This window comes from Staphylococcus simulans (assembly GCF_047037175.1).
Classification (GTDB): Bacteria; Bacillota; Bacilli; order Staphylococcales; family Staphylococcaceae; genus Staphylococcus; species Staphylococcus simulans_C.
This window is the reverse complement of the sequence record NZ_CP178241.1, coordinates 2188163-2245833: the sequence shown is the minus strand read 5'-3', so window position 1 is coordinate 2245833 and position 57671 is coordinate 2188163. Positions and strand designations below refer to the sequence as shown.

Sequence of the window (57671 nt, the reverse complement as noted above, 5' to 3'; positions counted from 1 at the left end):
CCGTTGCGCCTAGCGCTTTCATTTCAGACTCAAACCAAGCATAACGTTGTTGACGTGCCTCATGTTGAATACTCTTACCTTTATTCGTCAATGCAGATAAATCTAATTCATGGATACGAAGTGGAATATGGTGTTGTTGACAATAACGTTCTAAGAAGGCCGCTTCTTTGACAGAAGCTGTTCTAATCCCATGATTGACATGTAATACAGTCAGTTGTCGATATGTATGCTGATACTGTGTCGTCAACATATGTAATAATACCATGCTGTCAATACCTGTGGAAACCGCTAACGCGAGATGGTCATTTTCAGACCAGCCTGCTGTATAAATATTCATACCTTCACCTCATCCTCTCTTGAAATATCTGCACTTTCAAAATTTTAGACAAAAATAAAAGAGACTGTTCCCTCAGAAACAGTCATCTGCTTTATGTTGAATTATCGTCTTGAACCTCTTCCGCCGCGTCTTGATTCAGTTTGGCGTTTGATAGACGTCATTTTTTCTTCGCTATCTTTTAAGAAGTTGCTTAATTTCTTTTCAAAGTCCTCTGGTTTGTTATGTGCTGGTTTGCCATGATTATGGCCGCCGCCTCTATGATGTTGTCTTTTCGGACGATCTTTCGCTTTTTTAATTGAAAGACTAATTTTACCGTCGTCAGCAACAGATAGTACCTTAACTTCTACTTCATCTCCAACAGTCAAGTGATCTTCTACATTTTCAACATAATTGTCTGCAACTTCACTGATGTGAACTAAGCCACTTTTCCCTCCAGGCAATTCTACAAACGCACCAAATTTTTTGATACCAGTGACTTTCCCTTTAAGCTTGCTTCCTACTTCGATTGACATATCCTAAATAAATCCTCCGATTTCTTTCAATTTTACTTAACTCTATTATATGCTTGTTGTTCTAATTTAACAATGGCATATCAGTTAAAACAGTTAGATATTATATTTTTCTTACATGAGACACGTATCAGACGTTATTTCCCTTATTTTTTCTTATCTTCAGGCAATTTAAAAATGACTTCCCCATCATTACTTAAATAATAATCGTCACGTGCGACTTTCTCAATATACTCTTTGTTATTCAAGTTATTCAGTTGTTCTTTCAATGCAATTTCTTCATCTTGCTGCTTTTGGAACTTCTCTTCTTTCACTTTACGTTCCTGCGCATCATCAGCATTGCTTCTCGTTTGAGAGATAACCATGATAGAAAGGACGATAATAATCGCGAGTAAAATACCCGCAAAGAGCATAATACGACGTTTGACCACACGTTTCTTCATGTCGCGTTGTCTTTTTCTTCGGTTTTCGTTCTCGATATACCTATTTTCCATATGCTCTACTTTTCTATTCATGGTAGGTCACTCCTTAGTCATTCTCATTAATACGTTCTTCTTTCACTAATTCATACATGCCTTTCGCATTTTCCTTCGATGCATGTTCGCTTAATCCAGTGACACGAATTGTGATCACACGCTGTCCGAAACGAATGACGATTTCGTCACCGATTTTGACATCCGTACCAGCCTTAGCTGTGCTGTTATTTACTTGAACACGGCCTTGGTCGCTGACTTCTTTTGCCAGTGTACGGCGTTTGATTAAACGAGATACTTTTAAATATTTGTCTAATCTCACGTTATTCCCCTTCTTTCTTCTCCAACAAAGCTTTTAACTCCGCTTCACTATAGTCTTTATTTTTGACTTCATCATACAACGTCATAAAATGGTCTGCAAATACTTTCTCAAATTTAACACGTGGTGTTTTACCTTCCTTAGCTTTTGCCTCTGACCAAATCCCTTTTAAGTCTTCCATACTTTCTGCTGTCGCATCCGCAAAGACATGTGGGTGACGTCGAATCATTTTATCATTTAAACTTTCAATCACTTCTGTGATATCGATATAACCTTCTTTTTTGCCGATAGCCGCATGCAATAATACTTGAAGCAAAATGTCGCCTAATTCTTCAATCATATGCCAATCATCTTCTTCATCAATGGCTTCAAACAACTCAAACGTTTCTTCTAAGAGATAACGTTTCAAAGTCTCATGTGTCTGAACTTTATCCCACGGGCAGCCTTTCTCATCATCGACTAACGTATCAATCACTTGCACTGCATAATCAAAATCACCATGCATCATCGCTTCATCTTCAATACGCGGAATAAAGACACTCGTTAAATTACTGAAGACGTCATGACGATCTAATTCATATAAAGGCGTCTCAATTAACGTTGCCCCTGTGTTATGGGCACCATCTACAATATAAACGCTATAATCATCAGGATAACGTTCCATCAATGTCAGCTTTAAGTCTCCCGCTGTCATTGCGCTATATACTTGCGTAATCAAAATATGCGTACGAATATTGAGCTGTTCTGCCGATAAAGCTGTCCCATCTAATAAAGTAAATCCTTCATTCGGATCCACTTGGACCGCTTCAAACACATCATCAATAAAGCTTTTGCCGCCAAGTACTTTCACTTCAATTTCCGGATGTGCTTGTGCATACACCGTCAATAACGCTGTCGTTGTTTCTGCGACACGCGGATGCCCCGGCACCACATATACCACATCTTCTCGTTGTGCAGTTTCAATTAATTGATCCACAATCGCTCGATAAACTGCTTCAAATGCATCATGCGCTTCATAGATGTGGTCAAAACTTGACCACTCTAATTGCGGCGCTTCTGATTTCAATGCTTCAACAACAGGATGGTCTAATGTACGTGCATAAATATGAGTTTGCTGGGTCAAATAGCGGTATATCCCTAACGGCAACTCATCTAAACCATAGTTGCCTAAACCTACAATGGTAATAGTATGACTCATGATTTTCGTCCTTTCTTAAAACGGTATAATTTATCTCCGAACGGCATATGCTGCAGTTCGCGATAGGTTAATAGATTGAACATCACAATGGCAACCATGATTACAGCTACACCCACTGACGCAGCCAGCAGCAACTCTACCATACCAGTCAGACGCTCTTCTGTCGGTATGATCAACATCACCAGTTGCACTGCCGCAGTCATCGAAAGTACTGTCAAAAGCAACTTCAAGACGAAACGACGCATCTGCCGCAAACGATAGAACTGCAACGTACGCCATTGCAGGACAGACGCAAATAAACATAACGACAGTACAGTACTAAGGCTGGCGCCGATAATACCGATGTTCACAATCAACACAAAATTCAACATTAATTTTATAACTGCACCTAGGCTGAATGCAATCAGAATCAAGCGCGATTGTCTGCGTACTTCTAACAACGCAATATTCACCATGATTAATGAAACACAGATGACAGTCAACATATAAATCACTAATGTTGCGGTTAACACATCATTTTTAAAGAACACACGGTTCATCAAAGGCAACAGATTCATTAATCCGACACCTGCCGCAACGCTGATGGTAATCGTAATCTTCAATGTCGCATCCGCATATCGGTTCATACGTTCAAAGCGCTTTTCTCTAAATGCATTCGTCAATAAAGGAATCAAGACGAAACAAAAGGTCGTTGTCACAATTAAGCCGATTTGAATAAAGGAAGCACCGCGGTCATAAACCCCTTTTTGTACGATAGCTTCTTCAAATGACAATCCATAGTACTGCAAGGTACGAATCACTGAGAAACTATCCATCAATTGCCATGTCGTCACAATAAGGTGGCTGACTGAAAAGATGATAATGGCTGCCGTTAACCGTCGCCATACTGTTTTAGTCATCTCATCATCACGCAACGCAAATTCAAAGTGAAAAGGTCGCTTAATACTTAAGAAAATCGTCGCCGCTAAGAATCCTAGCGCAGAGGCTAAGATAGCCCAAGTTCCCACTTGGTAAATAGACCAATCCCATTGAATATAGACGACAATCAACACCAAAATAATACCGACCCGCACAATTTGTTCAATGACTTGTGAATACGCTGGCGCATCCATCTGTTGACGCGATTGGAAACTGCCGCGCAAGACACCTAAGCAGCCGACCACTAAAAAGCTGCAGCTGGCCATACGAACCATTGGTGTCAGATGCATATCCCCCATCACATGGGCGATGACAGGTGCCAAAGTAAAGATCAACGCAAATAAGACAAAGCACGCACTTTGAATACCGATCATCACATGACTCATCTTGCGATGTGTCCAATGTTCACCAAAATTTTGCGTCACCGCACTCGGTATCGCATTCATCGATAAAATCGTTGCTAAAGACAAAAACGGATACACTTGTTGATAAGCATAAAGTCCCGCATCACCGAGTACGTTTTGGTAAGGTACACGATAGATCGCACTCAGCACTTTGACCGTCACTAAAGCCAAAGTTAAAATGACGACACCGCTGAAAGCTGATTTACGCTTCATCCGGGATGACCATACTTTCTTCTAAAGCTTTCATCAAGAACTTCAAGCGGTCAAACCATGCTTCTGCCTTTTTATTTTTCACGAGTGTTACCGTCATCGCACCTTCCGAAACACCCACTTTCATATCACGTCCAAGCGGTAAGGTCTGTTTAAAGAGGGCCTCGCCATTGATATCTTCTGTCCCTTTTTCAGACAACTGAATTTCAATCGCTTTGCCTGTATCTTTAATACGTGTCACACCGACATGTAACGCATGAATGCGAATTTCAACGATATCTAATAGACGTTCTACTTCAACAGGATAGTCGTTGAAGCGGTCAATCAATTCATCTTTGATGTCCATTAACTCGTCTGTCGTTTCAATTTGACGTAATTTCTTATAGATTTCAATTTTGGATTGTTCATTTGGTATATATGATGTTGGTAAATAAGCATCAATATTCAATTCGATTTCAATTTCTGGTGTTTCGCTTTCTTGTTTAATACCACGTTTTTCATTAACCGCTTCTTCCAACATTTGTGAGTACAAGTCAAAGCCAACAGAATCGATGAAACCGTGTTGCTGCTTGCCTAATAAATTGCCGGCTCCTCGAATGTTCAAGTCACGCATCGCGATTTTAAAACCGCTGCCAAGTTCGGTAAATTCTTTGATTGCTTGCAAGCGTTCTTCAGCAGTTTCTGATAACACTTTATTTGTCGGATGCAAGAAGTAAGCATAACCGACACGTGAAGAACGACCGACGCGTCCACGCAATTGATAGAGTTGGCTTAAGCCGAAGCGGTCTGCTTCTTCAATAATTAACGTATTCGCATTTGGGACATCGACGCCTGTTTCAATAATGGTCGTTGTCACTAAAATATCGTATTCGCCATTGACGAAACCAATCATTGTATCTTCAAGTTCACGCTCTGTCATACGTCCATGCGCCACACCGATCGTCGCATCCGGCATCAACATTTGAAGTTGTTCACGCTTTTCGTAAATCGATTGGACACGGTTATAGAGATAGAACGCTTGGCCGCCGCGTGCCAGTTCACGCTCCAAAGCTTCTTTGATAAAGTTTGAGTTTTGTTCTAATACGTAAGTTTGGACTGGGAAGCGGTTCTCTGGCGGTGTTTCAATGACTGATAAGTCACGCACTCCAAGCATACTCATATGCAAAGTTCTTGGAATTGGTGTAGCCGTTAAAGTTAACACATCTACATTGGTCTTTAATGTTTTGATACGTTCTTTATGACGGACACCAAAACGTTGTTCTTCATCGACTACTAATAAACCTAAATCTTTATATTTCACATCTTTTGCGAGCAGCTTATGTGTCCCGACCACAATGTCGATGGTACCGTCTTTTAAACCTTGTTTTGTTTCTTTGATTTCTTTAGGTGTACGGAAACGACTCATCAATTGAATATTTACCGGGAAATCTTGCATGCGTTCTAATAATGTTTCATAGTGTTGTTGCGCAAGAATCGTTGTCGGAACTAAGAATGCGACTTGTTTCCCTTCCATGACTGCCTTAAAGGCTGCACGTAAGGCAACTTCAGTTTTACCGTAACCCACATCACCGCATAATAAGCGGTCCATCGGGCGTTCTTTCTCCATATCCTCTTTGATTTCATCAATAGATTTCGCCTGATCGGCTGTTAAATCATACGGGAAGTCCATTTCGAACTCGTGTTGTTGTTGGGTATCTGGACCAAATTTATGTCCTTCAGCCAATTCACGCTCACGATACAGCTCAATTAATTCATCTGCGATATCTTCGACACTTTGTTGTACTTTGGCTTTCGTTTTCTTCCACTCAGTACCGCCTAGTTTATTTAGTTTCGGCGTTTTATCTTCAGATGCCACATACTTCTGAACTTGATCCATTTGATCAACGGGTACAAACAGCTGGTCTGTCCCTTTGTATTGAATTTTAATATAGTCACGGTGTACATCACCGACTTCTAACGTTTCAACGCCTAAATAACGGCCGACACCATGGTGTACATGCACGACATAGTCGCCGACTTTCAAGTCTTGGTAGGACTTGATACGTTCCGCATTCGTCATCGTCGGTGTACGTTTCTTCGCTTTTTTCTGCTTAGATTTAAATAACTCACGCTCTGTCACAATCGCAAGTGACATATATGGCAACTCAAAGCCTTCAGATAGACTACCTTCTACAATGACCGCATGACCGCCTTGTACATTGGCACTGGCCCCTGCTTCTACAATCGGAATATGCATTTCATTCATCATCGCTTTGACACGTTCTTTTTTCGTTTCTGTTTCTACTAATACCACTACGGTATAACCGTTGTTAATATAACGTTGGAATTCAGAACGCATAATGTCATATTGACCATAAAATTGTTGGACAGGTTTACTTGAGAATTTGATTATATGATCTAATTTCACTGGCATACTTGCGGTAAAGAGTGTGAAGTACGTAATTTTACGCGTTTTGATCAAGTGTTCAAATGCATCATCTTCTAAGAAATATTGGCCAATAAAGCCTTTACCACTTTCAATCAGCTGCTGCATGAAGTCATTCACTTCAGACATCAATGTTTCTTCAGTATCTTTGACACGGTTATACTCATCTACAACAATAATGGCGTTATTACTAATGTAGTCGACGAGTGTCGCAGGCGCTTCGTACATAAACGCGACTAATCGACGTATCACTTGGTGGTCAATAAAGTTTGTATCAAACTGTAAGAAACTTTCATACGTATCTTTAACATCTTGTCGTACAGCTTTATCAATTTTAGGACGTGTTGTTTCATAAGCTGCTTTAAGTTCTGTTTTAATACGTTTTAACACGTCTGCTGTAATGATATAGTCACTTGCAGAAGTAATATGCACAGCCTCTTGGTTTTCTTCTGAACGTTGACTTTCCACATCAAATTGACGAATCGAATCTACTTCTGTATCAAAGAGTTCGATACGAACGGGTTCACCGATTAATGGATAGATGTCGATGATTCCCCCGCGTACGGAGAATTCTCCGATATGCGAAACAACCGTTTCTCTGCGGTACCCCATATTGACGAGCTTGTTGAAGAACTCATCTACATCAATATCATCACCCACTTTTAAAGTGATTTGGTGATTTTGCCACATGTCTACCGGCGTTTGTAATTTTTTCAAACCGTTTAAAGGTATGATAAAGAACCCTCGCTGGCCTTGTGCTAAGGCAGTAAGGGTACGCACACGTTCGCTCATTAACTGCGGACTTTGTGTGGAGAATTCTTCGGTCATGATGTCTTGAAGCGGGTATTTATAGATTTCTTCTGCTTCGATATACTGCTGCAGGTCTGCTTCTAACTTATCTGCTTGGTATAAATTATTGGTCACCACAACCATCGGACGATTAGACGACAGATACTTCTCTGCCATCACAGTTGCTTTTGCTGCACCAGATAAGCCCGTGACTAAGACATTTTCATGTCCAAATACATCGTTTAACTCTTCATATCGTTTATCTTTATTTAAATAATCTGTAATTATTGATTTCACTTAGCCTCACCATTATATTCATTCATCACATGGTCGAAACGCGAGCTCGCGATAAAATCCTCCACCGCATGTGCAGAATGTTCTATTACTCTTTGCATAGTTTCCATTTCTTGTTTTGAAAATTTCTGTAACACATAATCTGGGACAGACATACCATTCGTTGGTCTGCCGATACCAATACGGATACGTTTAAATTGATCTGTGCCAAGATGTTGGATAATTGATTTCATGCCGTTATGGCCACCTGCACTTCCTTTTTGACGTAAACGCACTTGGCCTTGTGCTAAATCTAAATCATCGTAAAGCACTAATAAATCTTCAACTTCTACATTATAGTAATCCATTAACGGACCGACCGCTTCACCCGATAAGTTCATCAATGTCATCGGTTCAATGAATAACACTTTATCCCCTGCGACACGCTCAATGGTATAAGCACCACGGAACTTTTGTTTATCTAACTTTAATTGGTTAGATTCTAATATATAATCTATAACTTCAAACCCGATATTATGTCTGGTTTGTTCAAATCGTTTACCAATATTGCCTAATCCGACAATACACTTCATGGTTTTCTGCCTCCATCTCTTCATTTCTTTTAGTTGGCATCGGTTACCTCTTAATCCGATGTCTATGTATCACTTTATTCCCTATATTAACACAAAACAGGATTAATCTTGATGCGTTAAGCATAGAACATAAAAAAACCGTTCACACAAAAATGTGAACGGCACAAATATGAAACGAAATTATTATTCTTCGTCTTCTTTGTTTTCTCCAACAACTTCTGGTTCTGGAGTATCAGCGTCGCCTGCTTCAACTTCTTGGATTTCTTCTTCGCTTGGTCCTTGAGTTGGAGGTGTTACAGTTACAACTGTATCTTCAGGTTCGTTTTCGATTGTGAAGTCGCCTGTTACTTTCAAGTCTTGAACTGCGATAGTGTCACCGATTTCTAATTCAGTGATATCTGCTTCAAGATATTCAGGAATGTTATCTGGAGTTGCAGTAACTTCAACATAGTATAATGGTTGGTCAACTACGCCGCCTTCTTTAGCGCCTACAGCTTCACCAACTAAGTGAACTGGTACTTCAACAGTACGTTCTTCAGTCATGTTGATTGCTAAGAAGTCGATGTGTGTAATTTGGTTTTTAAGCGGATCAAATTGGTAGTCAGCTACCATTACTTTGATTGTTTTAGAACCTACACCTAAATCGATTACACCGTTACGTCCAACTTCACGGATAACTTTGATGAATTCTACTTCATCAACTTTAACTGATACGTTTTTTTGACCGTAACCATACATAACTGCTGGTACTTTACCTGAGTTTCTGATTGCTGTTAAATCAGAACGTCTTTGTTTACCTTGACGGATAATAGACTTTAATGAAGCCATTTCCTTTTTCCACCTTTCGTATATGAGATTTTCAATCGTTGCTTATTTTAAGCGTTCAATCGTTCATCTCTCCGCACTTGCCCATCGGTTGTTTGACCGCTTGCAAGTGTTTGATATGTTCGTTACAGAAAGTCACGAACGGAATTATTATACACATTTTTACAAATTACGTCAACTGCTCATTTTAATTCTATTTAAAAACTAAATTAAAGAAAAATAAAAACTGCAGCCAAAGACTGCAGTTTTAACGATTAGTCGAATAATACACTCACAGATTCTCTTTCGTATACACGAACGATTGCTTGAGCAATTAATCCAGCAATTGATAATTCTGTTGTGTTTTCTGGCTTACGGCCATCGTCAAGACGGATTGAGTTTGTCACAATCAATTCTTTGATTGCTGAGTTTTCAATACGTTCTTTTGCCGGTCCAGAAAGAACAGCGTGTGAACAACAAGCATAAACATCTTTTGCGCCTTTATCTTTCAATGCTTGCGCTGCTAATGTAATTGTTCCGGCTGTATCGATGATGTCGTCAATGATAATTGCAGTACGGCCATCAATATCACCTACGATATTCATAACTTCTGCAACGTTCGGTTTTGGACGACGTTTGTCGATAATTGCGATTGGTGTTTTTAAAATGTCTGCTAATTTACGTGCGCGTGTTACGCCGCCGTGGTCTGGTGAAACCACAACTGTTTCTTCTGGGTCGATTTCAGGATTGTTTTGGAAGTATTCCGCAAGAATCGGTACACCCATTAAGTGATCGATTGGAATATCGAAGAATCCTTGAATTTGTGGTGCGTGCAAGTCTAAAGCAATCATGCGATCTGCACCTGCGACTTGAATCAAGTTCGCAACTAATTTCGCAGTAATCGGTTCACGGCTGCGTGCTTTACGGTCTTGACGTGCATAACCATAATAAGGAACCACAATGTTAATTGTTGCCGCAGAAGCACGTTTACATGCATCTATCATAATCAACAGTTCCATTAAATGTACGTTAACTGGATAAGATGTAGGTTGGATAATGAAAACGTCGCAACCTCGAATACTTTCTTCAATATTGATTTGGATTTCGCCGTCACTGAAACGTTTTACTGAGCATTTCCCTAATTCAATTCCAATGTTATCCGCTACTTCACGTGCAAGCGGCTCATTTCCTTTCAACGAGAAAATCTTTAAAGATGAATTTTTATATTCATTAGCTAACATTTATAGTCCTCCATTTATTTGCATTCATGCGTCGTTCGGTCTAACTGATATATTACATCCTATTTAATTTTACTGAATCGGACAAGATACATCAATACTTGTTAGTCTTTATTTTTATTTAAATAGCCAGGTTTCGTAGTTTGTCTTGTACGTGCAAGTGCTAAACTGTCATTTGGAATATCGTCTGTAATCGTTGAGCCAGCAGCGATTAGCACACCATCACCCACTGTTACAGGCGCCACTAAATTCGTGTTGCAACCGATAAATGAATCTTTTCCAATAATTGTTTTGAATTTATTTTTTCCATCATAATTCACAGTGATAGAACCACATCCGACATTTGTACGTTCGCCGATTTCAGCATCACCGATATAGCTTAAGTGTGATACTTTCGCACCATCTTTAAGTTCTGCTTTTTTCACTTCAACAAAGTTTCCGACTTTTACTTCATTGCCTAAATGTGCTTTTGGTCTCAATTGCGCAAATGGACCAACTGTTGTATCGTCGCCGACTGTCGCATCATTCACGACAGATTGTTTGATAGTCGTGCGATCACCGATGGTACTGTTATTGATATCTGAGTATTGGCCGATGACTGTATCTTCACCAATCACTGTACCTTTACCTAAATGGACGCCCGGTTCAATAATTGTATCCATGCCGATTTGTACATCCGCTTCAATATATGTTGAAGCTGGATCAATTAAAGTAACGCCGTTACGCATGTGATATGCATTCACACGTTCACGATAAGCTGCTTCCGCTTTGCTTAATGCGACACGATCATTGACACCCATGATTTCATCAAAATCATCTGTGCGATACGCATCGGCAATTTTACCTGCTTCAAGTGCTAACGTAATAACATCCGGTAAATAATATTCGCCTTGTGCATTATCATTCTTAACTTGTTCTAACAACTCAAATAATAAAACATTATCGAATGCAAAAATACCTGTACTGATTTCATCAATTGCACGTTCAGCTTCTGTCGCATCTTTTTGTTCTACAATTTTAGCTAAACGACCGTCTTGGTCTCTGACAATACGACCATATCCGAATGGATTGTCAGCTGTCGCAGACAGCACTGTGACACCTGCTTGTTGTGCTTCATGGTAATCTGCTAAAGCTTTTAAAGTTTCCGGTGTGATAAGCGGAGTATCGCCGCACACAACCAACGTTGTGCCTTCTTTGCCTTTCAATTCATCAGCTGCCATTTTTACAGCATGCGCTGTACCTAGTTGTTCCTCTTGGAAGCTGTACGATGATTGACTTCCTAAAGTTTCTTTAACACTTTCAGCACCGTGTCCGACGATTGTGACAATTTCATCTGTTCCTGCTTGTTTCACACTGTCGACCACATGCTCAATCATACTTTTACCCGCTACTTTATGTAGCACTTTGTAAAGTTTCGATTTCATTCTGGTACCTTTACCAGCTGCTAATACTACCGCATATCTCTGCATGACTGCGAACCCTCCAATAATTTTACACTTCTTTATTATTATAAATTAAGGTAAGTTGTACTTTCAAGACTCACCCTTACTTCCAATTTAAGGAGATAAGCTGAACAAGTCCGTTTTATCATAGCACACCTTTTTAATATTTTACACAATATTGTTTGGCGATAAAAAAGACTTGCACACTCAAGTTATCTGCTTGCCGAATGGTATAAAAAACCCTCGATCACATGACCGAGGGTTTAAAAGTTACTTGTCTATCTTTAAGCTTTTAATTAAGCTTCTTCGTTATCATTATCTTCTGATTCTGATGGTTTTGCATTCTTATCCGGAATGACTTCATCAGTTTCATCATATACTTTCATCACAGCATCTTGAATTTCTTGTCTCATATCTGAATTAATCGGATGCGCGATGTCACGGAATTCACCATCTGGCGTACGTTTGCTCGGCATTGCGACGAATAGACCTGAGTTGCCTTCAATTACACGCAAATCATGGACTACGAATGCGTCATCTAGTGTGATTGACACTAGTGCTTTCATTCTTCCATCAGTTTGTATTTTTCTAAGTCTTACATCTGTCACTTTCATGTAGTGAGCCCCCCTAGTATATCTCTCTATTGTTTTTATAGAAGCTTACAATTTTTAATTAAAAATTATTTTCCTTTAACTTGTGCGATAACCTCAATTTCAACTTTTACGTCTTTTGGCAGACGCGCAACTTCTACACAGCTTCGTGCTGGTTTGTGCGCATCGAAGTATAAGCCGTAAACTTCGTTGATTTGTTGGAAATCGTTCATATCTTTAATAAAGATAGTTGCTTTAATCACTGAATCCATATCGGCACCCGCTTCTTGTAAAACCGCTTTAAGGTTTTCAAGAACTTGACGCGTTTGTACCTGTACTTCATCACTGACAAGCTCGTTAAATTCATTTAGTGGAATCTGTCCTGAAGTGTAAACCAAATCATTCACGACAACTGCATGTGAATAAGGTCCTAACGCTTCAGGTGCTTTATTGCTGTTAATTACCTTCATGTTGTTGACCGCTCCTTTATGAGAATTTCGATAAAACATTGCCTTGTTCGACTTTAAAGTCTTGATTGTATTCATCTACATCAGACAGTCTTACCAAGGAAGTATAATCTTCAATCAATCTTTGTTTGACTTCTTTAGATTCTACAAGTACTGATACCCCTTTAACATGCGCTTTAAACTCATTCATTAAATTCATCACGCCGTTAATCGAGCCGCCCGCGCGCATAAAGTCATCGACAATTAATACATTCGAATTTTCTTTTAATGTGCGTTTCGACAAGACCATTGTTTCGATCTTGCGCGAAGAACCCGATACATAGTTGATAGAGACTGTAGAACCTTCTGTTACTTTATTATCCTTACGAATAACAACTACTGGTAAATTTAATACATTTGCTACGGCATTGGCAAGAGATATCCCTTTTGTCGCAATCGTCACAATCGCATCTAAGTCTTCATCCATGTAAATTGTCGCTATCAAACGCCCGACTTTATTCAATAATTCCGGATTGCCCATCAAGTCGGATAAGAATAAATAACCTCCAGGCAATAAGCGTTCTTTTTCTTGCAGATGTACAATTACTTCATCAATAACAGCCTCTGCTTCTTCTTTGCTCATTGTCGGACGATAGGTCACACCGCCGCTTGCACCTGCAGTTGTAATCACTGTACCCAGCTTTTCTTTATGCAAGGTTTCACGAACAATGTGGATGTCCTCACTGATTGATGATTTCGCTTGCTTAAATTTCTTCACAAAGTGCGTTAATGGAATCAATTTATTTGGATGGCTCATTAAATAATGAGTCATATACACAATGCGTTCGCTTCGTTTATAACGCAAGAGAATCCTCCCTTTCTTAACCTAGTAATCTGACTAAATAAACCTCGTTACAGCATCCGTGTACCGCATTATAGATATTTTGTGCCTGCTTATAATGTTTCGCTAAGCTGTACACTGTCGGACCGCTGCCGCTCATCAACGCGCCATCTGCACCGCTGTTAAGCATATTTTGTTTCAGCTTTTGAATGTCTGGATGCATGTCCATGGAAATCGCTTCTAGGCTGTTAGATAGCGATGCACAGATTTGCTTATAATCTCCGTCTTCAATTGCTTTGATACATGCATCTGATTTTGTCGCTTGCTGTGGTGTTTCTTCAATACGCAACGCTTGAAACACGCAAGGTGTCGAAATACCAACGTTCGGCTTTGCAATGACTACCCAAGCTTTCGGTGGCCGCTTCAACAAATGTACTTGCTCACCGTGGCCTGTGCACACTGCTGTTTTACTGTAGATACAAAAAGGCACATCAGAGCCTACTTGACTTGCTAAACGACTTAAATCGTCCAAGCTCAAGCCAAGTTCAAACAAACGATTCATTGCACGCATTGTGGCTGCCGCATCTGCAGAACCACCGCCAAGACCCGCTGATACTGGAATCTCTTTTTCCAGCACAATCGTTACACCTTGTTGGATTTGATACGTTTCTTTCATCAGCATGGCTGCTTTATACGCTAAATTTTTCGCGTTTTCTGGCACAAAATTATAATCCACTTGTACAACAACACGTTGATCTTCACGCTTTTCAACAGTAACGCGGTCATTCAAGTCCACCGTAGTCATTACCATTTCAACTTCATGAAACCCATCATTTCTTTTATAAAGTGCATCTAAAGTGAAGTTAATTTTGGCAGGTGCCTTTTCATATATCATCTTACCGCCCACCTTTACTGTTAAATTTGCTTTAGTTCAGAAATGTCTGCTACACCTCTTCGGTGACGAGAGGGGGTTCCCCTTCTTCACAGCATTATAATGACGTTCATCATTTGCATTAGTGCTATTATAACACGAACATTACCATATATCACAGTGCTTAATGTTATGAAAATGAAAAAGTTTTAACTAAGTTGCGAAGATATTTTATATTCACGCTTCAAAATGCACACTATGGCACACGACAACACCTCAACTATCAACCTTATAGGGTGATAACGTCATTCAACGTTCATAATAAAAGTCATAAATGGAAAGCTAAAATCTGAAGAAGTACAAAGTTCAAAGACCGAAAAGCAAACCGCTAATATCTAAAATCAAAAACATATACAAAGATAAAAAGAGGAATCCTAAGTCAGGATTCCTCTTTTTATACGAAGCCTATAGCTTCAATGTTTATGATATTCTAGTGTGCAACTGCATCCTGGTGATTTTCATCCACAAACGAAACTTGGACGTTTTCTGTCAACACATCAGTGTATGTATAAGATACACGTTCAAAGTTGTGTTTATCTTGGTCTAATTCAACAACGAATACCGCCGGATATGTCTCTGATAACACGCCGCAACGTTCGATTGTTTTCTTACGACCACCATTTGCTTTAAGTACAATACGGTTTCCTAAATGACACTCAAGTGCATTTTTGATTTCCCAAATTGATTTTGGCATATTGCTCCACCTCGCTACAAATTGTATTATAACACATTTATAGCCATTCAGTCAAATAAAATTTAAATTTTAACAATCGTAAGGCGGCATGTCAATATTTTAAAACTCTAATTCCGGGAAATTTTTCAAGTTAGTATACAAATGCGCAAATTCTTTAATAGATAATGTCTCACCACGGCGTCTTGGATCAATACCACTCTCTTCAAGCCAAACTTTAATCTGATCCTTTAGTTTTTTACCATCGAAGAATAAGCTTTGATAGTTATTCGCAATCGTTTTACGTCGTTGACTAAATGCGGCTTTTGTCATTTTAAAGAAACGATCTTCATCGTCTACAGACACAATCGGTTCAGGACGTTTCATCAATTTAACCACAATTGAATCTACATTTGGCGGCGGCATAAAGACTGTTTTCGGCACAGTCAGTACTTTAGATGTTTCAGTATAATACTGCGCTACAATCGATAGTGAGCCATAAGCTTTTGTGCCCACTTCCGCATTTAAACGCTCCCCGACTTCTTTCTGCATCATCACAACATAGCCATCAATCGGTAGTGGTTGAGACATTAAATTTAATAAGATTGGCGTTGTAATATAATATGGCAAGTTCGCAACTACCATAATCTTATCGCAATCTGAAAAGTAGGTTTGTACCGCTTCTACTACATTTGCTTTCAAAATATCTTCATTAATCACCGTCACATTGTCATAATCTGATAATGTATCTTCTAAAACAGGAATTAAGCGTTGATCAATTTCAAATGCGACTACTTTTTTCGCATGTTTCGCTAATTGTTCCGTTAATGATCCCATGCCCGGTCCGACTTCAATGACACCTGTGGTTTCATCAATGGCACTTGCTTCTATAATTTTATGGATGATGTTCACATCGATTAAGAAGTTTTGTCCTAAACTTTTCTTAAAATCAAACTGATATTTATCTAACAAGGCACGCGTACGTGTTGGTGTTGCTATATCTTTTTTCATCGCTTACGTTTCACTTCCTTTATCTTCATTCAAAGCAGCTCTGACATCTGCTTCTGTATAACCAAATGCGTTCAATTTCTTCAAGAGTTGTTTGCCGTTTGAATGACCAATATGTAATTTACGGCCTAGTACCTCTCGCTTATGTCGTGCATCAGGACCAACAATCAATCCTAAATCGATTAAGACGTCTTTACTGATGGATTCCATGCCTTCTTCAAATGGCGAAGACACATGCATCAATGCTTCTCTAATCGCTTCAAACGAAGCATGTTCTACTCCAATTTTACCACGTTTGTTTTTTGCTTTTTCACGGTCAATATACGCATGTTTCACACCCGGCACCTGTTCACGAATTGTATTACGAATTTTATCACCCGGGAAATCTGGATCCGTTAAAACAATCACGCCTCTTGTTTCTTGAGCATAACGAATAACATCTAGCGTTTCTGCATTAATAGCACTGCCGTTCGTTTCTATTGTATCGCATTCTACTGCACGTTTAACACGTTCTGTATCATCGCGGCCTTCTACCACAATAAACTCATTTATTTTCATCGCTTTCGTCACCTTTCACAGTGTTAACTTTAATACTATACCATATCTGCCAGCATGAAAAATAAAACATCACTCTGTTAAATTGTATCTTTTTTCAATAATATGCTTTGAAGTCCAAAGATAGCTAATACTATGGTTTCATTAAATAGAAGACACTCTGCTCTAATATGTTATCCCTCTGGGCCCGTTAAAAAGACGGTGGCGAATGTAAAATATTTACAGCCATTCAACCAAAGTTGGATGGTTATTTTTTATGACTTTATTTCCTTTGCTGATTACTCATAAGGACTAGACCTATCATCGTCAATACGACCATAAGTATTTCATAATCACTCATCGTATATCCTCTCTGGATTTGTGCATCATAGGCATCACCCCTTTGAATGGGTTAGCCACCATCTATCCAACTTATTTGAGATGATTACACCACAAATAGAATAACATTCCTATAACGTATATAAATTCAAGCTTATAAAGTGATATGTTTAGACATGACTAAAGCGCCCTTCTTTTATAGAACGGCGCTTTCACTTTCATTATCTTATTGATTTAAGTTAAATAATCTTTCCGCATTTTCAGTCGTTTGTTTTGCGACTTCTTCATAACTGATACCGCGTAATTCTGCGATTTGTTCTGCCACTAATGTCACGCGCATTGGTTCATTACGTTTACCTCTATAAGGGTGCGGTGATAAATAAGGGGCGTCTGTTTCTACTAATAAACGGTCTAACGGCACATGTTTTGCGACTTCTTTCGGTTGTTTCGCATTTTTGAATGTAACTGGTCCGCCAAGTGAAATATAGAAGCCAAGTTTATTAATTACAACATCTGCGATTTCAGGTGAACCACTGAAACTGTGCATAATACCACCGACTTCTTCTGCATGTTCTTCCATTAAAATATCAATGCAATCTTGTGTGGCTTCGCGGTTATGAATCACAATAGGTAAGTTCACACGTTTTGCGAGTGCAATTTGTTTACGAAAGACTTCTTTTTGAACCTCTTTTGGCGATTTATCCCAGTGGTAATCTAAGCCCATTTCTCCAATACCGATAACTTTCGGGTGTTCAGACAATTTCTCGATCCATTGTTCACGTTCTTCTGTGTAATCAATCGCATCTACGGGATGCCAACCAATAATTGCATATAAGAAATCATATTGTTCCACAAGTTCCATAGCACGCTCGATTGTTGGTGTATCAAATCCAACGACAAACATGCGATCGACACCTGCTTTTCTTGCACGGTCGATGACTTCTTGTAAATCCTCATCATATTGTTCTGCGTTTAAATGTACATGTGTATCTATTAACATGATGCTATACTCCTTTCATTACTGCTTTTCTTAGCGTTCATACGCTACTATTATACCCACTCTTTCAACGAAACATTTGAAAGTGTATTTGAGCGTCAAAGAAGCGGCTCACACAGCATTCGCTGCAAGCCGCTTGTATGAATAAGTTTTATTATTTAATCACTGCACCGTTTGGAATCGCATTTGGTAAGCTGACTAGTGTTAAGACACCATCTTTTTCTGCTGATAAAATCATACCTTCTGATTTACGGCCCATTAATTTTGCAGGTTTCAAGTTTGTCACGACTGCGACTTTCTTGCCGATGATATCATCTGGTTCATAGAATTTTGCGATACCTGAAACGATTTGGCGTTGCTCTTCGCCTAAATCCACTTGGATTTTTAACAGTTTATCTGATTTTTTCACATTTTCCGCATCCATGACTGTTGCGGCTTTGATTTCGACTTTATCGAAATCTTTAATTGTGATTTGAGGTTTAGCTTCTGCTTCCTCTTTTGTTTCTGCTTTCGCTTCTTCTTTTACTTCTTCAGCTTTTGGTGCTGAACCTTGCATTGAATCTTTAATAAACGCAACTTCTGCCTCTGTATCTAAACGTGGGAAGATAGGTTGAGGTTTTTGCGTTACTGTAATTGGCTCAGTTAATGCACCATATGTGTTTAAGCTGTCGAACTCATAAAGTTCAGGACTGTTGATGTGTAATTGCGCAAAGATTTCACGTGGTGCATGTGTTAAGAATGGACGTAATAAGACAGCGGCGAAGCGGATATTTTCCACTAAGTGTGCCATTACATTACCAAGCATTTCTCTTTGACTGTCATCTTTAGCCAACACCCATGGTGTTGTCTCATCAATATATTTATTTGTACGACTAATAAACTTCCAAACTGTTGAAAGTGCAACAGAGAACTGTAAGTTTTCCATGTTTTGATAGTATTCTTGAACTGTATCTAATGCGAATTGTTCCATTTCAGCATCTAATTCATGTTTAGGACCTTCATACGCAGGCAATTCACCATCAAAGTATTTATTAATCATCGCAATCGTACGGTTCACTAAGTTACCTAAATCGTTCGCTAAATCAAAGTTTGTGCGGTCAACGAATGCTTCAGGTGTGAAGACACCGTCAGAACCAAATGGTAATTCTCTCATTAAGTAGTAACGTGTCGCATCTAAACCGTAGCGGTCGATTAAAACGTTCGGATCTACGACATTCCCTTTAGATTTACTCATTTTACCGTCTTTCATTAAAATCCAACCGTGTGCGAAGACGCGTTTTGGAAGTGGCAAGTCTAATGCCATTAATAAAATCGGCCATACGATAGAGTGGAAACGCACAATTTCTTTTGCCATCAAGTGTAAATCAGCTGGCCAATATTTTTGGAAGAGACTGTCATCCTCTGATAAATAACCAAGTGCTGAAATATAGTTTACTAATGCATCAATCCATACATAAACTACGTGTTTTGGATTAGATGGCACTTGTACACCCCAATCAAATGTCGTACGAGAAACGGCTAAATCTGTTAAGCCTGGTTTAATAAAGTTATTAATCATTTCGTTCTTACGAGAAGGAGGTTGAATGAATTCAGGGTTCGCATCATAGAATTCTAGTAAGCGATCCGCATATTTAGAAATATTGAAGAAATAACTTTCTTCTTTAACTAATTCTACTTCATGTCCAGAATCCGGGCTCTTACCACCGATAATATTTCCGTCCTTGTCGTATTCTGGGTCTTCAAGTTGTGATTCTGTATAGTACGTTTCATCCGGTACAGAATACCAACCTTCATATTCACCAAGATAAATATCGCCTTGTGCTAATAAACGTTCGAAGACTTTTTCAACAACTTCTTCATGACGTCTTTCAGTTGTTCTGATAAAGTCATCATTAGAAATCTCTAATTTTTCCCATAACGCTTTAATACCTGCGATCATATCATCTAGGTATTCTAATTCTGTTAGGCCCGCTTTATGTGCCTTTTCTTGAATTTTTTGACCATGTTCATCTGTACCTGTTAAATAACGTACATCATAGCCTTGCATGCGTTTGTAGCGCGCAATGACGTCGCCTGCTACAGTTGAATAGGCATGCCCAATGTGTAATTTACCACTCGGGTAATAAATTGGTGTTGTTATATAAAATGTATCTTTCGCCATTCCATGCTCCTCCTTGTATGTTCCATAATAAATATATCTAAATTCAGTGTTGATTTCAATGTACAGTCCCCGTCATGACAATGTCATAAACCACTCGCTATAATGTCTAAAGCAAAAACAGTCCTTGTACGTTTCATCTCAGTCCGACTGATTTAATTCCATATGTATATATTGTAACAATTCTAATGAACGGTGCATATAGAGACGGTAGGAATGATGTGAAATTAACGTAAAAAAGCGCTTGGAACAATAATCAAGGCACTTTTAATATATACAGTTATTGCTATACACCACGAAAACATGTGCTTTTTAATAGAAATTACACATGTCCACCATTGTGAATATAAAAAAGCAACAGAACCTAAGAAAGCGTTCTGTTGCTGGAGTATTAATTAAATAATCTCATAATCGCAAATGCCACACTGACAACTGTAACGATGATTGCGATATTTAATAATTTCCCGCCTTGTTCTTGTTGGTATTTTTTGTATTTCGCACTACAAATCATACTCCCAACCCCAAAGATTGGCATAATTAACGATAGGGCAATGAAAACCCATGCCCAAACTTTTAATGTTTTTCTGCTTTTTTCACTTTTTCTGATATGTTGTTGCGTTCTTTATATATTTATTTTCCTGTATTTAGGAACAGGACACACATATCTACTCATTTAAGAATACACACGTGTGTCCGTTCCTATGAAGTAGTTATTCTACTTTTTTTAGTAAACCTTGTTCGTCGTTTTTGTAATGTAATTCATGTTTTTTACCTTTGAATTCATATTTCACTTCTACTTGGTCGACATCTTCATTCCCAGAGAAAGGCATAACCGACATACTGCCGATAAGCTTAGGAGGGAGTTCTACATCTTCTTTGAAGTGAAGCGGCAAAGTTAATTTTTTATCTTTCTTATCATAAACAACGTTTTTATGATCAATTTCAAATATTTTTACAGCTTCTAACTTTCTATCAGTATTATGCAAACCGTCTTTTACCGAGCTTGGAAGCGGATCATCCTTCGTACAACCCATTACAATAATCATCAACAAACATAAACTCATCAAACATATCTTTTTCATAGCTTACCCCTTAGATTGTAGTTGTTAAATGGCATTTGAATAGAAGATTAACAAAATCAACGTTCCTAACGGTCTGAGTGTGATAAACGAAAATTTTCCTCTCCTAACTGCTAATACAATATCAATAACCAAATAAATAATAACCATTAAAAATAGGATAAGACCTATTGTAAATATACCGCCTGCTAAATCATCTTTTAACACAGGCGTTAACTTTAATTTAATCGCAATCATACAAACAATAGAGATAACTCCTGAAATAATACCTTTATACTTAGCTGAAGCTAGATTGATTTGAATACTTTCAATATCTTCATACTGTTCCTTAGTGACTGAATGTTCTGAGACATAATCCAAACTTCTTAGCTTAACTTTATAAGGACGTGTCCAAAACGATTTAATCGCCAACCATCCGTATACCACTACACCTACAATGAGTACAAATATTTGACACTCCCACAGCTAAAGCAGTGGGATTCTTTAGTGCAAAACCGTACGCATCTATTTCTAGTTTGTACTTGCCTAAAGCTAAGGGTATGCCAATACCCCATCCTAGTTCAGAACATATAGTTAACTAGGCTACTTGACTTTTACCATCAAGTACAGGTGCATGTATGATATTTTCAGCACCTACAATATCTCTATGACTTTTATAGCCACAGTTGCAACATTTGTATTGTCTGTCTTTGGCTTTGTTTTTATGGCCGCACTTCGGACATTGCTGGCTTGTATATTTAGGATCAACATATTCAACTTTGATACCTGCTAAGTTTGCTTTGTATTCAATGTATTTTGTTAATCTATAGAACGACCAATTACTTAATGAACGATTGTTTTTACGACTTTTGCTTGTCTGTTTTCTGATGTTAGATAATTGTTCTAATCTGATGATTCCTACATGATGTTGAATAGCAAAATCTACAATTTCTCTGCTGGCTTTATGGTCTTTGTCATTCATCCAGCGTTGTTCTTTATTTCGTGAATTTTTTATCGCATTCTGTTTTTTGGCTTTGCCTAATTTCTTACGTCTGGTATTGTGTTTGCGTCTTATATATTTATTTTCCCTGCCGTTACCGACAAACTTTACTTTATGGTCATCTGTGCAGCATACCGCAGGTATTTTAATGCCTAAATCAACACCCATAACCTTAATGCCTGTGGGTTGTTCAACAGGTGTTTCAACAGCAATTTGTGCGACATATTTGGTTCCTTTTCGGGTGATACGCAGCGCTCCTAATTGACTCGCTTTTTTAATTATATTTCTTTCGTAGTTTGAAATTTGAGCTTTAATTTCAATTCTTTGAGACTTGCCCTTTACAATAAATGGAACACTTATACTTGTCTGATTGATTGTATAGTTTTGATTATTCCATACAATAATAGTTTTTTTAAAATAGGTATCTTTTGATATTGTGTTTTCTTAGCTTTTTTAAAAACTGACTTGGCATCTCTAATTGCTTGATTCTTGACACTGCTGTTTAAAGGTACATTAATATGCTTGGAGGTTTTCTTTGTTTGTGTCTGTGCTTCAACCATTTCAGCAACGAGTGTATTAATGACATCAATATATAAGCGTGATGATTGTTGGATTAATTCTAGCTGTTTTGGGTTAGGTTCTAATTTGATTTTAACTGTCATCGCTTGTCTCAAAGTTGTCACCTTTTTCTTTGGTTTTCTACATACTGCTTGATTGTTTCGCTAGAAACATTTCCTGCCGTTGATACAAAATAACTTCTAGTCCATAGATTAGGCATTGCGTTAAGTTCTTCAAACTCCTCTCTTAATATTCTGCTGGTTCCTCTTTTGATTTTTGCCATAATATCTGACGGGCTATAGATTGGAAGTGCATTTAAAAATAGATGGCAATGATCTTTATCCGTTTCTAACGCTAATATTTTAAAATCATGCTTGCTCGCTATTTCGCTTATTAGCACTTTAAATCTATGAACTAACCTTTCATTCAGAAATATTTTCCTTCTATATCTTGGGCAAAATACAAAATGATACTGGATTAGACTGACAGTGGTTTTTGTTCTTCTATAATTGTTTTCCATGACGCTATTATACCATGCATTCGTATCTTTGCTCCTTACAAGTACGAATGTTTTTAAATTATATCATCGCTTTCATCCCACGATTGAAATCGTGGGCTTTCTCGCTTCTTAAATCTGTAATACAAACCTGCCATTAAAATTAACAATAAATATATCATGTGTTTTCACCTATATTTCCATAACCTTGACTTTTATATCAACCCAACTCATGTCACCAATTTCGTGAATAACGTGATAATACGGTGATACACGTTGAAGTTGATGTTGTTTCGCAAAATTTTCAATTTCAGCTAAAACTTCTTTTTCTTCAGTTTCATAGTGATGGGTCTTTAATCGCCCTTCTAACATCTGATCGATATAAAGATAGGTTCTAAATCCTAAATCATCACCCGGCGCAAACGGTGTATCAACTGGCATATTTACTTGGTTGCCTTTCATAAACTTGACCGTTAAAGTAATCAACCATTACATGGTAAAAATGTTGATCCTTTAAAATAATATCGTTTTCTAAAGCAAACACTTTTATTTCCTCATATATTTGTTCAAAGTCCTCATCATCAAAACACTTATGAGAAATTGTCGGAAAACACTTCTAAAGAAGGTACATACTTGATATTCAATTCTGGAATATCTTCAATTTCATCGTTTAGCGCAATATAAGTTGTATAACTGATTTCACCTAATCCTGTTATTTCCTTTATAAAAATAATAGGACCAGTGGTATAAATGCCTTTATCAATAAAGTTACGTTTTACTTTCAGCATCTCATCTTGCCAATGTTCAGGTTCAACTGAAAATTCAATCTTTGCCAAGTTAGGCATGATTAGTACGTCTAGTTCCATTTGAATGTTCCTCTTCATTAAATTCAATAAATGCTAACGCAGATTGACCAGACACAATTGTGCAAAATGCCATTGCACCGTAAATCAGCATAGCCACAAGCATTATTGTAAAACGCGAGTCTGCAATATTAGGTATCATAAAATATTCAATAATTTTTTGTACAATGACTAAATATCTGAGCGCCCTGAATACAAGTAGATAAATCATTTTATTAAAAAATCTATCCTTTTCACTTTTACCATTGAACTTTTCAGGATCTCTGTAAAGTATAAACTGTTGAATTAGTTGGAAACCGAAACAAATCAGCATCGTTAATGTTCCTATAATCCAAAATTTAAATAGGTCGATACCATGTTGTGCTGCTAAATAGAAATATATATTATATGTAGCAAAAGTAGTATTATATGCCGATACAACGCATAAAACAGCAAATATACTCAACCTTCTAATGAATTTTTTATAAACTTTAGGTTTTTCTCTAAAAAATAACGGTATAAATCCTGCCAAAGCTATGATTATTTGTATCGATGTAGAAATAAATAAATATTTTGGTATGTTTTCCAATTTGAGGCCGAAAAAAAACATTAATCCTGTAAATAGCATCAAAAATAAAGTTAACAAACTTAATACTTGTGTTCCTGGCGTTCGAAGACTTTCATATATATTTTTTTCTTTCCGTTTAGTCAATTAAACACACCTCCTATTGCCTTTCCAAAGCTATCAGCACCACTTTCTATAGTACTAAGATTGCTAAGTTTACTAGCTATTTTCTTCGTTGTTGACCAACCTTCTGATTGTCTTATTGAACTAACCATATCTAATTCTTGTCTTTTTTATCTACCGGTAACTCGCTTAACTCTGATTTTTTATAATTTGAAAAATAATTTTTAAATGGCTACCTGAAAAATTCATCTGCATCTTCCAATTCACAATTCGATATTACTTGAGTTTATTGTATGTAAAGCAAAAGATAATAAAACATATGAACGACATTATCCCTCGTATCGCTAAAATCATGAACTTTGATTGATATACGTAATTGTAAAATATTCAATCACTTTTTGAATTAAAACTACTAAGAAAAAAAGGAATAAAATTATCAATTGTACTTAAAGAATAAAGTACTAATCACAGAGGCAATGATGACAAAATCAGACAATAAAATGTAAAATAATTTTATCATGTTCTTTATTCTAGTGGAGTCCTTTCAATTTATGTAATATTTAAAAATTAAGTCATACAGCGTTAAATTCACACATGTATATAAAATGGTATATAAACAATACATTTTTACACCCTTCTATTACCTAACATTAAAAATGATATATTCGTTCATTTCACTGTACGACTATTAAGTATTTGTTATTGCAAGCCGAAATTTTGAAATAACTGTTGATCTGTTTCTTCCACAGTATCAGCTGCGCTGTTGAGTTGCTGTTTGATTTCTTCTAGCAATTGTGCGAATTGCTCGACTTTTGGACTTAGTTGATTGAATTGTTCTAAAAACGGTTAAAAACTTGCCTTCCCAGTTCGCAGCTATTTCTCCTTGTGCACGTATTAAATCTGAAAAGATTTATCTGATTTGTTCAGCACCATTTAAATACGCTTGAGATTTAGCTCTTTTCTATTCAGGGCTCATTTTAATTAAAGGTATTGCACTAAATATACCTTTTTACTATCTTAAGTTTTAGAAAAACACTTTTTATATTAATAAGTAATAAGAATTTTCTGTTTTATCATATATAATTTCACACATCTTGTATAGCATATTTACAAATTCTTTACATTTCGTTTTAACTCTCATCTCTTAATTCAAATATTTGAAAAGGAACTTAAAAGAATGGATAACAGAAAACCAGTAATTACTTTTTTATGCTCACTATTTTGAACGTATTTTGCTTTAATACCATTACTTCCGCTGAAACCTTAGAAGAAGCAAAAAAGATGCACCCCAATGCGAACTTTAACGTTAACACTTACAATGGCTCATATACATATAGCTATGATCACAATAATCTTTCAAAACCACAACAAAAAGCCGAACCAATTACTAATAATATTAATCGACAAACACAGCACTTTCCTGAAAATAATTATGCTAAAAAATCAGAATTTCACCTTAAAAATGAGGCGGGAAACCAACATACCTTACCTTCAGTACCTATAAATATTGATTTATTATATGATGAACTCACGTTATCTGAATTTAATGACCACGCCAAAACAATAGATGGCAAACCATTAGCCATGGATAACGGTAAAATTATTCCTAATCCTTATTTCACAAACAAAAATAATTTATATACACCAGGACAATGTACCTTCTATGTATTTAATAAGCGCACAGAAGTATTCGTACATTGCGATGATCACGACATCGTGTTTAATTCCAGTATTATTATGTCTGCTGATTCTTTAGGTTATAAAGGCTCTGCACGTGCCAAAGGAGAAAGTGATGACTTATCTACTCAAATCGGTAAAGTAGTCAGCGGCTTTGACTACAAAGCCAATAAAAAAGAATATGATGAACTTTATCAATACTTCAAAGATAATCAAAAGAAATACGACTATTATGGCTATACGAAAGAAGCTATAAACAAAACACAAAATTCTGGTTATCAAAATGAATTCTTTTGGATAAGTGGTTATCCTATTGACTTAGCCCAATATGATAAATACTACAAACCTTTGATTCAAATGAATCAAAAAGAATTCAGTGAAAAGTATCGTAGTATGAAATACACCACTAACGGTGGTTTCAAAAAAGCATATGTAGTCACTACTTTTTTTGATACAAATGACAATTTTAATAGAAAAAAAGAGGTTATGAAATTATTAGACATAGCGCACGACATCCAAAACGATAAACTAGGTCCTGATAAAAGTGAAGTAGAATATACATTGACCTATACAAGTAATGAAATCACTACTTACGATGGCACACAAAATGGAAATAATAGAACATCTTATGGAGTGTATGATGAAGAATAAAATTACTCGAGAAAATAAATAATTGGATGATGTGCATTTTGATAAATGAACATTAATAACGCACCGAAATCACTTGGGATAACGGTGCGTTATTGTTTAGATATCTAATTCTTCTATACGCATCATATGATTAATCAAACCTGCATAAAAGCCTTGTAATTCTTGGCCTGTGTGTTTGAAATCTAAGGCATCTAAGCCGACAAAATCTAAATGGTCCCAACCTTTCATGACTGGTGTTACTTGCCAGATGCCTTTTTTCAAGCCATCTGTAAATTCGGTAAAAGCTTGTCCTGTTGGATAGAGTGAAGATACCACAGAAACGATACCGTCATTTGGGCGTATTGCTTGGTTCTCCTCACTTCCAATGACACGACTTGTTGTATCAAATAGGAAGAATTGTCCAATATCCGGGATATGATTTCCCGTTATGCCTTCATGACTCGCCAAACCTGTATAAGTCGTATAGACAATGTTAGGGTTCATCGGTGTCATTTGATTTAATTTTTCTGAGCCTTCTGATGTTAAATCATACATCGCATTGTCATCCGTATCCCAAAGTTTACTTTGCGCAACACGTTGTGCGTATTCAATATAAGATTCATTCTCTCTTTGTTTAAATCCCCATTTTTCAAAGCCAAAATCGATATTTGCGAGTTTACCTCCACCCATACGTCCTAACGCATAAATAATATCTTTAAAAGCTTTTTCATTACCGATACGATCCGCTGCTGCTGAACCATTATGCGGTGTGCCTAAGGTTGTAATAGAGGCAATCATATGGTCTTTGCCTCCTTCAAACAAAGCGGAAATTTCACCGCCATGTTGACGTTGATAATCTATTTCTTCTTGATTACCAAAGCGTAAGAAATGTTCTAAGAGACGAATTGTTTGTCCACCCATACTGTGGCCGACCATATGTACCTTTTTGCCAGGTGCCCACTCACGGAAGACTCCTGCATAAGTTCTGCCATATCGAGAATGACCATATTTCTCCGCATGTGCTGCACCATAATCTACCGTGCCGCCTTTAATATAATAATACAACTCTATAGCGCGGTCATAATTACTGCTGAAAGCACCTACACTCGCTTCATAGGCTTCGTAACCTTTTTCGCGTAATCCATCTATCACACGATACTTATCTCCACCCCAATAATTTGGATATAAGTCTGGTTTCATATCCCCAGTAAAACCCATAAATCCATGTACAAATATCACTGGATATTGATTAATCGCTTGTTTTGCTTCTGTAGTTTTCAAACGTTCTGTAGATGATTCAATTGCTTGTTGAACAGTGCGTTGTGTTGGCTGTATGGGTTTTGTTTGCGCTGTTTCTTTTTGTGTCGTTTCTGTTGGTGCCGCTTCACTTTTCTCATTAATCTTTTGAGATGATTTGATTTCTGGCGCAGGCGTGATTTTCGGTTCTACTTCTGACGATACATGCGTCTGTGGTGTTTCAGATTTAGGCGTCTGTGTTACTTCAGAGAACTCTTCTGCCTTTTTAACAGCTTTTGCCTTATTTTTTGGAGCTTCTGTTTGCTTTATAACTTGTTCTGTCACGTTTTGTGCATCATTGTTAGTTTCAGATGATGCTGCGTCAGTATCAACATTTGATGATGTAGATTGTTCTGTCTGAATAGATTGAGTATCACTCGGTCTATCCTGATTCGTTTGAACGTCATCTTGAACTTTTGATGATGGTAACACTTGTTCAATATGTGTAGTGTCTTGTTCTTTTGCGTTATGTTCTAAAGATGAGGCATTCGTATTGTGTGTTTGCGTTTCAGAATTCCTCTCAGAAATATCTGGTTGAGTTTCTACTTGTTGAGCTACTGTCCTATCTTCGAATATTGACGTTGATAGTTGATGATTTTCTTGTGTATTTGTCGATGCTCGGTGTAATATTTGTGCTTGTTCTTCCGCATGTGCTGATGAACTTAATCCCATGAAAATAAAAGATGCGATAAGTGTTGATCCAGCCCCAACTGTAAACTTTCTTATCGCATAATGAGGGTATGTGTGATTATTTTTCTTCATTTTAAAAGTCTCCTGTTCTAGCGGTGTCCCTCACTAAAGAAAAATAATAACGTTCCCATAAATAGAAATGAATCATTAACTGTACTACTTAAAAGTAACATATTTCTGTATGACTCAGTGTTAAATTTATTATTTTTAATATTACTATTGAAAAATTTTACTTAATTTGATGGTAAATATCGTAAACTTCTCCTGTTTTCATCTGACGGTCTTCAGCGACTTGTTTAATTGCTTTTTTCGGTTTCATATTTTGTCGAATATAATGTTCAACATGTTCATGAATATCTAATTCAGCGAACCACTCCGTCTCTTCTTTTTGTGCTGCTCCCTCTATTAAGATAACAAACTCCCCTTTAGTTGGAATGTCACCGTTTGCGACAGCATCAACAAGTGTATGAACGGGTGCCGTTTGAATTTCTTCAAACTTCTTAGTCAATTCTCGACCAAGTGCTACTGGACGTTCTGCATCAATTTCCGCAATAGCTTTTAGCGTATCTGCCACACGAAATGGACTTTCATAAATAATGACCGTAGAAGCTTCAAACATACGTTGTTCGAGTACTGCCTTTTTATCTTTCGCCTTTCTCGGTAAGAAACCGATAAACGTATACACGAATGAAGGCAAGCCGCTTCCCATCAACGCAGTCAATCCTGCATTTGGCCCAGGAATCGGCACAACATCAATCCCTGCTTCTCGCGCACGCACCACTAATTCATAACCCGGATCACTGATTAATGGTAAGCCGGCATCTGAAACTAATGCGATATTTTGGCCTTCTAATAAAAGTTCAATTAAAGGTTCGGTCTGCGTCTCTTTATTATGTTCATGATAAGATTTTAAAGGTGTCTCAATCTCATAATGATGACATAGTTTCTTTGTGACACGTGTGTCTTCACAGGCAATCATGTCGACAGATTTTAATGTCTCTACGGCACGAAATGTGATATCTGCCAAATTGCCAATGGGTGTTCCAACTAAATAAAGTGTTCCCATGTTATTGCTTGCCCCTTTCAATGAGCTGTAATTTTTGTGTTCTGGTGAATGTCTTGATTTCATATTCACGTTTCATCGCTTCTGACTTTGTTTCATAACCTTCTTGATAAACTAATACTACTGGACGTCTCGTTTTGGTATATTTTGCGCCTTTTCCCGCATTGTGTTTTTCGATTCTTGCCTCAACGTTATTGGTATACCCGGTATATAAGGTGCCGTCTTTACATCGTACGATATAAATATAATGTTCAGTCGCCATAATAAATCGCACTCATTTCTTCTGTATAGTTGCCATCTGCTTTATACATATAAAATGGCGGCGCAATATCTAATCCAGGATTTCCATCTTTACGTCCTTCTACAAGAATCGCATGCGCTGGTTTACCTGGTTTACTATAAACCATTGTCAGCTTTTTTGGTTCAATGCGATGTTGTCTGAATTCAAATAATACGTCCATTAAGCGTTCTGCACGATGTACCATGATAAAACGACCGCCTTGTTTTAATAAATGTTTCGCAGCATTCACACAATCAGCCAGTGTACACATCACTTCATGACGTGCTATTTTATGTGCTTCTTTTTGATGTTGATGGGTTTGGATTGTTTTGAAGTACGGCGGATTACATGTGACCACATTATAGCTTGAAGGTTGAAATTGTTGTTGCACGTTTCTTAAGTCCATTTCATACACTTGAATACGTGATTCTAAATGGTTATGACGGATACTGCGCTCTGCCATATCAACTAACTGCGGCTGGATTTCAATCGCATCTATTTGGTGTTCGCCTTTATCTGAAAGTAAAAGTGGAATGACACCATTGCCAGAACATAAATCCATCACCTTATCGCGCTTTCTGAGTTGTGTAAAATGGCCTAATAATAAAGCATCTGTCGAGAAGGAAAAGACCTCATCGTTTTGAATAATTTCTAACTGTTCTTTTAATAGACAATCTAAACGTTCATTTTCTTTCAACATGATTAGCTCCAATTTTTAATTAAATATGTATATAAATGAGAACCTCTCGAGGTTCTCATTTAGGTTTCAAATAGAATAAAATTTTCTATTGAGATATTAAAACAACCCTGTACTATGATTGTTCTTCTAAAGTTTGTAAACAAAATAAGCAATCTTCGCCATTACGATGTTTACCGAATAAATCGCCTTTACAGATATGGAAGCCTTCTTGATATAAAATTGCTAAATTTTCCTTACTGCTTAAACGCGGTTTCTTTTTCTCTTTAGACTTTTGATTAGGCTTGTCTGAAACATCTGCTGGTTCAGTTTCAGATTCTTGCGAACGACCGATTAGTTGTTTCAAATGTCTATTTTCAACTTCTAACGCAACGTTTTCTTCTATAAGCTGCGTTGTGATGGTCTTTAATTCCGCTGTGTCTTGATACAATTGTTTAACATTGGTTTCAAGACGCAATAGTCTTTCCATGATTTCTCTGCGTTCCAAAAGCCTGTGGCCTCCCTTAATAGATTGCTTCTAAATCCTCAACTGAGTATTCTAAAGGTTGTTCTAAACCTTCAACTTTGACTTGCATTGAAATGTCTAACATATTTAAGCCTACAACTGTACCTTGACCTTCTGGCGTTTCAATTCTTGTTCCTACATCAGGTAATTGTTCTCTTGCAGCTTCATAGTGGTCATTTTCATACTTCAAACAACACATTAAACGACCGCAAGCACCTGAAATTTTAGTAGGATTTAATGATAAGTTTTGATCCTTTGCCATTTTAATAGATACAGGTTCAAAATCACCTAAGAAGGTTGAACAACATAGTGAACGACCACAAGGTCCAATACCTCCAAGTAATTTTGCTTCATCACGTACGCCGATTTGACGTAATTCAATACGTGTTCTTAACTTCGCGGCTAAAATCTTAACTAACTTTCTAAAGTCGATACGATCATCTGCCGTAAAATTGAAAATCACTTTTGATTTATCTAATGTGTACTCACAATTGACTAAACGCATTTCTAATCCTAATTCTTCTACAGAATCTTTACAGAAGTCCATGGCAGCATCTGCATCTTCTTCATTGCATGCACATTGTTCTAAATCATGATCAGTTGCGACACGAATAATAGGTTTTAATGGTAACGTGACATCTTCTTCATCAACCTGTAGTGCAGCATCTTTGACATCACCGACTTCCACACCGCGTTTAGATTCGACAACAACTCTGTCACCACAACAAAGCTCTGCATCTTCAACCGGCGCATAATATTCAAGTTTGCCAGCTTTTTGGAATTGTACTCCGATAACTTGAAGCATTTAGCCCACCCCCTTAATTACGATTTGTTCAAATACAAGTGTTGGATTCACATTTTGCGTTAATTTTTTATGTGCTTCCGTTATATGATCATACATATGCGTTAACTGGTCATATGTTAAACGTTGTGCATATTGTTTAATATCTGTTTCTAATTCAGAGAATACCAAGTACCCTGAAATCTCTGCTTTTTCATGCATAATATCTTGAAAGAATGCATTCACGACTGACAAGGTCAGTTGTTGTAATTTTTTATTTTTAGCTGCTTTCATCAAATCGACTAAAGCAATTAAAGCCATCGCGCGATTGGTCAATAATAATTGGCACCAATTGATAATATTTTTGCGTAAGTTTGCTAAATCATACTCTTCATTCAACGTACGCGCTTCTTCGATTTGCGAAGTATATGTACTTAACATTTCAGCAATAGGTTTAGATATCTCTTGTTCTTTCAGACGTTCCACGAGTTGTGCTTGTGACATCGGTTTAAAATAAACGTGCTGACAACGCGAATGAATTGTACTGAGAATTTGTTCTGGTTTCGTTGATAGCAAAATCGCAATCGTATTTTCTGGCGGCTCTTCTAAGAACTTTAATATACTGTTTTCACCTTGAACTGTAAGTTTCTCAAAGCCGTTAATAATATAGACTTTATGACTGCCTTCAACGGGTAATTGATTCATTACATGAACTAATGCTTCAATCTTTTCTTTCTTCAGATTGGTCTCATCTGTTGTGACATATCTGAAATCAGGATGATTGAACGCATCAACTTTCGCTTGGCATATTTCATTGTCATTGCATAGTATCAACTTCGCAAAAGCCATGGCAGTTTGCTGCATCGTTTGTGCATCATCGCCTTCAAATAAATAGGCATGCGAAAGCTTTCCAGATTGATACGCATTCGTCAATCTTGATAATTCATCCATTCAATTTGTCACCTTTCCATAATGAAAAAGGGCAGGAACTTATGAGTTGAATCATTGATTGCTAATTGACAATCTCGATTACACGCTCGTCCCGACCCCCACTATTTATAGACTGTTATTTATGTCGAATCATAAATTTATGTCATGTTTTCTTTAAAATCTGTGGAACGCATCAACAGGCATTACGAATACTGTCGCGCCGCCGACTTCTACTTCAACTGGATATGGAATGTAAGAGTCTGCACTGCCGCCCATTGGCGTAATTGGTGATACAAGTTGTTCTCTATTTCCACATGTTTTATTGATAACATTAAGTAAATCATCTACTTTGTCATCATCAACACCACATAAGAATGTTGTGTTGCCTGCGCGTAGAAATCCACCTGTTGTCGCGAGTTTAGTCGCTCGGAAATTATTTTTGACGAGTTGGTCAGACAACTCTTGACTATCTTGGTCTTGAACAATTGCAATTACCATTTTCATAACTAACACCTCTTTGTAATATTATAGCATATTGTGATGGTAGAGCCTGTTTAAAACTAAATAGAAATCACTGATATGATGTCTGATTATCTTGATGTTTTCTATTATATTATTTTCATCTTTTAGGTCTGATGTAATTAAAGTTTAACAAATTATACTACGTGAACCCGCACACTTGCAACAACTTCTCGAGTATTCATCTCAAGCTTATGCATGATGAGACAAATGTTGGACAATCACTTGATATGCCGCATCAACAACATCGTCAATCGGTTGATTTGCATCAATGACCGCAAAACGTTTTGGTTCTTGTTCGATTAATTGATGATAGCCTGCAATGACCTGTTGATGAAATGCGATACTCTCATGATCTAAACGGTTCATATCTCGCGCATTACTTTGAATACGTGCTCTTCCAGTTTCAGCGGTAATGTCTAAATACACTGTTAAATCTGGATACAAACCATTAATCGCAAATTCATTAATTGCTCTGACTTCCTCTACACCGATACCTCTCGCATAGCCTTGATAAGCTAATGAACTATCAATATAGCGGTCACACAATACTATTCTTCCCGCTTTTAGTGCCGGTAAGACTTTTTCTACTAAATGTTCTCTACGTGATGCCGCAAATAATAATGCTTCTGTACGCTCATCAACAGCTTCGCCCTCTAATAAAATTTCTCGAATTTGTTCAGCTGCGGGTACACCGCCTGGTTCTCTCGTTGTTAAAACTTCAAATTGTGCTTGTAAGCGTTCTGAAACACGTTGTAAGACTGTTGTTTTTCCAGAACCTTCTGGCCCTTCAAATGTGATAAATGCTGACATGTTATTCATCCTTAATCTTTATAGTTCTATGTGTCATACCTTCTACTCTAATTCCTTGTGCTACCCACGCTTCCATAACGTCAATCATGTCTTGTTGAATCTGTTCACCTTTATACAATACCGGTATCCCCGGAGGATATGGCACAATATGTTGTGCTAATACACGACCTGTAGCCTGGTTGAAGTCAATGCTTCTCATTTTAGTTATCCTTACAGGCTGGTAATATCCAATGTGCTTAGGCATCTTCGGAATACTTGATGAAACCTCGTCTGTCACCTCAGGTAACTTTAATGCATTAATCCGTGCTAATAACAATTCAAACGGAAAACGATCACCTTGATGCCACATCGGCAACACTAACAACACTTGCGCTTCATCTGCGAGTTCTACATAAAGGTGTTGTGTTTCTAACCATTGTTGAATGTCATAGCCTGTATATCCGGCATAAGTCAAAGTTACTTTAAGCGGATCATCCATTTCATGTACTTCTAATCCTTCAGCTTCTAATGCATCAAGTAAACGTTGACGCTGTGTGAAAAAATGTGTGCTTTCATATGTTTTATAAAAATGATGCGCACGTTCTAATCCTGCCATCATTAAATAGGAAGGACTTGAAGATTGAAAATAAGTTAAATATTCTATCACTTGTTCACGATAAGGTGCATCTTTATGTATAAAAATGACAGAACTCATAGTCAATGCCGGCAAACTCTTGTGGTAAGATTGCACGACATAATCCGCCCCATATGAAAGTGAGGATTCAGGAAATCCTTTTAATCCAAAATGTGCACCATGTGCTTCATCTACTAACACAGGCGTATTTTTCGCATGTTGTGTCTTAATAAATGTCTCGATATCAAATAACTCGCCATAATAATTCGGGTAGGTCACAATAACTAGACTATTGGATTTTTCTTTTTGATCATTTAATGGCGCAACATACTGATGCGTGACATCACTCACTGTCATCGGTAAGATTTCAGCTTCTTTTTGAGCCAAATCTAAGCCATGAAAAACTGATTTATGCACATTACGACTCATTACTATCGGTGATTCTGTTCTAGAAGTTGCCTGAATCACTGATAGCAACCCTGAAGTTGTACCATTCACTAAATAAAAGCCATCATAGTTTGGATGCTTATCTAATGTCTGCATACTTTCCTTTAATATTCCTTCAGGATGATGCAAGTCATCAAAGTCAGTGATTTCAGTAATATCCATTGCTAAATCCAACTCATGTAATGTACCGATGGTCATATTTTTATGACCCGGCACGTGAAAAGAAATAGGTTGTTGCTTGAGAAAAGCTTTAAGTTGATGATTTAAAGGCACACTCATTTTTCCACTACCTTCGGTTTGGTCATTAATTTCTATTTTAACATATTTGATTCTACATCAACGATGAGAAATAAAAGAATTCCTATCGTTTCATTATCAAATTTTAAAAAAGGACATAAAAAAAGAGACCCTTTACAGGATCTCATGTTTGCCTGGCAACGTCCTACTCTTGCGGAACGTAAGTCCGACTACCATCGGCGCTAAAGAGCTTAACTTCTGTGTTCGGCATGGGAACAGGTGTGACCTCTTTGCCATTGTCGCCAGACAATGGAATGTATTATACATTCAAAACTAGATAGTAAGTAAATTTCAATTCGACCAATCAAAACTTGAAATTTGATTAAGTCTTCGATCGATTAGTATTCGTCAGCTCCACATATCGCTATGCTTCCACCCCGAACCTATTAACCTCATCATCTTTGAGGGATCTTATAACCGAAGTTGGGAAATCTCATCTTGAGGGGGGCTTCATGCTTAGATGCTTTCAGCACTTATCCCGTCCATACATAGCTACCCAGCTATGCCGTTGGCACGACAACTGGTACACCAGAGGTATGTCCATCCCGGTCCTCTCGTACTAAGGACAGCTCCTCTCAAATTTCCTACGCCCACGACGGATAGGGACCGAACTGTCTCACGACGTTCTGAACCCAGCTCGCGTACCGCTTTAATGGGCGAACAGCCCAACCCTTGGGACCGACTACAGCCCCAGGATGCGATGAGCCGACATCGAGGTGCCAAACCTCCCCGTCGATGTGAACTCTTGGGGGAGATAAGCCTGTTATCCCCGGGGTAGCTTTTATCCGTTGAGCGATGGCCCTTCCATGCGGAACCACCGGATCACTAAGTCCGTCTTTCGACCCTGCTCGACTTGTAGGTCTCGCAGTCAAGCTCCCTTATGCCTTTACACTCTATGAATGATTTCCAACCATTCTGAGGGAACCTTTGAGCGCCTCCGTTACACTTTAGGAGGCGACCGCCCCAGTCAAACTGCCCGCCTGACACTGTCTCCCACCATGATCAATGGTGCGGGTTAGAAATCCAACACAGCTAGGGTAGTATCCCACCAGCGCCTCCACGTAAGCTAGCGCTCACGTTTCTAAGGCTCCTACCTATCCTGTACAAGCTGTGCCGAATTTCAATATCAGGCTACAGTAAAGCTCCACGGGGTCTTTCCGTCCTGTCGCGGGTAACCTGCATCTTCACAGGTACTATGATTTCACCGAGTCTCTCGTTGAGACAGTGCCCAAATCGTTACGCCTTTCGTGCGGGTCGGAACTTACCCGACAAGGAATTTCGCTACCTTAGGACCGTTATAGTTACGGCCGCCGTTTACTGGGGCTTCGATTCGTAGCTTCGCAGAAGCTAACCACTCCTCTTAACCTTCCAGCACCGGGCAGGCGTCAGCCCCTATACATCACCTTACGGTTTAGCAGAGACCTGTGTTTTTGATAAACAGTCGCTTGGGCCTATTCACTGCGGCTCTTCAGAGCGTGAACCCTAAAGAGCACCCCTTCTCCCGAAGTTACGGGGTCATTTTGCCGAGTTCCTTAACGAGAGTTCTCTCGCTCACCTTAGAATTCTCATCTTGACTACCTGTGTCGGTTTGCGGTACGGGCACCAGTTATCTAGCTAGAGGCTTTTCTCGACAGTGTGAAATCAACGACTCGAGGAAAACATGTTTCCTCTCCCCATCACAGCTCAACCTTAAGAATGGCGGATTTGCCTACCATTCAGTCTCACTGCTTAGACGTGCACTCCAACAGCACGCTTCGCCTATCCTACTGTGTCCCCCCATCGCTTAAAACGATAAATGGTGGTACAGGAATATCAACCTGTTATCCATCGCCTACGCCTGTCGGCCTCGGCTTAGGACCCGACTAACCCAGAGCGGACGAGCCTTCCTCTGGAAACCTTAGTCAATCGGTGGATGGGATTCTCACCCATCTTTCGCTACTCACACCGGCATTCTCACTTCTAAGCGCTCCACATGTCCTTGCGATCATGCTTCGACGCACTTAGAACGCTCTCCTACCATTGTCCTACGGACAATCCACAGCTTCGGTAATATGTTTAGCCCCGGTACATTTTCGGCGCAGTGTCACTCGACTAGTGAGCTATTACGCACTCTTTAAATGATGGCTGCTTCTAAGCCAACATCCTAGTTGTCTGGGCAATACCACATCCTTTGCCACTTAACATATATTTTGGGACCTTAGCTGGTGGTCTGGGCTGTTTCCCTTTCGAACATGGACCTTATCACCCACGTTCTGACTCCCAAGTTAAATTGATTGGCATTCGGAGTTTGTCTGAATTCGGTAACCCGAGAGGGGCCCCTCGTCCAAACAGTGCTCTACCTCCAACAATCATCACTTGAGGCTAGCCCTAAAGCTATTTCGGAGAGAACCAGCTATCTCCAGGTTCGATTGGAATTTCTCCGCTACCCTCAGTTCATCCGCTCACTTTTCAACGTAAGTCGGTTCGGTCCTCCATTCAGTGTTACCTGAACTTCAACCTGACCAAGGGTAGATCACCTGGTTTCGGGTCTACGACCAAATACTCAACGCCCTATTCAGACTCGCTTTCGCTGCGGCTCCACATTTGCTGCTTAACCTTGCATCAGATCGTAACTCGCCGGTTCATTCTACAAAAGGCACGCCATCACCCATTAACGGGCTCTGACTACTTGTAAGCACACGGTTTCAAGTTCTCTTTCACTCCCCTTCCGGGGTACTTTTCACCTTTCCCTCACGGTACTGGTTCACTATCGGTCACTAGAGAGTATTTAGCCTTGGGAGATGGTCCTCCCAGATTCCGACGGAATTTCACGTGCTCCGTCGTACTCAGGATCCACTCAAGAGAGAATAAACTTTCGACTACAGGACTTTTACCTTCTCTGGTTCAACTTTCCAGGTGATTCGTCTAATTTATTCCTTTGTAACTCCGTATAGAGTGTCCTACAACCCCAATGAGCAAGCTCATTGGTTTGGGCTCTTCCCGTTTCGCTCGCCGCTACTCAGGGAATCGATTTTTCTTTCTCTTCCTGCGGGTACTAAGATGTTTCAGTTCTCCGCGTCTGCCTTCTGACATGCTATGTATTCACATGTCGATAACACAACATAACTTGTGCTGGGTTCCCCCATTCGGAAATCTCTGGATCAACGCTTACTTACAGCTACCCAAAGCATATCGTCGTTAGTAACGTCCTTCATCGGCTTCTAGTGCCAAGGCATCCACCGTGCGCCCTTAATAACTTAATCACGTTATTAATATTGTGAGTAATCGTTTGCCATCGGCAATTGATTACTAGCGATTCATTTAAATGAATAAAGCTTTTAAAACTCTAATTCACTCGGTTTTGCTTGGTAAAATCTATTTTTTACTTACTTATCTAGTTTTCAATGTACAATCTTTGAATGTTTCAAATAAACATTCAAAACTGAATACAATATGTCACGTTATTCCGTTTCAGTTTCTTACGAAACTGTTCCGAATATATCCTTAGAAAGGAGGTGATCCAGCCGCACCTTCCGATACGGCTACCTTGTTACGACTTCACCCCAATCATTTGTCCCACCTTCGACGGCTAGTTCCTAAAAGGTTACTCCACCGGCTTCGGGTGTTACAAACTCTCGTGGTGTGACGGGCGGTGTGTACAAGACCCGGGAACGTATTCACCGTAGCATGCTGATCTACGATTACTAGCGATTCCAGCTTCATGTAGTCGAGTTGCAGACTACAATCCGAACTGAGAACGGCTTTATGGGATTTGCTTGACCTCGCGGGTTCGCTGCCCTTTGTACCGTCCATTGTAGCACGTGTGTAGCCCAAATCATAAGGGGCATGATGATTTGACGTCATCCCCACCTTCCTCCGGTTTGTCACCGGCAGTCAACTTAGAGTGCCCAACTTAATGCTGGCAACTAAGCTTAAGGGTTGCGCTCGTTGCGGGACTTAACCCAACATCTCACGACACGAGCTGACGACAACCATGCACCACCTGTCACTTTGTCCCCCGAAGGGGAAGGCTCTATCTCTAGAGTTGTCAAAGGATGTCAAGATTTGGTAAGGTTCTTCGCGTTGCTTCGAATTAAACCACATGCTCCACCGCTTGTGCGGGTCCCCGTCAATTCCTTTGAGTTTCAGCCTTGCGGCCGTACTCCCCAGGCGGAGTGCTTAATGCGTTAGCTGCAGCACTAAGGGGCGGAAACCCCCTAACACTTAGCACTCATCGTTTACGGCGTGGACTACCAGGGTATCTAATCCTGTTTGATCCCCACGCTTTCGCACATCAGCGTCAGTTGCAGACCAGAAAGTCGCCTTCGCCACTGGTGTTCCTCCATATCTCTGCGCATTTCACCGCTACACATGGAATTCCACTTTCCTCTTCTGCACTCAAGTTTTCCAGTTTCCAATGACCCTCCACGGTTGAGCCGTGGGCTTTCACATCAGACTTAAAAAACCGCCTACGCGCGCTTTACGCCCAATAATTCCGGATAACGCTTGCCACCTACGTATTACCGCGGCTGCTGGCACGTAGTTAGCCGTGGCTTTCTGATTAGGTACCGTCAAGGGATGCACAGTTACTTACATCCTTGTTCTTCCCTAATAACAGAGTTTTACGATCCGAAGACCTTCATCACTCACGCGGCGTTGCTCCGTCAGGCTTTCGCCCATTGCGGAAGATTCCCTACTGCTGCCTCCCGTAGGAGTCTGGACCGTGTCTCAGTTCCAGTGTGGCCGATCACCCTCTCAGGTCGGCTACGTATCGTTGCCTTGGTAAGCCGTTACCTTACCAACTAGCTAATACGCCGCGGGTCCATCTATAAGTGACAGCAAAACCGTCTTTCATCATAAAACCATGCGGTTTTATGTGTTATCCGGTATTAGCCCCGGTTTCCCGGAGTTATCCCAGTCTTATAGGTAGGTTACCCACGTGTTACTCACCCGTCCGCCGCTAACGTCAAAGGAGCAAGCTCCTTATCTGTTCGCTCGACTTGCATGTATTAGGCACGCCGCCAGCGTTCATCCTGAGCCAGGATCAAACTCTCCATAATAATTTATGATGTTTGACTAGCTCATAAAAACTAATTGTTTTAAAACGTCTTAAAGACGTTTGTTAATTTGGAATTAACGTTGACATATTGTCATTCAGTTTTCAATGTTCATTCGGTTTATTTTTCCGACTCACAAGAATCAATTATACTCTCTTTAAACTTTAAAGTCAACACTTTTTTAAAAGTTTTTTGAGAAGATTTTTCTGAGTTGTTGTTGAAGCGTTTGTTTCGTTCGCTCAACAGATATTAACTATACTAGCTTTCCGAGTTTTTTGCAACCCTTAAAATTCATCTTTTTGCATACACAAACGGCTATACATCGCCATTTCCCGTACTTTTTAAGTTGATGTTCATTAAACGTTCGGTAAAATCACGCTTACATTTCTATACTTCTTCACATTACCTTAATATTCCTAACAAAAACCAAACTTTAATTTTTTCTAAAAAAGTTTAAAAAAAGTGCAGAGGGGCATAATGAAAGGTTGAACCTTTGGTATTATGACACTTCTGCACTTATTTTACATTTCTGTTCTTCCAGCAATAGCTCGGGATAAAGTCACTTCATCCGCATATTCTAGGTCTCCCCCTACAGAAAGTCCTTGTGCTAACCTTGTTACTTTAATCCCGATAGGCTTCACAAGTCGTGAAATATACATTGCTGTCGACTCACCCTCTAAGTTCGGATTCATCGCAAGAATCAATTCTTTTACTTCTTCATCTTTTAATCGTTCTATTAATGAAGGAATATTGATATCCTCTGGCCCAATACCATCCATAGGAGAAATTGCACCATGTAATACATGATACAAACCTTTATATTCCCTCATTTTTTCCATCGCGATAACATCTTTATCATCTTCAACCACACAAATAACTGAACGATCTCTTTGCTTATCTTGGCAGATGTAACAAGGATCTTCTTCAGTAATATGGCCACATGTGCTGCAATACGTGAGTTCACGTTTAACATCTACAAGTGCTTTTGCGAATTGAACGACATCATCTTCCTTCATATCTAATACGTGAAATGCCAGACGTTGTGCCGTCTTCGGCCCAATGCCTGGCAATTTCATGAAACTATCAATGAGTTTCGAAATGGGTTCTGGATAATGCATGTTTATCACATTCCAGGAATGTTCAAGCCTTTAGTGTGTTTGCCTAAGCGTTCTGATGTTAATTCATCTGCTTTGTTCATCGCTTCATTTGTAGCAGCTAACACTAAATCTTGAAGCATTTCAACATCATCTGGGTCTACTGCTTCTTCATTGATTTCAACATCTACAACTTCTTTATGGCCAGTTACCGTTACAGTGACCATACCGCCGCCAGCTGTACCTTTAACTCTTTCGTCTTTTAATTTTTCTTGCTCTTCAGCCATTTTCTTTTGCATTTTCTGCATTTGTTTCATCATTTGTTGCATATTTCCGCCACCGCGCATAATATAGTTCCTCCTTAGATTCTAGCTTTATTCTTCAACATTAGTCTAAGATACAAGAGTACAATCGTATTCGACCGATTTTTTTACTTATAATGGAAGAAACCCATTATTTTCTCCTCTATCTCTTCTATTGATATGCAAATTATAACACAAAGCACACAGGTCTTTCGACAATGATGGTGTCTGAAAGGCTGCGTGCTGTATTCATTTTATTCTTCATCCATCACATGTACAGTGTCCGCACCAAACATGTCTTTGGCTTTTTGAACAATATCATCTTGTGGTGCTTCTTGCTTCGTTTCTTTCTGACCTGCTTGTTGATTGCGTTTTCGATTTTGAAGATACTCAGAACGTACTTGCAGCCATTGATCTGCAGGTACACCAACCACCGCAACATCTTTATTGATAATACTACGAACGACTTCTTCTAAATTTTTACGTTTCTCATCATCATCATTAACAATTTCACAATGAATTTCTGCCTCAAATTGAACTAGGACACTCTTTTCACTGGCTGCGACTGGAATAGAATTTTGCAGTAAACTCACCAATGCTTTTTGATTATGATTCTTCGCATGGTCAATGACTTCTTGCCAATGCTCTTTCAATAATTGAATGTCTTCTTTATTCGCATTGTCTAATACCTTCGCAATTTGTGTCATTGAGTAACTATTCTTACTCTTACGACGACCTCTTGTTGCTGTATGTTGTTTAGGTGGTGTATTGACTTGTGGCACGCCTTGCTGTTTTAGCGCATGCAATTCTTGTTCAAGATGCTCTAAGCGCTGCAACAATGCACTATTCACATCATTTGAACCTGCTACCTCTGTTGCTTGTGGCTGATTCATTGAAGTTTGAGGTTGTGCTGCTTTAGAAGCACCGCCCGCCTTAATCAATTCCGCCATTTTAACCAATAATACTTCGAAATGTACATTTTGGTTCACGCTGAAACGCACAGATACTAATGTATCATTGATTAAATCAATCATCTTATACAATGTATCAAAGTCAAAGCCCATCAACGCGTCATATTCTGTTTGGTTTTGAGCCGTTTTATTCATTATCGTGTCACGTACAAAGTAGATTAAATCATTGATTAAACGATTAACCTCTTTACCATCTTCTATAAATTGATGATAACGTGCAAAGGCTGCTTTCACCTCTCCGTTTGCAACATCATTTAACAAGGCATTCAAAGAAGCTTCATCTACACTGCCAGTTACATTCAACGCATCTTGCAATGTTAAGTGTTCATCACCGAACGCAATGGCTTGGTCCATAATACTTAATGCATCACGCATACCGCCTTCTGAAGCTTTCGCAATAAACGCAATGGCTTCTTCATCAAATGCAATATGCTGAGATTCAGCCACATAACGTAAGCGATCAATAATTTGGTCTAAACTAATAGCTTTGAAATCAAAGCGTTGTGCACGCGAAATAATAGTAGGTGGAATTTTATGAGGCTCCGTTGTTGCCAAAATAAAAATAGCATGTGCTGGCGGTTCTTCTAGCGTTTTCAATAATGCATTAAATGCACCCGTCGTCAGCATATGCACTTCATCGATAATATAGACTTTATATTTTGATTGTGATGGTGCGTATTTCACTTTATCTCGTATGTTTCTGATTTCATCGACACCATTATTACTTGCTGCGTCAATTTCAATAACATCTGAATTAGAACCTTGTGTGATACTCTTACAAATATCACATTCGTTACAGGGTTCTCCGTCAACGCTGTTAGGGCAGTTGATTGCCTTCGCAAATACTTTCGCAATACTCGTTTTCCCCGTCCCTCTTGGACCGCTGAAAATATAAGCATGCGATTGTTTACCCTTCGCAATCGCGTTACGGAGTGTTTTAGTTACATGCTCTTGTCCGACCACATCATTGAAACTTTGCGGTCGATACATTCTATATAAAGCTTGATAATTCACTTTCGCACCTCCGAATACAAATCAACATTATTATAGCACGCAGACAGGATGCAATGCGATGATTGAAATCAAACTTCATTTTCAAAGATTAATTGTCCTTGTGGATGTGCATCTAAAGTATCCCACAATAAATAAACACTATATTGATCGATATCTTCACCTTCTGGCACTTCTACACTGAAGTCACTTATAGGGACAAAGCCAAGAGATCTAAAATAGTCAGGTTCACCCTCTACAATGATTTCATTATAACCCGCTTCTTTTGCCCGGCTTTCCACAGCTTCAACCAATGCCTTTCCAATGCCATATTCTCTATAATCCTCTTTCACAGATAATGAACGTATCATTAAAGGACGTTGTATATCTTCTTCGTTTCGAATTAACTCTTGCATCATTAAAATATGACCGACAATTTCATTATCATCTGTACGTGCAATCATTTCAAAATCATGGTTATAATTTGGCAAGCGTCTTAACGCACGTAAACTATCTTCGTAATATTCCCCTTCGAAAAGTCCTTCACTATCTTTTTTATCTTTTAAATGTGCAATCACTGGATAATCGTTTTCTGTTACTGTACCTAAAAAAATCTGCATACGTACCCCTCCGTTATTCAGTAAAATGTGTTAGGTATATTATAACGTATCTTACTTTTTTCTCTTATTGATATGAGTTTATAAGCTTTAGTTTCCTTTTAAAATATCCATTATAGTTATGAGCAGCATAAATTGTAAAATTAATGTAAATTATGTGATAAGATATGAGTTAATGAAGTCAACATTGTCAAAATTCATTAAGGGGGCGACACACATGGTAATGAAAAATAAAGCCTACACCCTTTTAGGTATTGTATTTATAGTTTTATGTCTAGCTAACTTTATAGTTTTATATAATATCTGGGCTGTTCTGCCTGGTCTGATTTGCGGTATATTCTTCCTAAGATTCGGCATTCAATTTAAAAGTGCAGACGAAATCTTAAAAACCAAAAGCAAACAAATATAAAAGAATGCGATGTGTCTCAATTTAGAAACACATCGCATATTTTATAACCAAGAATATGTTTTACAACTATCAATTGCTCTTTTCACTAATACTTGCCCTATACATATCTTCGTTTTAATTCTTTCTAATTCAGTTATTGCTTTATCTGCCGTTTTACCTTCTGCTGCTTCACTAATTTCACCACTAAAAGCATTGATATCCTGTACTAATAAATGTAATTTCTCTTCTATATCACTTAAGTTTTCTTTTTCATCATGGATCATCTGCTCAATCTCTTTTTTCATTTGCATTTTTAATGAAACCAGGTAGGCTTGTTCTTCACCAAATTGAACGCCTTCTTCAATTACTTCTCCTGCTTTTTCAACCGCATCTACAACTGTTTCTTTCAATTCTTCTCTAATACCCATAACTATCTCCTCTAATTCAAACCAAACTGTTCACTTAAATCCATTTCTAATGTATGCATTTCTTTAGTATTGTTCTCTAAGTGATTAGCAAATTGTATAGTTAGATTTTTAATATTTTTCAAACTATCCGCACTTTCCCCAAACTCTAAACCATTATAAAAATCATAGTGTCCTGTTTTAGAAAGTTCTTGCATATAATTTTCAATATCACTTCTACTAATATACTTAAATCCACCATTAGAAATTTTTTCTGCATATTTACTTTCTATTACTTTAGCTTGTTTTTTGGTTTCATCGATGTAGTTTTCTAATTCTTTTAAAGCAAACCCAATAAATTCAACCTTACTTGGCAATTTTTTTGATATATTATATAGCATCTCATAATCCATTTTTATAACAATATGGTCTCCATCGAATAAATATGTATCCAATCCATGACCTTTAATTGTCTTGTAGTGCGTTTGTTTATCCTGTATCGCAAATTCTTTGCCAATGACTGGGTGCAAAAATTCAATCGTTCCGATTAAATCTGTATTATGAGAATAATCTATAAAACAATCAGCATATTTAGAATTATCAAAATTATTTTTAATCTCTGGTGGTAATAGGCTAAAACTATTTGGAGCTGAAAAAGTTCTGACCTGATCAAAATCGAACATTACACCGACAGGCATAATACCAGCACCACCCAGACTGTGTCCGGTCCCATATTTGTGTTTAGGATTATACTTCTCAATCACTGATTTAACCCAAATTGCGCCTTCATCAAATTGATTAATTTTAAATAAACTCACTTTACCTATTTCAGTTTTAGGACTTTTAATTTCTATATTCTCTAAATCACTATATTTTTTTATTTTAGGGGCCGGATAATTTATTTGCATTGGAAGTACATTCGCCAATAAAATTTGTTCATCAGCGCTAATATCTGCACTACTGTCTTCAATTAAGTTTGTTCCAGCAAACGCAAAATACATCTCATCTTTATCTACTGAGCCATTATTTCTTACTGGTGAAACTGCCATTGCTTTAAAACCATTCTCATGATCAATACGTGATGCCATCACTTTAAACGTTTGTTCTTTATTATTAATTGAGACTATGAAATCTTTTTCATAACTTTTTATATCATAAACTTTTATCGACAGTTCATGATATGTCTTATCTTTTTGGAATAGTTTCATCATGTCACCTACTTATATACACTGTTAAATTAATATTATACAACTCAACATTGCGATGTGCTATTATATTTTTATACTAAATATAACACATAATACTATAAAGAGGTGCGATGTGAAGAAAAAGTTATTCGTCTATATGTCTATCATTATTGTTTTAACATTTATTATTTTGAAAGGATATGATTGGAAAGTGCAACATGATATTGAACAAGAACGATTTGACAAACAAAAGAAAGAGATCACCCTATATTTCAAATATAATGTAAACAACTTTAAAAATGTCGAATTCACTAAAACTTGGATTAACCCCATGGGCGTTTATATTATCGAAGGATATATCAACAACAATGATACATTATGCTTTACTGCTAGCACCGATGTCACTAATACAAATTATTATTTAGGTAACATAGGCGGCAGCGAAACATTCATGAAGCTATTAAAAAAAGACAGAAAATCCATTCCTGAAATTGAAAAAGAAATTCGTATGTCCAACAACAAAGGGCTTCAATAATTTTTAAAACTAGATTTATCGACTTAAAACAATCAATAAGTACTAAGACAAGGTTCATCATGAAGAAAAAACTTTTGATTTATATCCTAATTATTATCATTTTTCCTTTGCTTATTTTTAAAGCATACGACTGGAAAGTTCAACATGATATTGAACAAGAAAGATTTGATAAACTAAAAAAGAAATCACGATGTATTTGAAATATAACCTAAATGATTTAAAAAGTGTTAAATTCACTAAAACTTGGGTTAATCCTATAGGGTTTTATGTAATTAAAGGATATATCAGTAATGATGAGGACTTACACTTTACTGATAGCACCGGTATCACTAATACAAGTTATTATTTAGATAATTTGGGAGGTAGTGAAGAATTCATGAAACTACTTAAAAGAAGAAAAATCTATGCCTGAAATCGAAAAGGAAACACATTCTAAATCATCTGATATTAAAAATTAGAGTTACTCATTAAAAACTCCCTATAAAGCATCTCACAAATGTGTTTGCTTTATAGGGAGTTTCATATATGCATCATACTTTGATTAATATTCCATTGTTTTATGTTTACGGCCATGCATGAAGTAATAAAGTACAATTACACCAGCTAGTAATAATGCCATTAACATATAAAGATTTCGATAACCTACACTACCAATTAAAATACCCAGTAGTGTTGGTCCTGCACCAGCACCTAAATCGGCGAAAATATAGAATGTTGAAGTCGCAAGACCGATCTTTTCAGGTGGTGACGCTTGGATCGCGATAGTTTGGAATGACGGAATTAATGTACCATATCCAATACCAATAAAGATTGCGGAGAACAACAACATCCAACTACTATGTGTCACACTTAATAGTACTAAGCCAATGACAAATAAGACTAAGACAGGATAAACGACTTTATTCGCACCATAATTATCGAACACTTTACCTGTAATCGGTCTGACAATAAACGTACTGAATGCATAGACCACAAAGAAGAAACTTGCGGCAGCAGCCAATCCGATATGACTAGCATAAGAATCTAAGAAGGCAAGCACACTAGAATAAGCAATACCTACAAAGACAATCACGATAGAAATCGGTATTGCTTGTTTCTGCAAGAATTGGCCAATACCTTTAGCCGGATTCGCTTCTGCTTTTTCTGCATCTACCCTTGGTTGTCTGATATCAGAGATGAAGAGTGATAAAACACCCGCAAGCAGGATACAAATTAAACATACGATAAAGTTACTTTCAAAACTGAAGCGTTGATTGACTAAAATACCTAAGAAAGGTCCAATCGCTGACGCTACGGTTGTACTGAGTGCGTAATAACCGATACCTTCACCTTTTCGATCCTCGGGTACAATTGTAGATGAATAAGTTCCTGTTGTTGTAGAAGCCATCCCAAAGGCAATACCATGGATTAAACGCACAATGATTAAGACGATTAAACTATGGATGAGAAAGTACAACCCAATCGCCACAAAGGAAAATACTAAACTCGCTAAAAGCGTCTTTTTCAAATTAAGATTATCAATGTATTTCCCGGTAAATAAACGCCCGAATAACATGCCAATAATAAAGATACCTGCAGCTAAGCCACCCATACCTTCACCTGCATGGAATGTATCTATAGTAAAAGAAGTTACCGTTACAATTAAGGCGTAATGAATGATATACATTAAGAAGTTAATGAATGTGATAAATATAAAATCTTTCGTCCATAAATGACGATACATATCTGTACACTCCTTTTGTCGTCACAAAATTTTCAATGAAACTATTATAAACATAAACAACACTAATGTATAATGGGATTTATTAATGTTTTCATAAGCAGAACTAATAAATAAGGGGTATATGTATGAACTTTACACAACTATATTATGTTAAAACAATCACCGAAACAGGTTCGATTACGAAAGCAGCCACTTTACTACATATTACGCAATCGGCGTTAAGCCAATCTATCTCTCATTTAGAAGAGGAGTTAGATTTAAAGCTGTTTCAACGTCAAAAAAGCGGTACGACTTTAACACCACAAGGCAAAGAAATTTATCCATTCATTCTAGACCTTTTAGAACAAGAATCAAAGCTCTACGATAAAATCGACACACTGAACTCAGAAATGAAAGGAACCCTTTCAATCGCAACAGTTCCAAGTTTATTTATGACCATCGTCCCAAGTGTGATGTCTACATTTAAGAGAGACAATCCTAATATCGATGTTCAAATTACTGAAGCTGAAAATGATGAAGTACAACAATTAGTTGTCCGCGGAGAAGCTGATATTGGTTTATATACCATTTTAAAAGAAGAGGATTTAGATGTACGTGGTGCGCGATATGCCCCACTATTTTCTAGCGGCTTTACTGCGATTGTCCCAAGCGATTCTAAACTCGCTTACTATAAACAACTTTCACTAGAAGATATCAAAGGTTTTCCATCCATTCTATATGATCGAAACTTCTATAAAAAGAACATCCAAAATTTCGAAGAAAAGAATGGTTCAATCAACCTATTATTTTCGACCGAAAACGTCGGCGTATTATTCAATTCCGTTGCGGAAGGTTTAGGCATCAGTATTCTGTCTGATTTAATGGTAGAAAGCACTCCTTATTATCAGCGTAATATGATTACTACTGTTCCTGTAGGTGCACCTTTTAACCAAATGATTGAATACGGCGTACTTTATATGGAGGATTCTGAAAAACAGAAACAAATATCAGAGTTCACAAAGTACTTAGTGAAAGCAGCACATGACAATCATTAAATAACCACAAATAAAAAGCACTTTCATAAGATGAGTTCTAAACTCCCTTATGAAAGTGCTTTTTATATAAATTCATTCATTATAGACATAAAAATACCGCGCAACTTTGCTTTGAATGTATATCATGAACGTTACCAAAGTCGACAGCTAAATCTCGGCTACCCTACGGCACATATGAGAATCCACTTAATGCTGCTTCCGTCAGGACCTGACATGATTCATGGGTTCATATTGCATAGGACCGAAATCTTCAAACACCTCGTGCTTTGGGCAGACTTCACAAGTATACACCCTAGGCAAAGTATTCAGTCTCGCATAAGCGGATTTCGAGAATAGGGAACCGCTACCTCCCCACCTAGCACGGCAAGTTATATCTTACTATATATTAAGCAGGTAATGCAAGTATTAATGATTTGTAAATAAATGGAAAATAGCTTTTGATTTTCAAGCATACAAGCATGATAAACTCCCTTTTAAACTTTAGCTACAAACTTTTTCAAATAATAAACTACGCATAGTGCAACTAACAATATCGCAATAACAGAAAAATAATAAGGAGTGTTATCACTAGCAATATATCCGATTACCATCGCACCAAAACCCATGCCTGTATATCTTATAAAATTAAATAATGCCAATGTTTCGCCTTTATTCTCTTCAAACATTATTGTGATTTTAGTTGCTATCAAGGATGGTGTCATACCTACGCAAAAGCCAACTAAGAAGATCACTATCGAAAATACCATTACATTTACCTGGTTAGTCCATGCAAACAAAATAAGTAATATAGAAAAACAAATCATTAAACATTCAATAAAATTAGAACTCGTATATTTCTTAGCTTTTTTCTTATAAAACAAACTTCCTAATATCAAACTTACTGTCATAGGTAAAAACAGCAAGCCTATAACTGAAGTTGGAAAATGATAAACCTCTCTTAAAACAACAGGTATATAAACCAATATGCCAAAATAAGCAAAAAACACTATAAAAGAAGCCATTACCATGAACATATAGTTATAGTTTTTTAAAAATGTACTATATCCTCTATTAGTTTTAGAAAGACCTTTGTTTTTAAAATCAGGTATCGGAACATACAATAATAAAGACATAAAGATAATAGATAACAACGACAAGAAGACAAAAATTCCATTGTAATTATACCATTGGCCAATAAATCCACCTAATATTGGAGCAACTGCTGGTGCTATAGACAATATAATTTGGTAGTTTGACATAACTGAAGCTCTCTCTTCTACACTTGACATTTTAGAAAGAAGTGTTAAGCATACCAGCGGGATTGCACCACATCCAATTGCCTGTAAAACTCGAAACAGTGCGAAAACTGAAAACTCTCTTGTTATTGCACAAAATATTGAAGTTATAACAATAATCAATACACTAAACACTAATATAATCTTATTTTTACGTTCATCTATAATTTTACCTAGTATAATCTGTGTAAATGCAACTATCCAAATAAACATACCTACAGTATAGTTAATATAAGAAATCGGAACATTGAAAATATGCTTTAAATCGCTAATTATAGGCGTATATATATTCTGTATCAGCGAAGCAAAAAACGATAAGAAATAAAGTATATAAATTGTTATTTTATAGTCTTTGTTATTCAAAAAAACATCTCCTAGCTTTTTCTAATGCTGTCTGTTATCTTTTCAAAAAATGATATTAAAGTTTTTAATTCATTATTATCATATTCACTTAGCAACTCAATATATCTTTTCCTAGCTTGTTCATGAAGTTGATCATGAACGTTGGCATAAACTTCCCCTCTTGTAGTAAGGTAATAAAATTTTTCCTTTCTATTAAAAGCTGATTGTGACTCATCAATTAGATTTAAATCTACTAACTTTCTAATTGCTTTAGTTACTCCTGGAGGAGAAATACCTAACTTTTCTACCAACACTTTATTATTTACATTGTCATACTTATCAATAATATCAATAATGTGGAATTGTGTTAGTGACAAATTAAATTCATTCTTTTCTTCTTTATAATATATTCGTCTTTTATTAGCACTTTCCCTCTCCATAATAAAATTTTGCAATGCAACAATTACCTCTTCTTTTAAATCCATAAAATTGTACCTCCTAATATAGTTAACCGGTTAACTTAATTTAACACCTATCTCAAATTTTTGTCAACAAAGACATTGATTATTGTATTAAGCTGTATTAATATAAGGTTAACCAGTTAATATTTAATTGGTTAACCTTATTGGAAGGAGGTCCTTATAATGAAATCCGTTAATTTCAGTGTCACATTCTTAAATCATCACTCTAAAAATATATACTTAAGAAAAAAAGCAATTACTCTAGGTATCAGTCCTTTTACTAGTAAATACAATAAAAATTACATTAGTAACATTATTGATTGGGCTTGCGCTAACTTTTCTCAGGTATTTATATTGCTAGCAGGAAAAGAAGCAAAAAATCTATTAGAATGTTTAGGTATGAGTACCATAAAAGCAGAAAGAAAAGTTAATAAGGAGATTCGGCGTCAAAAAAGATTTTGTATTGAAGCGCTGTCTAAAAACAACTATGCAACAAATACTATTTTTACTTTTTCTGACTTTAAAAATTCAGAATATTACGAAAATTATTCGGAGAAAATTTTAAAATGCTACGAGTCAAATTTAATGTTTCAAAAATTATGCAAGGAAATGTCCAAACAAGCTATGATTAGCAAAGCTAAAAGTTTATCTTTACCTTTAGATATGATTACAGAAAAAAACTTAGAATATGCAAGCAAATATGTATTGGCAGAGTTGCCATTCTTTTTAAACTCCAATCCTTTATTTAAAACGGAAGAAAATATTTTAGCATATCATAGAGATTGGCCATTAGGGAATTATATTAATAAAAATATATTTTCACTTAAAATAAGCCAAAATCAAGGATATATAATCATCGAGGAGGAAACATCATGAATTGTAATATCTTTAGTAGTAGCTATGAGAAAAATCCAAATAGTTATTTTGAATTCCTTAGAAATAACGATCCAGTTCACTATGAAGAAAGCGTAAAATCATACTTTATAAGCAAATATTCAGACGTCAAATTTATTTTGGATAATCCAGATTTCTTTTCCACTAAAACACTTGCTAAACGCGCACAACCAGTTATGAAAGAAAAAGTACTAGCTCAAATGTATGGAGATGAGCACGCGAAGAAAAAAAGAATTATTATGAAGAGCATCTCTGGAGAAAACTTAAATTTTTTATTTCGAACTATGAGTAATAGAGCAAAAGAGATATTAGAAAAGGGAGAAAAATCAAATAAGATTGATTTAGTTCACGAATTCGGAAAAGAATTTGCTGTGAAAACTTCCTTAGATATGTTAGGAATAGACATAAAAGATTACAAACTATTTTTACAATGGCATGATGGCATCACTAAGTATATTACGTCTTTCAATTTATCAGATGAAGAAAAACTACATTCAATACATTGCAGTGATAAATTAGAAGAATATCTCTTGCCAATAATTAAAGAAAAAGCTGCAGTGAATGATGGCACTATTATTTCAAAACTATTCCATTCAAACATTAAGTTCACTGAAAAAGAGATACTAGCCCTTACGTTAAATATTCTATTAGCTGCTACTGAACCAGTAGATAAAACCATTTCTTACTTGTTTTTCAACCTTTTAAAAAACCAAAATATATTTGAGCAAGTAAAAAATGACCGAACTAAAATAAAGAATGCCATTTTAGAAACTTTAAGATTAAACTCTCCAGTACAATTTATACCTAGACAATTAGAACATGATTATGTATTGAACGGAAAACAACTACACAAAGATGATACAGTAATTTGTATGATTGGTGCAGCAAATAGAGATCCAAATTTTTTCACAAATCCTGATAGTTTTGACATAGAAAGAAAAAGTAAATCCTCTAATAAGTTCAAAAATGCTCCCAATCTTGCATTTGGTAGTGGTATACATCGTTGTGTTGGCGCAAATTTTTCACTAAATCAAATAGAATTGATAACTAACTTAATATTGGATAAATATAATGATATAGCGCTATTATCTCCTGTTATTGAAGAAACAGGAATATATACTCGCGGTCCAAAAAATATGGTAATCAAAATCAAGTAATTTTAATACAATTAATCAAGCAAATTATTAACTAACTTTCACCACAAAAATTATAGTCAATTCAGTCATTCAAAGAACCAGCTAACATAAATATTAGCTGGTTCTTTCTTATCTTCTTGAAAAATCCACAAATCTGAATTCAGTCGCAATATGTTTTGCGATATTGTATTGGAATTTTGTTGTGTCTTTTAAGTGTACGACACCTCTTACTGTGGCAGTGTATGGCGGCGTCACTTCTCCGAACGCTTCATATTCTGCTTCTCCAAACGCCTCAAACGTAATCGCCTTACTAGAGTAACTAATCTCTTGTTTAAGATGCTGCTCTATATATTCATACAGCGAATTTTTCACAATGGCTTCTGTTAAACCTGGAACGACCGCTTCCACCAAGTAATCCTCATCTATAATTTTGACTCTCCCGTCCATTTTACGATAACGGACGAGATGCCATAACTTGTCATTATTGGCTAAACCCAATGCTTCTTGTACAGTCGGAACTTCCTGAGCGCTTAGAGTTTCTAATAATTTCACTTCTGTTTCTAAAGCGATTCCTAAATTTTGTTGGACTTCTTTAAAGCTCGTCAATTTAGAAAACGGAAACTCTTTGACACCTTGATAAATCACAATCGAGCCTTTGCCTCTGATTTTTTGGATCATACCTTCGCTCACTAATAAATTAAGCGCACGGCGCACTGTTTCGCGTGACGCGTCGTACATTGTGACTAAATCATGTTCAGAAGGCAATTGTGCGCCGTATGCTAAGGTTTCGTTCATTATTTGTGTTCTCAAATCATGATAGATTTTAGTGAATTTCTTGGGTTTCGTCATCATCGTTCTCACACTATCCTTCGCTCAACTTAATCATTATTTTGCCTGATTGCCATTTTGCGCAATAACTATGGCACCATAACCTTCAATTTCTCCATCAAGAATCTTACCGCGTTCTAAAATAACTTCTCCTGTAGTATCTAAGTCTTCTGGTAACACGACCGCTTCCTTACTAAAGTTTGCGATAACTAACCATTGTTCATCTTGATACGTACGTCGATAAATCATTAATTGCTTATCATCCATATATAACGGGGTAATATCTCCATACGTTATAATATCATGTTCATGGCGTAAGCGGATTAACTCACGATAAGTTTGTAAGACAGAATGTTCATTTTCGATAGCATCTTCAACATTAATATAACGTGCGTTATCCGGAATATCAATCCACGGTGTCCCACTTGTAAATCCAGCATTTTCTGCTGATGTCCACTGCATCGGCGTACGTGAATTATCGCGAGATTTTTGCGCAAGAATCTGCATAATACGTCCTTCTTCTACACCTTGTACTTTCAAGTTTTTGTATGCATTAAGAGACTCTACATCACGATATTGATCGATGTTTGTGAAATGCGGATTGGTCATCCCAAGTTCTTCACCTTGATAAATATACGGTGTCCCTTGCAACATATGCAGTGCTACTGCTAACATTTTTGCGCTCTTTTGACGTAAGTCTTCCGTTGAATCATCTCCAAAGCGAGAGACCACACGCGGCTGATCATGGTTACACCAGAAAATCGCATTCCAGCCGCCACCTTGATGAATGCCGACTTGCCACTCCATTAAAATACGTTTAAGCGCTAAGAAGTCATAATCCGCATACGTCCATTTTTCTCCATCTTCATAATCGACTTTTAAATGGTGGAAATTAAATACACTGTTTAATTCTTCTCGTTCTGGTTTCGTGTACTTGATACAATTTTCAATCGTTGTCGAAGACATTTCTCCAACAGTCATCAAATCTTTACCGCCAAATGTCTCTTGATTCATCTCATGAATAAACTCATGTACACGTGGACCATCTGTATAGAACTCTTTACCAATTTTTTCTGAGTCTTTAAATTCATCTTTTGAAATTAAATTAATCACGTCAAAACGGAACCCGTCTACGCCGAAATCAATCCAATAATTAATCATGTCGTATAATGCCGCTCTGACTTTCTCATTCTCCCAGTTCAAATCTGCTTGTGTCACATCGAAGAGATGTAAGTAGTATTCATCACTTTTTTCATCATACTTCCACGCATTCCCGCCAAACTTTGATTCCCAGTTTGTCGGAGGCGCACCTTCTTCAGCAGATCTTCGGAAGAAGTAATAATCACGATAAGGGTTGTCTTTAGATGATATCGCTGATTTAAACCATTCATGTTCTGTTGAAGTATGGTTAATCACAATATCCATCATCACTTTTAAATTGTGCTGATGTGCTTCATCCAATAAACGTCTTAATTCTTCTTTCGTGCCAAAATCTTCATTAATATTATAGTAATCACTGATATCATAACCATTGTCATTCATCGGTGATTGATACACGGGTGTTAACCACAGATAATCGACACCTAAATATTCCAGATAATCCATCTTTTCAATAATTCCGTTTAAATCTCCTACACCATTTCCTGTCGTGTCATTGAATGATTTTGGATAAATTTGATAAACAACAGACTTTCTCCAATCGTTATGTTTCATAACTATGATCACCTTTTCCTCTCTTGATAAAAAAACAGAACACCTTTTGTATGATGTTCTGTTTTATACATGCATGTTTTATCTCTAATAACTTAATCTACCATTTCTTTTGTCTTAGTTTTCGCGAATTTTGAGAAGATAACCGTTAAAATTGCTGGTACGATGACCGCAACCGCTGTACAAATCGCATAGACTAACCAATATTCTTTTTGGATAGAGATGATGGCAGGTACACCGCCGACACCGACATTACCTAAGACTTTGCTGGCACCGATGAAAGCACCTAATACACCTGATGTTAAAATCGCCGCAACAAATGGATATTTTAATGGAATATTAACCCCGAACATCGCCGGTTCTGTAACGCCAAGTAAGCCAGACACACTTGATGTAACAGCTAAACCTTGTTCTTTGAC

Annotated in this window: 56 protein-coding genes, 3 rRNA genes, 1 other RNA gene and 2 pseudogenes (2 of these 62 running past the window's edge); 7 read left to right on the top strand and 55 right to left on the bottom strand. The window is 37.3% G+C overall.

Annotation, left to right across the window (positions count from 1 at the left end; genetic code table 11):
- From tilS to ACFCT9_RS10660, 29 genes and pseudogenes are all read right to left on the bottom strand, one after another.
- Positions 1-337, bottom strand: partial view of a tRNA lysidine(34) synthetase TilS gene (gene tilS, locus ACFCT9_RS10800; protein WP_412519236.1) — the 5' portion only. Its footprint begins 944 nt before the window's first position; only the first 337 of its 1281 coding nucleotides appear in the window; the start codon lies at positions 335-337; its stop codon lies beyond the left edge, outside the window.
- Positions 338-438: 101 nt separating this feature from the next.
- On the bottom strand, positions 439-849 hold the full coding sequence (locus ACFCT9_RS10795) for a S1 domain-containing RNA-binding protein (RefSeq protein ID WP_412519234.1): 411 nt from the start codon (positions 847-849) through the stop codon (positions 439-441).
- Between the two features lie 143 nt (positions 850-992).
- Complete coding sequence (locus ACFCT9_RS10790) at positions 993-1361, bottom strand: FtsB family cell division protein (protein ID WP_412519232.1); 369 nt, start codon at positions 1359-1361, stop codon at positions 993-995.
- Between the two features lie 13 nt (positions 1362-1374).
- Positions 1375-1641, bottom strand: coding sequence for an RNA-binding S4 domain-containing protein (locus ACFCT9_RS10785; RefSeq protein ID WP_412519230.1), 267 nt, complete (start codon positions 1639-1641; stop codon positions 1375-1377).
- A gap of 1 nt (position 1642) precedes the next feature.
- On the bottom strand, positions 1643-2836 hold the full coding sequence (locus tag ACFCT9_RS10780) for a MazG nucleotide pyrophosphohydrolase domain-containing protein (protein ID WP_412519228.1): 1194 nt from the start codon (positions 2834-2836) through the stop codon (positions 1643-1645).
- Positions 2833-4371, bottom strand: coding sequence for an oligosaccharide flippase family protein (locus ACFCT9_RS10775; protein ID WP_412519226.1), 1539 nt, complete (start codon positions 4369-4371; stop codon positions 2833-2835). Before ACFCT9_RS10775 ends, ACFCT9_RS10780 begins: the two co-directional genes overlap by 4 nt.
- Entirely contained in the window at positions 4361-7870 is a 3510-nt protein-coding gene (gene mfd / locus ACFCT9_RS10770) for a transcription-repair coupling factor (protein ID WP_412521668.1), read from the bottom strand. Before mfd ends, ACFCT9_RS10775 begins: the two co-directional genes overlap by 11 nt.
- A gap of 5 nt (positions 7871-7875) precedes the next feature.
- Complete coding sequence (gene pth / locus ACFCT9_RS10765) at positions 7876-8448, bottom strand: aminoacyl-tRNA hydrolase (protein ID WP_412519225.1); 573 nt, start codon at positions 8446-8448, stop codon at positions 7876-7878.
- Between the two features lie 183 nt (positions 8449-8631).
- A complete protein-coding gene (locus ACFCT9_RS10760) occupies positions 8632-9276 on the bottom strand; it encodes a 50S ribosomal protein L25/general stress protein Ctc (protein ID WP_412519223.1) in 645 nt (214 codons plus the stop codon).
- A gap of 251 nt (positions 9277-9527) precedes the next feature.
- On the bottom strand, positions 9528-10493 hold the full coding sequence (locus tag ACFCT9_RS10755) for a ribose-phosphate diphosphokinase (RefSeq protein WP_412519221.1): 966 nt from the start codon (positions 10491-10493) through the stop codon (positions 9528-9530).
- Between the two features lie 101 nt (positions 10494-10594).
- Positions 10595-11959, bottom strand: coding sequence for a bifunctional UDP-N-acetylglucosamine diphosphorylase/glucosamine-1-phosphate N-acetyltransferase GlmU (gene glmU / locus ACFCT9_RS10750; RefSeq protein ID WP_412519220.1), 1365 nt, complete (start codon positions 11957-11959; stop codon positions 10595-10597).
- Between the two features lie 269 nt (positions 11960-12228).
- Positions 12229-12546: a septation regulator SpoVG gene (spoVG, locus tag ACFCT9_RS10745; protein WP_002481913.1), complete on the bottom strand. Its 318-nt coding sequence runs from the start codon at positions 12544-12546 to the stop codon at positions 12229-12231.
- Positions 12547-12611: 65 nt separating this feature from the next.
- Positions 12612-12992: a RidA family protein gene (locus ACFCT9_RS10740; protein ID WP_412519218.1), complete on the bottom strand. Its 381-nt coding sequence runs from the start codon at positions 12990-12992 to the stop codon at positions 12612-12614.
- Positions 12993-13008: 16 nt separating this feature from the next.
- Entirely contained in the window at positions 13009-13833 is an 825-nt protein-coding gene (purR, locus tag ACFCT9_RS10735; protein WP_412519216.1) for a pur operon repressor, read from the bottom strand.
- Between the two features lie 16 nt (positions 13834-13849).
- The gene (gene ispE / locus ACFCT9_RS10730) at positions 13850-14704 is read right to left on the bottom strand and encodes a 4-(cytidine 5'-diphospho)-2-C-methyl-D-erythritol kinase (protein ID WP_412519214.1); all 855 of its coding nucleotides are present in this window, start codon (positions 14702-14704) and stop codon (positions 13850-13852) included.
- Positions 14705-15170: 466 nt separating this feature from the next.
- Complete coding sequence (veg, locus tag ACFCT9_RS10725) at positions 15171-15434, bottom strand: biofilm formation stimulator Veg (protein ID WP_002481909.1); 264 nt, start codon at positions 15432-15434, stop codon at positions 15171-15173.
- Positions 15435-15533: 99 nt separating this feature from the next.
- Positions 15534-16421, bottom strand: coding sequence for a 16S rRNA (adenine(1518)-N(6)/adenine(1519)-N(6))-dimethyltransferase RsmA (gene rsmA, locus ACFCT9_RS10720; RefSeq protein WP_412519213.1), 888 nt, complete (start codon positions 16419-16421; stop codon positions 15534-15536).
- A gap of 3 nt (positions 16422-16424) precedes the next feature.
- Positions 16425-16976 carry a ribonuclease M5 gene (rnmV, locus tag ACFCT9_RS10715; RefSeq protein ID WP_412519211.1) on the bottom strand — a complete coding sequence of 184 codons (552 nt, stop codon included), beginning with the start codon at positions 16974-16976 and terminating at the stop codon, positions 16425-16427.
- 541 nt (positions 16977-17517) lie between these two features.
- On the bottom strand, positions 17518-18291 hold the full coding sequence (locus ACFCT9_RS10710) for a TatD family hydrolase (protein WP_412519210.1): 774 nt from the start codon (positions 18289-18291) through the stop codon (positions 17518-17520).
- Between the two features lie 151 nt (positions 18292-18442).
- Positions 18443-20449, bottom strand: a complete 2007-nt coding sequence (gene metG, locus ACFCT9_RS10705; protein WP_412519208.1) for a methionine--tRNA ligase — start codon at positions 20447-20449, stop codon at positions 18443-18445.
- A gap of 707 nt (positions 20450-21156) precedes the next feature.
- On the bottom strand, positions 21157-21528 hold the full coding sequence (locus ACFCT9_RS10700; protein WP_412519207.1) for a hypothetical protein: 372 nt from the start codon (positions 21526-21528) through the stop codon (positions 21157-21159).
- 24 nt (positions 21529-21552) lie between these two features.
- Positions 21553-21951 (bottom strand): DUF5080 family protein, encoded by a 399-nt coding sequence (locus ACFCT9_RS10695; protein WP_412519205.1) that lies wholly within the window; start codon positions 21949-21951, stop codon positions 21553-21555.
- Between the two features lie 151 nt (positions 21952-22102).
- Positions 22103-23178: pseudogene (locus tag ACFCT9_RS10690) on the bottom strand (RNA-guided endonuclease InsQ/TnpB family protein).
- Positions 23179-23183: 5 nt separating this feature from the next.
- The gene (gene tnpA, locus ACFCT9_RS10685) at positions 23184-23582 is read right to left on the bottom strand and encodes an IS200/IS605 family transposase (protein WP_412519203.1); all 399 of its coding nucleotides are present in this window, start codon (positions 23580-23582) and stop codon (positions 23184-23186) included.
- A 168-nt stretch (positions 23583-23750) separates the two neighbouring features.
- Positions 23751-24020, bottom strand: coding sequence for a DUF5085 family protein (locus ACFCT9_RS10680; RefSeq protein ID WP_412519202.1), 270 nt, complete (start codon positions 24018-24020; stop codon positions 23751-23753).
- Positions 23989-24102: a hypothetical protein gene (locus ACFCT9_RS10675; RefSeq protein ID WP_412519200.1), complete on the bottom strand. Its 114-nt coding sequence runs from the start codon at positions 24100-24102 to the stop codon at positions 23989-23991. Before ACFCT9_RS10675 ends, ACFCT9_RS10680 begins: the two co-directional genes overlap by 32 nt.
- 46 nt (positions 24103-24148) lie before the next feature.
- Positions 24149-24424, bottom strand: a complete 276-nt coding sequence (locus ACFCT9_RS10670) for a DUF5085 family protein (protein WP_412519199.1) — start codon at positions 24422-24424, stop codon at positions 24149-24151.
- Positions 24396-25112: a DUF5079 family protein gene (locus ACFCT9_RS10665; protein ID WP_412519197.1), complete on the bottom strand. Its 717-nt coding sequence runs from the start codon at positions 25110-25112 to the stop codon at positions 24396-24398. The genes ACFCT9_RS10670 and ACFCT9_RS10665 overlap by 29 nt, the downstream gene beginning before the upstream one ends.
- A 675-nt stretch (positions 25113-25787) precedes the next feature.
- A pseudogene (locus tag ACFCT9_RS10660) lies at positions 25788-26079 on the bottom strand (WXG100 family type VII secretion target).
- A 290-nt stretch (positions 26080-26369) separates the two neighbouring features.
- Here ACFCT9_RS10660 and ACFCT9_RS10655 point away from each other — a divergent pair.
- Positions 26370-27416 carry a DUF1672 family protein gene (locus ACFCT9_RS10655; protein ID WP_412519195.1) on the top strand — a complete coding sequence of 349 codons (1047 nt, stop codon included), beginning with the start codon at positions 26370-26372 and terminating at the stop codon, positions 27414-27416.
- Between the two features lie 96 nt (positions 27417-27512).
- Here the strand turns inward: ACFCT9_RS10655 and lip are convergent, their stop codons facing one another.
- From lip to ACFCT9_RS10570, 17 genes are all read right to left on the bottom strand, one after another.
- Positions 27513-29453 (bottom strand): YSIRK-targeted triacylglycerol lipase, encoded by a 1941-nt coding sequence (gene lip / locus ACFCT9_RS10650; RefSeq protein WP_412519193.1) that lies wholly within the window; start codon positions 29451-29453, stop codon positions 27513-27515.
- Between the two features lie 157 nt (positions 29454-29610).
- Positions 29611-30447, bottom strand: coding sequence for a 16S rRNA (cytidine(1402)-2'-O)-methyltransferase (rsmI, locus tag ACFCT9_RS10645; protein WP_412519192.1), 837 nt, complete (start codon positions 30445-30447; stop codon positions 29611-29613).
- Between the two features lies 1 nt (position 30448).
- Positions 30449-30706 carry a GIY-YIG nuclease family protein gene (locus ACFCT9_RS10640; protein ID WP_412519190.1) on the bottom strand — a complete coding sequence of 86 codons (258 nt, stop codon included), beginning with the start codon at positions 30704-30706 and terminating at the stop codon, positions 30449-30451.
- Complete coding sequence (locus ACFCT9_RS10635; protein WP_412519188.1) at positions 30696-31424, bottom strand: tRNA1(Val) (adenine(37)-N6)-methyltransferase; 729 nt, start codon at positions 31422-31424, stop codon at positions 30696-30698. The genes ACFCT9_RS10640 and ACFCT9_RS10635 overlap by 11 nt, the downstream gene beginning before the upstream one ends.
- A 112-nt stretch (positions 31425-31536) precedes the next feature.
- Complete coding sequence (gene yabA / locus ACFCT9_RS10630; RefSeq protein WP_412519187.1) at positions 31537-31908, bottom strand: DNA replication initiation control protein YabA; 372 nt, start codon at positions 31906-31908, stop codon at positions 31537-31539.
- 16 nt (positions 31909-31924) lie between these two features.
- Positions 31925-32731, bottom strand: coding sequence for a stage 0 sporulation family protein (locus ACFCT9_RS10625; protein ID WP_412519185.1), 807 nt, complete (start codon positions 32729-32731; stop codon positions 31925-31927).
- Positions 32732-33658, bottom strand: a complete 927-nt coding sequence (locus ACFCT9_RS10620; protein ID WP_412519183.1) for a DNA polymerase III subunit delta' C-terminal domain-containing protein — start codon at positions 33656-33658, stop codon at positions 32732-32734. It abuts the gene before it with no gap.
- 153 nt (positions 33659-33811) lie between these two features.
- Positions 33812-34141, bottom strand: coding sequence for a cyclic-di-AMP receptor (locus tag ACFCT9_RS10615; protein ID WP_002481885.1), 330 nt, complete (start codon positions 34139-34141; stop codon positions 33812-33814).
- 207 nt (positions 34142-34348) lie between these two features.
- Positions 34349-34969 (bottom strand): dTMP kinase, encoded by a 621-nt coding sequence (tmk, locus tag ACFCT9_RS10610; protein WP_412519181.1) that lies wholly within the window; start codon positions 34967-34969, stop codon positions 34349-34351.
- Position 34970: 1 nt separating this feature from the next.
- Entirely contained in the window at positions 34971-36308 is a 1338-nt protein-coding gene (locus ACFCT9_RS10605) for an aminotransferase class I/II-fold pyridoxal phosphate-dependent enzyme (RefSeq protein ID WP_412519179.1), read from the bottom strand.
- Positions 36309-36458: 150 nt separating this feature from the next.
- Positions 36459-36573, bottom strand: a 5S ribosomal RNA gene (rrf, locus tag ACFCT9_RS10600).
- 71 nt (positions 36574-36644) lie between these two features.
- Positions 36645-39568: ribosomal RNA gene (locus tag ACFCT9_RS10595) — 23S ribosomal RNA — on the bottom strand.
- Positions 39569-39813: 245 nt separating this feature from the next.
- Positions 39814-41365: ribosomal RNA gene (locus ACFCT9_RS10590) — 16S ribosomal RNA — on the bottom strand.
- The 16S, 23S and 5S rRNA genes sit together here, the layout of an rRNA operon.
- Positions 41366-41883: 518 nt before the next feature.
- The gene (gene recR / locus ACFCT9_RS10585) at positions 41884-42480 is read right to left on the bottom strand and encodes a recombination mediator RecR (RefSeq protein WP_002480399.1); all 597 of its coding nucleotides are present in this window, start codon (positions 42478-42480) and stop codon (positions 41884-41886) included.
- A 5-nt stretch (positions 42481-42485) separates the two neighbouring features.
- Positions 42486-42803, bottom strand: a complete 318-nt coding sequence (locus ACFCT9_RS10580) for a YbaB/EbfC family nucleoid-associated protein (RefSeq protein WP_002480398.1) — start codon at positions 42801-42803, stop codon at positions 42486-42488.
- Between the two features lie 209 nt (positions 42804-43012).
- The gene (gene dnaX, locus ACFCT9_RS10575) at positions 43013-44743 is read right to left on the bottom strand and encodes a DNA polymerase III subunit gamma/tau (protein ID WP_412519178.1); all 1731 of its coding nucleotides are present in this window, start codon (positions 44741-44743) and stop codon (positions 43013-43015) included.
- A 68-nt stretch (positions 44744-44811) separates the two neighbouring features.
- Positions 44812-45339 carry a GNAT family N-acetyltransferase gene (locus ACFCT9_RS10570; protein ID WP_412519176.1) on the bottom strand — a complete coding sequence of 176 codons (528 nt, stop codon included), beginning with the start codon at positions 45337-45339 and terminating at the stop codon, positions 44812-44814.
- 214 nt (positions 45340-45553) lie between these two features.
- On the opposite strand from ACFCT9_RS10570, the gene ACFCT9_RS10565 reads away from it, so the two are divergent.
- Complete coding sequence (locus ACFCT9_RS10565) at positions 45554-45745, top strand: hypothetical protein (protein ID WP_412519174.1); 192 nt, start codon at positions 45554-45556, stop codon at positions 45743-45745.
- A 41-nt stretch (positions 45746-45786) separates the two neighbouring features.
- Here ACFCT9_RS10565 and ACFCT9_RS10560 read toward each other — a convergent pair whose 3' ends face one another.
- Both ACFCT9_RS10560 and ACFCT9_RS10555 read right to left on the bottom strand, forming a co-directional pair.
- Positions 45787-46152, bottom strand: a complete 366-nt coding sequence (locus tag ACFCT9_RS10560; protein ID WP_412519173.1) for a hypothetical protein — start codon at positions 46150-46152, stop codon at positions 45787-45789.
- Positions 46153-46163: 11 nt separating this feature from the next.
- Entirely contained in the window at positions 46164-47339 is a 1176-nt protein-coding gene (locus tag ACFCT9_RS10555; protein ID WP_412519171.1) for a hypothetical protein, read from the bottom strand.
- Positions 47340-47448: 109 nt separating this feature from the next.
- On the opposite strand from ACFCT9_RS10555, the gene ACFCT9_RS10550 reads away from it, so the two are divergent.
- Both ACFCT9_RS10550 and ACFCT9_RS10545 read left to right on the top strand, forming a co-directional pair.
- The gene (locus tag ACFCT9_RS10550) at positions 47449-47850 is read left to right on the top strand and encodes a DUF1433 domain-containing protein (protein ID WP_412519170.1); all 402 of its coding nucleotides are present in this window, start codon (positions 47449-47451) and stop codon (positions 47848-47850) included.
- Between the two features lie 190 nt (positions 47851-48040).
- The gene (locus ACFCT9_RS10545; protein WP_412519168.1) at positions 48041-48262 is read left to right on the top strand and encodes a DUF1433 domain-containing protein; all 222 of its coding nucleotides are present in this window, start codon (positions 48041-48043) and stop codon (positions 48260-48262) included.
- A 129-nt stretch (positions 48263-48391) separates the two neighbouring features.
- Here ACFCT9_RS10545 and ACFCT9_RS10540 read toward each other — a convergent pair whose 3' ends face one another.
- Positions 48392-49573 carry an MFS transporter gene (locus ACFCT9_RS10540; RefSeq protein WP_412519166.1) on the bottom strand — a complete coding sequence of 394 codons (1182 nt, stop codon included), beginning with the start codon at positions 49571-49573 and terminating at the stop codon, positions 48392-48394.
- Between the two features lie 125 nt (positions 49574-49698).
- On the opposite strand from ACFCT9_RS10540, the gene ACFCT9_RS10535 reads away from it, so the two are divergent.
- Positions 49699-50607: a LysR family transcriptional regulator gene (locus tag ACFCT9_RS10535; protein WP_412519164.1), complete on the top strand. Its 909-nt coding sequence runs from the start codon at positions 49699-49701 to the stop codon at positions 50605-50607.
- Positions 50608-50703: 96 nt separating this feature from the next.
- Here the strand turns inward: ACFCT9_RS10535 and ffs are convergent.
- From ffs to ACFCT9_RS10520, 3 genes are all read right to left on the bottom strand, one after another.
- Positions 50704-50971, bottom strand: an RNA gene (gene ffs / locus ACFCT9_RS10530) — signal recognition particle sRNA large type.
- 109 nt (positions 50972-51080) lie between these two features.
- Positions 51081-52244, bottom strand: coding sequence for an MFS transporter (locus ACFCT9_RS10525; RefSeq protein ID WP_412519162.1), 1164 nt, complete (start codon positions 52242-52244; stop codon positions 51081-51083).
- Between the two features lie 11 nt (positions 52245-52255).
- On the bottom strand, positions 52256-52708 hold the full coding sequence (locus ACFCT9_RS10520; RefSeq protein ID WP_412519160.1) for a MarR family winged helix-turn-helix transcriptional regulator: 453 nt from the start codon (positions 52706-52708) through the stop codon (positions 52256-52258).
- A 159-nt stretch (positions 52709-52867) separates the two neighbouring features.
- Here ACFCT9_RS10520 and ACFCT9_RS10515 point away from each other — a divergent pair, with 159 nt between their 5' ends.
- Positions 52868-53560 carry a tRNA-dependent cyclodipeptide synthase gene (locus ACFCT9_RS10515; RefSeq protein WP_412519158.1) on the top strand — a complete coding sequence of 231 codons (693 nt, stop codon included), beginning with the start codon at positions 52868-52870 and terminating at the stop codon, positions 53558-53560.
- Complete coding sequence (locus ACFCT9_RS10510) at positions 53557-54735, top strand: cytochrome P450, cyclodipeptide synthase-associated (protein WP_412519156.1); 1179 nt, start codon at positions 53557-53559, stop codon at positions 54733-54735. Before ACFCT9_RS10515 ends, ACFCT9_RS10510 begins: the two co-directional genes overlap by 4 nt.
- Positions 54736-54843: 108 nt before the next feature.
- Here ACFCT9_RS10510 and treR read toward each other — a convergent pair whose 3' ends face one another.
- The 3 genes from treR to treP form a co-directional block, all read right to left on the bottom strand.
- A complete protein-coding gene (gene treR / locus ACFCT9_RS10505; protein ID WP_412519154.1) occupies positions 54844-55566 on the bottom strand; it encodes a trehalose operon repressor in 723 nt (240 codons plus the stop codon).
- 33 nt (positions 55567-55599) lie between these two features.
- Positions 55600-57255 (bottom strand): alpha,alpha-phosphotrehalase, encoded by a 1656-nt coding sequence (gene treC, locus ACFCT9_RS10500; RefSeq protein ID WP_412519153.1) that lies wholly within the window; start codon positions 57253-57255, stop codon positions 55600-55602.
- Between the two features lie 92 nt (positions 57256-57347).
- Positions 57348-57671, bottom strand: partial view of a PTS system trehalose-specific EIIBC component gene (gene treP / locus ACFCT9_RS10495; RefSeq protein ID WP_412519152.1) — the 3' end only. 1104 nt of this gene lie beyond the right edge of the window; only the last 324 of its 1428 coding nucleotides appear in the window; its start codon lies off the right edge, out of view — the gene reads right to left on this strand; its stop codon occupies positions 57348-57350.

Excerpts from the sequence above, each read along its gene's own strand:
- ACFCT9_RS10635 (WP_412519188.1), bottom strand. The coding sequence starts at position 31,424 with ATGTTGAAAGAAAATGAACGTTTAGATTGTCTATTAAAAGAACAGTTA.
- rsmI (WP_412519192.1), bottom strand. The coding sequence starts at position 30,447 with ATGGGAACACTTTATTTAGTTGGAACACCCATTGGCAATTTGGCAGAT.
- ACFCT9_RS10545 (WP_412519168.1), top strand. The coding sequence starts at position 48,041 with ATGTATTTGAAATATAACCTAAATGATTTAAAAAGTGTTAAATTCACT.
- metG (WP_412519208.1), bottom strand. The coding sequence starts at position 20,449 with ATGGCGAAAGATACATTTTATATAACAACACCAATTTATTACCCGAGT.
- ACFCT9_RS10510 (WP_412519156.1), top strand. The coding sequence starts at position 53,557 with ATGAATTGTAATATCTTTAGTAGTAGCTATGAGAAAAATCCAAATAGT.
- ispE (WP_412519214.1), bottom strand. The coding sequence starts at position 14,704 with ATGATATATGAAAAGGCACCTGCCAAAATTAACTTCACTTTAGATGCA.
- ACFCT9_RS10790 (WP_412519232.1), bottom strand. The coding sequence starts at position 1,361 with ATGAATAGAAAAGTAGAGCATATGGAAAATAGGTATATCGAGAACGAA.
- ACFCT9_RS10680 (WP_412519202.1), bottom strand. The coding sequence starts at position 24,020 with ATGAAAGGCAACCAAGTAAATATGCCAGTTGATACACCGTTTGCGCCG.
- ACFCT9_RS10605 (WP_412519179.1), bottom strand. The coding sequence starts at position 36,308 with ATGAGTGTGCCTTTAAATCATCAACTTAAAGCTTTTCTCAAGCAACAA.
- ACFCT9_RS10795 (WP_412519234.1), bottom strand. The coding sequence starts at position 849 with ATGTCAATCGAAGTAGGAAGCAAGCTTAAAGGGAAAGTCACTGGTATC.
- ACFCT9_RS10515 (WP_412519158.1), top strand. The coding sequence starts at position 52,868 with ATGAAATCCGTTAATTTCAGTGTCACATTCTTAAATCATCACTCTAAA.
- ACFCT9_RS10740 (WP_412519218.1), bottom strand. The coding sequence starts at position 12,992 with ATGAAGGTAATTAACAGCAATAAAGCACCTGAAGCGTTAGGACCTTAT.
- spoVG (WP_002481913.1), bottom strand. The coding sequence starts at position 12,546 with ATGAAAGTGACAGATGTAAGACTTAGAAAAATACAAACTGATGGAAGA.
- ACFCT9_RS10540 (WP_412519166.1), bottom strand. The coding sequence starts at position 49,573 with ATGTATCGTCATTTATGGACGAAAGATTTTATATTTATCACATTCATT.
- veg (WP_002481909.1), bottom strand. The coding sequence starts at position 15,434 with ATGCCAAAATCAATTTGGGAAATCAAAAATGCACTTGAGTGTCATTTA.
- ACFCT9_RS10700 (WP_412519207.1), bottom strand. The coding sequence starts at position 21,528 with ATGAAAAAGATATGTTTGATGAGTTTATGTTTGTTGATGATTATTGTA.
- ACFCT9_RS10640 (WP_412519190.1), bottom strand. The coding sequence starts at position 30,706 with ATGGCGACTGAACATTATATTTATATCGTACGATGTAAAGACGGCACC.
- ACFCT9_RS10760 (WP_412519223.1), bottom strand. The coding sequence starts at position 9,276 with ATGGCTTCATTAAAGTCTATTATCCGTCAAGGTAAACAAAGACGTTCT.
- ACFCT9_RS10555 (WP_412519171.1), bottom strand. The coding sequence starts at position 47,339 with ATGATGAAACTATTCCAAAAAGATAAGACATATCATGAACTGTCGATA.
- tmk (WP_412519181.1), bottom strand. The coding sequence starts at position 34,969 with ATGTCAGCATTTATCACATTTGAAGGGCCAGAAGGTTCTGGAAAAACA.
- ACFCT9_RS10775 (WP_412519226.1), bottom strand. The coding sequence starts at position 4,371 with ATGAAGCGTAAATCAGCTTTCAGCGGTGTCGTCATTTTAACTTTGGCT.
- ACFCT9_RS10780 (WP_412519228.1), bottom strand. The coding sequence starts at position 2,836 with ATGAGTCATACTATTACCATTGTAGGTTTAGGCAACTATGGTTTAGAT.
- rsmA (WP_412519213.1), bottom strand. The coding sequence starts at position 16,421 with ATGAAAAAAGATATAGCAACACCAACACGTACGCGTGCCTTGTTAGAT.
- ACFCT9_RS10565 (WP_412519174.1), top strand. The coding sequence starts at position 45,554 with ATGGTAATGAAAAATAAAGCCTACACCCTTTTAGGTATTGTATTTATA.
- ACFCT9_RS10570 (WP_412519176.1), bottom strand. The coding sequence starts at position 45,339 with ATGCAGATTTTTTTAGGTACAGTAACAGAAAACGATTATCCAGTGATT.
- ACFCT9_RS10615 (WP_002481885.1), bottom strand. The coding sequence starts at position 34,141 with ATGAAAATGGTAATTGCAATTGTTCAAGACCAAGATAGTCAAGAGTTG.
- ACFCT9_RS10560 (WP_412519173.1), bottom strand. The coding sequence starts at position 46,152 with ATGGGTATTAGAGAAGAATTGAAAGAAACAGTTGTAGATGCGGTTGAA.
- treR (WP_412519154.1), bottom strand. The coding sequence starts at position 55,566 with ATGATGACGAAACCCAAGAAATTCACTAAAATCTATCATGATTTGAGA.
- glmU (WP_412519220.1), bottom strand. The coding sequence starts at position 11,959 with ATGCAGAGATATGCGGTAGTATTAGCAGCTGGTAAAGGTACCAGAATG.
- ACFCT9_RS10655 (WP_412519195.1), top strand. The coding sequence starts at position 26,370 with ATGCACCCCAATGCGAACTTTAACGTTAACACTTACAATGGCTCATAT.
- ACFCT9_RS10535 (WP_412519164.1), top strand. The coding sequence starts at position 49,699 with ATGAACTTTACACAACTATATTATGTTAAAACAATCACCGAAACAGGT.
- recR (WP_002480399.1), bottom strand. The coding sequence starts at position 42,480 with ATGCATTATCCAGAACCCATTTCGAAACTCATTGATAGTTTCATGAAA.
- tnpA (WP_412519203.1), bottom strand. The coding sequence starts at position 23,582 with ATGGAAAACAATTATAGAAGAACAAAAACCACTGTCAGTCTAATCCAG.
- treC (WP_412519153.1), bottom strand. The coding sequence starts at position 57,255 with ATGAAACATAACGATTGGAGAAAGTCTGTTGTTTATCAAATTTATCCA.
- ACFCT9_RS10620 (WP_412519183.1), bottom strand. The coding sequence starts at position 33,658 with ATGGATGAATTATCAAGATTGACGAATGCGTATCAATCTGGAAAGCTT.
- ACFCT9_RS10670 (WP_412519199.1), bottom strand. The coding sequence starts at position 24,424 with ATGGAACTAGACGTACTAATCATGCCTAACTTGGCAAAGATTGAATTT.
- ACFCT9_RS10755 (WP_412519221.1), bottom strand. The coding sequence starts at position 10,493 with ATGTTAGCTAATGAATATAAAAATTCATCTTTAAAGATTTTCTCGTTG.
- ACFCT9_RS10710 (WP_412519210.1), bottom strand. The coding sequence starts at position 18,291 with ATGTTAATAGATACACATGTACATTTAAACGCAGAACAATATGATGAG.
- lip (WP_412519193.1), bottom strand. The coding sequence starts at position 29,453 with ATGAAGAAAAATAATCACACATACCCTCATTATGCGATAAGAAAGTTT.
- pth (WP_412519225.1), bottom strand. The coding sequence starts at position 8,448 with ATGAAGTGTATTGTCGGATTAGGCAATATTGGTAAACGATTTGAACAA.
- rnmV (WP_412519211.1), bottom strand. The coding sequence starts at position 16,976 with ATGAAAATAAATGAGTTTATTGTGGTAGAAGGCCGCGATGATACAGAA.
- ACFCT9_RS10580 (WP_002480398.1), bottom strand. The coding sequence starts at position 42,803 with ATGCGCGGTGGCGGAAATATGCAACAAATGATGAAACAAATGCAGAAA.
- ACFCT9_RS10625 (WP_412519185.1), bottom strand. The coding sequence starts at position 32,731 with ATGCTTCAAGTTATCGGAGTACAATTCCAAAAAGCTGGCAAACTTGAA.
- ACFCT9_RS10520 (WP_412519160.1), bottom strand. The coding sequence starts at position 52,708 with ATGGATTTAAAAGAAGAGGTAATTGTTGCATTGCAAAATTTTATTATG.